We start from the raw sequence: 57,671 nt of genomic DNA on the forward strand, positions 1-57,671 counted from the left end.
GAAGTCGATAATTGAGTGTGGGACAGTGCAGTCCTTGCGCAAGGTCTTGCCGATGCTCGTTTCCGCCTCCCGTTCCCCGTCGTTTCCTGCTGTCCTGCCGGGACTCGTTCTTTGTGCGGCGGTCACGCTCGCTGCGCATCTTGTTGAGCGGCTGCAGTTGATGATTTTCGGCTCGCATTGGATCGAGAGCCTCGTGCTTGCCATTCTGATCGGCATTGCCGTGCGCTCCTCGGTCTGTCTGCCGCAGACTTTCATTCCCGGCATCCAGTTCGCCGCCAAGACGCTTCTCGAAATTGCCGTCGTGTTGCTTGGCGCCTCGCTCAGCACGGCTGCCATTCGGCAGGCTGGGCTCCCGCTTGTCGGCGGAATTGCCGTTCTGGTTGCTCTGTCTTTGGCCGGCAGCTTTCTGATCGGACGGCTCTTCGGACTGTCGGCCAGCCTGGCGACCTTGGTTGCTTGCGGCAACTCGATCTGCGGCAATTCTGCGATTGCCGCCGCAGCGCCCGTGATCGGCGCCAAACCGGATGATATCGCGGCCTCGATAGCCTTTACCGCGCTGCTCGGCATCGGGGCAGTGCTGACGCTGCCGCTTCTTCATCTGCTCTTGGGTCTGAGCGCCGTACAATATGGCGTTTTCGCAGGCCTGACAGCCTATGCCGTCCCGCAGGTATTGGCGGCCACGGCCTCTGCCGGAGCCGTCAGCGCCCAGGTGGGCACGCTCGTCAAACTGATCCGCGTGATGATGCTCGGACCGGTCATCCTTCTGCTCGGTGCAGTTCATGGCCGCCGTGCTGGCGGCTCTGCAGTCAATCTCCGCCATGTTCTCCCCTGGTTCATCCTCGGTTTTGCAGCCATGGCGACACTTCGTTCTCTCGACGCGATCCCGGCGCCGCTGCTGCCCGGGATGTCGGCTGTCTCCGCCGCCTTCACCGTCACCGCCATGGCCGCTTTGGGTCTCTCCGTCGATGTCAGATCCGTCGCCCATACCGGCGGTCGTGTCCTCGCGGCGGCGGCGCTGTCGCTATTGGCGCTGGCGGCTCTTGGGCTTTGCCTGATCGGACTGCTGAATATCGTCTGATCGAAGGTGGTGTGCCTAAAATACTGGCAAAGATTCCAGTTGCCTTACAAACGATCGGCGGCTAGCCTGTATATACAGGCCGGGGAAGCAAAGATCGTCATGCGGGTCATCTCTTCACAGCAAGCTGCGGATCTCCTCGAAGATGGGATGACTGTCGCTGCTTCGGGTTTTGGAGGATGCTGTCATCCCGAAGCCATCACGGCGGCCGTCGAGGAGCGTTTCCTCGCCTCTGGAAAACCCCGCAACCTGACACTTCTGTTTGCTGCCAGCACGGGCGATCGTCAGACGCGCGGCATGGGGCACTTTGGCTATGAAGGCCTCGTCGCCTGCGTGATCGCCGGGGGATGGCGCGGAACGCCGCGCCTTGGCAGGCTGGCGATCGAGGAGAAGATCGAAGCGCATTGCTGGCCGCAGGGCGTCATCGCGCAGCTCTATCGGGCGATTGCCGCCGGTCAGCCTGGAGTGGTCACCCATATCGGGCTCGGCTCCTTCATGGATCCGCTTCATGGCGGCGGCCGCATGAATGCGACGGCGCCGCGTGCGCTTGTCGAGCGTGTGTCGTTGCGCGGCAAGGAATGGCTGCTTTATCCGTCGATGCCGCTCGACTGCGTGCTGTTGCGCGGAACGACGGCCGACGAAGACGGCAACATCACCCTCGAGGACGAGGCGTTCCCGCTCGACGTGCTCGCCATGGCGCAGGCGGGCCGAAACTCCGGTGGCATCGTCATCGTCCAGGTCAAGCGGATTGCCGAACGCGGCTCCCTGCCGCCGGGCGACGTTCGCATCCCGGCGGTGCTGGTCGATTATGTCGTCGTCTGCGATGATCCGGCCCAGCACGGCGTCAGTTTCGCCGAGACGGACAATATCGCCTATACCGGGCGCGTCCGGATGGCGATGAGCCGCCTGCAGCCGGCGCCACTGTCGGTCGATAAAATTATTCAGCGACGTGCCTTCCGGGAGCTGGCGCCGCTCAATCGCCCAACCATCAACCTCGGCATCGGCATTGCCGCCGGGATCGGCCGCATCGCCAGCGAAGAGGGATTCGACGATTATACGATGACGATCGAATCCGGCGTCATCGGCGGCGTGCCGGCCGAGGAGCTGTCCTTTGGCGCCGCCGTCAATCCGACCGCCATCATCCCACAGGCATCGCAGTTTGATTTTTACGACGGCGGCGGCCTCGATATCGCCTTCCTCGGCATGGCCGAGGTGGATCGGCACGGTGCGGTCAATGTCAGCCGCTTCAACAATTCCATCGTCGGGGTCGGCGGCTTCACCAATATTTCGCAGACGGCCAAGCACGTTGTCTATCTCGGCGCGTTTTCGGCCGGTGGCGCTGAAATTGCCGTTGCCGACGGCACGCTCGACATCATCCAGGACGGCCGCTTCTGCAAGATCGTCGATGATGTCGACCAGATCAGTTCGAGCCCCGCCTTTGCGCCGGAAGGGCAATCACAGCTCGTCGTCACCGAACGGGCTGTCTTTCGGGTAATTGACGGATGCCTGACGCTGACGGAGTTTGCCCCCGGCATCGATCTTGCCGCCCATGTTCTCGATCGCCTGCCGAAGAGCGTCGCGGTGTCAGATCGGCTGAAGCAGATGGATGCGCGTCTGTTTTCGCCCCACGCCATGAAGGACTTTGCCCCATGAAAATCGATGGAGCCGCCATCATCGTCACAGGCTCGGCAACGGGCGTCGGGGCTGCATGCGTCAAACAATTCGCCGCGGGCGGTGCCAGGGTGGTCGTCAACTACAGCCGCAGCAAGAAAGAGGCCGATGAGACTGGCGATATCTGCCGCAGCCTGGGCGCGGAGGTGGAGATCGTCCAGGCCGACGTTGCCGATGACGCGGCTTGCCGCCGAATGGTCGCGATTGCCGTCGATCGATGGGGGCGGCTCGACGCCTTGGTGAACAATGCCGCAATGACGGTCAAATCCGATCCTTTCGATCTGGAGACATTGTCGGCCGAAGATTTTCAGAACGTTTTCGGTGTCAATGTCATCGGCGCCTATCAGATGTGCCGGGCGGCAGTGCCTGCGATGCGTGACAGCGGCGGCGGTGCGATCGTCAATGTCTCATCCAATGTTGCCTTTACTGGCGGCGGCAGCTCGCTTGCCTATACGGCCTCCAAGGGCGCGCTGAATGCGCTGACCTTGGCCCTGGCGCGCACCTGCGGTCCCGATATCCGCGTCAATGCCGTTTGTCCTGGCATCATCGATACGCGCTGGATGCGCGACACGCTCGGGCCGGACGCCTATGGAGCCACTGCCAAGCGATTTTCGGACGCCGCGCCGCTCGGCCGTGTCGCGACACCGGAAGACGTTGCCGGCGCCATTGTCTGGCTTGTTCAGGGTGCCGACTTCGTCACCGGTGAATTGCTGTCCGTTGACGGCGGCATCCGCCTGTCCGGAGGCGTTCGCAAACCCGCGACATCTGGGGGCGCCGCATCGTGACGCTGCCGGCCCAATCCATCCTCGACTTCCCGGTGCCGCAAGCAACACATGTGGTCACCGCAAGAGATGCCATCCTTTACGCCCTGTCGGTTGGCTACGGCACCAACGCGCTCGACGAAAAGGCATTGAACTACGTCTATGAACGCGATCTCGTGACCGCGCCGACCCTTGCCAATATCGTAGCGCATCCAGGCCCATGGATGCGACAGACAGGCGTCGACTGGGCGCGTCTCGTGCATTCCGAACATCGCCTGACGATCCACCGGCCGGTCCCGCTTGATGTGCCGCTGACCTCTCGCTCACGCGTCCTCTCGGTAGTCGATCGCGGTGTTGAAAAAGGAATGTTCGTCAGCTTCGAGCGCCTGATCGCAACCGCGGACGGTGACGAGCCCATCGCGACGATCGTCCAGACGAACGCGTGCCGCGGCGACGGTGGATGCGGTTCGGCGGGATTTGCGCCTGAACCCTTGCCCAAAGTCCCGGACGGAGAGCCGGACTTCGAATTCAATGTCGACATCCCTGGTAACGCCGCTCTCATCTATCGCCTGAACGGCGATCTTAATCCGCTGCATGTCGATCCGCAGGCAGCCGGCAAAAGCGGCTTTGACCGGCCGATCCTGCATGGGCTGTGCAGCTTCGGCCATGCGGGCTACGCCATCGTCGCTGCCATCGATCCAGGCATGGCGACTGGCTTGAGCGCAATCGCGGCGCGTTTCAGCGCACCGATCTTTCCCGGAGAAACGATCACCCTGCAGATATGGCGCAACGGCGCCGAGATCCGCTTCAGGGGGCTCGTTGCTTCGCGGAGCGCTATCATCCTCGACAATGGCGTGGCGAGGCTGTCATGACGAAAGCAGTCAAACCGGCCGCCGGCGAAGCGCGCCATTATATCAGGATCAAGGAGCAGATCCTGGCCGACATCGCCGAGGGCAAGCTGCAGCCGGGAGACCGGGTATCCTCCGAAAGCGAACTGGTGGCGGCATTCGGCGTCAGCCGCATGACGGCGAACCGGGCCCTGCGGGAGCTGATGTTCGAGGGCGTTCTCAAGCGATCCGCCGGGATCGGAACGTTCGTGTCGCCAAAGCACCTCGACGTCGATCTGCTTCAAATCCGCAACATAGCCGACGAAATACTGGAACGGGGTCACACGCATAAGGCGGTGGTCGTCAAGGCCGGGCTGATGAAGGCGGATGCTAACGTTGCCGACGCGCTCCAACTGATCCTCGGCGCTGAGGTGATGCATTCGCTGATCGTGCACATGGAAAACGACCAGCCCATTCAGGTCGAGGAGCGCTATGTCAATCCGCTGGTGGCGCCCGATTATCTGTCTGCCGACTTCTACAGCATGACGCCGCACGAATATCTGACGCAGGTCGCACCGATAACGGCGTTCGAACATATCGTCCAGGCCGTCAAACCGGATAGGGCCATACGCAAATATCTCGGCCTGAAGAATGATCACCCTTGCCTGCGCGTCTTTCGACGGACCTGGTCGGGCGAGGCCGTCGTGACCTGCGCGCTTTTATACTATCCCGGCGCGCAATATCGGCTGGAAGCACGGTCCAGCAAGGGTCCCTCTAAGCCCGTCGCCATTCTCGGAGAGAAACAGTGAGCGCCACCCATTCTCCATCGATCATCTTCAGCGCGGCTCCGCCGACGATCGAGGACATCGCAGCGGTTGCCCGTCGTCATGCGCGGATTGAGATATCCGCCGAGGTCGAAGCCCGGATTGTCGCGGCGCGTGCCGTCGTCGATCGCTATACGGCAAACGATCTGCCGGTCTATGGCCTGACGACGGGACTGGGAGCCGGTGTCGACACGCGACTTGCAACGGAAGACCTCGTGGCGTTCCAGATGCGTGTGCCGCAAGCCCGCGCCGTCGGCGTCGGACAACCGCTCGCACAGGAATCCGTGCGGGCGATGATGGCCGTCAGGGCTGCCGGCATGGCGGCTGGCGGTTCCGGCGTTTCGCTGAAAGTATTCCACGGTCTGATCGCCGCCATCAATGCAAGTGTCCATCCCGTCGTCCCATCATTGGGCTCGATTGGTGCGGCGGATTTGGCTCCGCTTGCCCATATGAGCCGCGGCCTTCTCGGCTTCGGCGAGATCGAGCTTGGCGGCGAAGTGCTGCCGGCCGCCATCGCTCTTGAAAGGGCCGGCCTGAAGCCCCTCGAATTGGCGCCGAAGGACGGGCATGCGCTTGTTGTGGCCAACAGCCTCTCCATCGGCCTCGCCTGTCTGGCGCTTGAGGAGATCGAGCGGCTCTTCGATTGGTCCCTGAAGGCGATTGCCGTTAATTTCGAAGCGTTCCGGGCCAATGTCAGCGTCTTCGACGATCGCGCTCTGGCTGCAAGACCCGCCTTCGGGCAACGCCGTGTCGCCGCTCAACTGATGGAGCTGCTTTCGGGCAGCTCCTTGCTTGCCGCCGATGCAGCAAGACGTCTCCAGGATCCTTTGAGCTACCGTTGCACGCCGCAGGTCTGGGGTGCGTTGAGGCATGCGATCGACGAGGCAAGGCAGGCGACCGAGATTGAGCTCGTCAGTTCCGGCGACAATCCTGTCGTGATCGTATCCGAGGGCGTCATTCTTTCACACGGCAATTTCGACATGACCGCGTTTGTGCTCGCCTGGGAAAGGCTGGGGCAGGCCATGGCGCATTGCGCGGCAGGCACCGCCTATCGGATCATGAAGATCATGTCGCCTGCCATGTCCGACCTCCCGCGCTTCCTGACCGCGATGGGCCAGAGCCGCACCGGCTTTGCGACCGTGCAAAAGACCGTCTCGGCCATGGAGGCCGAAATCCGCCATCTGGCCATGCCGGTTTCGCTTTCGCCCATTCCTGTTGCCGATGGCGTCGAAGACCAGGCGTCGATGGCTCCGAGCGTTTTGGCAAAGACGCAGGCGATCGTCGAGCGCCTGCGCTATCTCACTGCCATCGAACTGATCGCCTCGGTACAGGCCGTCGAGCTGCGAGGGGTCTCAGGCGAATTGGGCAAGGGATCGGCGGAAGCCTATGCTTTCGTCCGCACCCAAGTCCCGGCGCTCGAAGAGGATCGCGCACAAGGGCCGGATTTTGCGACGATTGCCGCATTGATCGGGCTCGGCCCGCAATAAGCCCGGTTCGCCACTGCCCCGGCAAGAAGGGCAGGGCACTGACCGGTCATGCCGGCGGTCATTCTGGGGAATGCCGTCGGTTCGTTCATTGAAAAGTCAACAAGAGGGAATGGTTATGAAAAATTGGACAAAAGGCATCTTTGCAGCCGGCATCATGGCAGCCGCCATGTTCCAGCCTGCATCCGCAGAGACCATCAAGGTCGGCAGCAAGAATTTCACCGAGCAGTTTATCCTCGCCGAAATGTACGCCGCCGTTTTGGAAAATGCCGGCATCACCGTCGAGCGCAAGATCAATCTCGGCGGCACGCTGATTGCTCACCAGGCATTGGTGGCCGGCGAGATCGATCTCTATCCGGAATATACTGGCACAGCGCTCGCTTCTGTCGTCAAGGGTGAGATGTCGACCGATGCCGACAAGGTCTACACTGAGGTCAAGGATTTCTACGCCAAGCAGTTCAACCTCACATGGCTGAAGCCGAGCGGCATCAACAACGGCTACGTCATCGTTGTCCGGCAGGAAACGGCGCAGGCCAGCAATCTGAAGAGCCTGTCGGATCTCGCCAAGGTTTCCAAGACCCTGGTCTTCGGCGGCGGTGCTGAATTTCCCGACCGCGCCGATGGCCTGCCCGGCCTGAAGCGCGTCTACGATGCCGAGTTCAAGGAGTTCAAGCAGTTTGCCAAGCTTGGTCTTCGTTATGATGCACTGGACCAAAAGGACATCGACGTCGCCAACGGTGCAGCGACCGACTGGCAGATCGGCTCGAAGAACCTCGTGCCGCTGGCAGACGACAAGGGTCTGTTTCCGCCCTACTACGTGGCCCCCGTTGTCCGCCAGGACGTGCTGAAGGCCAATCCGAAAGTTGCCGAACTGCTGGAAGCGGTCGGCACCCATCTCGACAACGAGAAAATGCGGGTCCTCAATGCCAAGGTCGAGACCGACCACGAGGAAGCCAAGGACGTGGCGGTCGATTTCCTCAAGGAAAACGGCCTGCTGCCGAAATGATTGTCATGCCCCGCGGCCGGATATCGATCCGGCCGCGACCTGGCGTGGCGATCCTTTCACGGTGTCTGTTCGAAAGTCCGTCCGCTCAGCAGCCGGACAGGAATGTGGAGAGGCGGGAAATGCAGGAAATCTGGATCGATTATCTCAATGCCCTTGATGCCAAGGCGCTGGCGTTGACGAATGACGAGGTTCTCGATGCAGTGTCGAAGGCGCTGGATGCGCAGGGCAGGGGCGAAACCGTCATCGAGCCGCGCGTCCATCTTGTGCCAGAGAGCTCCGACAAAGGCCATTTCAACGTGCTTCGCGGCTATGTCAAAGCGCTGAACTATGCCGGCGTCAAAGTTGTCGGTGACTTCGTCGACAACTATAAGGTCGATCTGCCCTCGGAGCTTGCGGTCCTCAACCTGTTCGACCCGAACACCGGCGTGCCGAAGGCCATCATCGACGCAACTGCTATCACCGACATGCGCACCGGGGCCGTCACCGCTCTTGGCGCAAAATATCTCGCCCGCAAGGACAGCAAGATTCTCGGTCATATCGGTGCGCGCGGAACCTCTTACTGGAATGTCCGGCTTCTCGACCATCTCTTCGACTTCGAGGAAATCCGCGTGCATTCGCGCCGGCCGGAAAGTCGCGATGCCTTCGCAAAGCGTCTTGAGGCGGATCTCGGCAAGAAGATCGTTGTCACCGACAATTGGCAGGATTGCCTCAAGGGCGCCGACATCATGGTCGAGGCCAGCCGCCTGCCGGAACCAGCGCCGCTGTTCAAGACCGAATGGGTGAAGAAGGGGGCCTTCGTCGTGCCCTATGGCACGATGAGCGCACTTGAATTCGATCTCACCGATATCATGGACAAGGTCGTCGTCGACGATTGGGGACAATGCGGCCCCGGCAAACCTTTCGGGGCGCTTCGCCGTCACGTCGACGAGGGCAAGGTGACGGCCGAGAACTTGCATGCCGAAATCGGCCAGATCGTCTGCGGCATGAAGCCCGGCCGCGAAAGTGATGAGGAGACGATCCTGTTTTGGCATCGCGGCCTCAGCACGACCGACGTGGCGCTCGGCGCCGCCATGGTCGACAAGGCAAAAGAGATGAACATCGGCCAGCGGCTTCGGTTCGCATAGTCGCCATGGTGATGTCCAAGCCGATCGCCTGTTCGAGAATGTATAATCTCAGCCCGCGCATTCGCGGCCTGTGGGACGCGCTGTTTGCGCTGGTCAGCTCGCAGTCCAGCATAGAACTCGAGATCATCGCTCATGCAGCACCAGCCCCCCTGTCGGAATTATGGGCGAGGCCGGACATGGGCGCGGTCTTCATGTGCGGCTATCCGTTTTCGCGCATGCGCGAGGCTGCGCGACCGACGATGCTTGCCGCACCCGTCTCGAGCGAGGCATGGTCTTTGGACCAGCCGCTCTATGCCAGCCACATTCTCATCGCCTCCACCGGGCCAGTCAACGCGGTGGCCGATCTCGCTGCGGCACGCTGGGGCTGGACCGTGCGCGATTCTCAATCGGGCTACCACGCGGCGCGCTCCTTCCTTGCCGGCCAGTTTGCCGGGAAAATGAAGCAGAGCATGACGGTCGGACCGCTGCTCAACCCTTCAGGCATCGTCGCCGCCCTCAAGGATGGCAGGATCGATGCGGGCGCGATCGACGCTTACGCCTTCCAATTGTTGTCGATGCACGAACCCGACGCGATCGATGGTCTTCGTATTCTGGCGACGACCGAGCCGCTTCCCGCGCCGCTATTGGTTGCCGCGCAGACATTGCCTGTGGACATCACCACAGCGTTAAAGCAAAGCCTCGTGGCATTGCATGAAACGCCTGAGGGAGCGGCGGTTTTGGAACGGCTCGGCCTCAGGCGATTTTCGGCGGTCACTCCGTCCGCCTACGATATTCTGCCGCAGAGAGCCGACGACGCCGATCGCAGATTGGGGATCCCATGGTAGACAGGCGAATGAGCGCCCGGACGCGGAGGTCTCGGCGATGAAATGGGTCCCTAAACATCTCGACCGGCTATTCGAAGCGCTGTTGGAGCACCTGTATCTCGTTTTTTCATCGGTCGGCATTGCCCTGGTGATCTCGCTGATCGTCGGGATATGGGCGGCAAGGCGACCGCGAAGTTTTGCGGCCATCGTCATCTTCACCGGTATCCTGTTCGCCGTGCCCAGCCTGGCGCTGTTTGCGCTTCTCATTCCCATCATGGGTATCGGGGCGGCGCCCGCTATAACAGGTCTTGCCGCCTATTCGCTGATGATCCTGATCCGCAATATCGGCATGGGATTTCAGGCTATTCCGCGTGACATACTCGAAGCTGCCGACGGCATGGGCTACGGCACGGCGCGGCGGATCTGGGAAGTCGAGCTGCCGCTGGCGATGCCCTATATTGTCGGCGGCATCCGCATTGCCGTGGTAACAGTGATCGGCATCGCGACCGTTGCCGCCTATATCAATGCCGGCGGGCTCGGCGTCATCATTTTCGAAGGCATCGACCAGCGGTTTCCTGAAAAGATCATCGCAGGCGGGCTGCTGACGTCATTTCTGGCGCTCTTTGCCGACTACTGTTTTGCGTCGTTCGAAAAGCTGCTGCGCCGCCGCAGTGGAGGTAAAGCGGCATGATCGTGATCGATGCATTCAGCTGGATCTTCGACAACTCCGGCACCTTCTTCAACGCTTTCAATCGCCATCTTCTGATGTGCGTCCTGTCGCTCGGCATCGCTTTTGTCATTGCCGTGCCGCTCGGATTTGCCGTCGCACGGGCACCCCGCGCCGCCTTTGCAGTGGTCAATATCGCCGGCGCCTTGCGCTCCATACCGAGCCTTGCGATCCTGTCGGCGACGATGCCTTTCCTCGGCATCGGATTGTTGCCGTCGGTGATCGCCCTCATCGTCCTTGCCGTGCCGCCGCTGCTGTTGAACACGATCATCGGCATTCGCGAGATCGACGCCTCGGTGATCGATGCGGCCGATGGAATGGGGATGAGCGCCGGGCAGATGCTGTGGGAGATCGAACTTCCTCTGGCCGTTCCCGCGATTCTGTCAGGCGTCAGGACGAGTGCCGTCCAGGTGATCGGCGGGGCGGCACTCGCCTCCTTTATCGGCGGCGGCGGACTTGGCGATTTCATCAATGCCGGCATTGCGATCATGAACATGCCGCGCCTTCTCGTCGGAGCGGTCCCGATAGCCCTGCTCGCAATCTTTGCGGAATTGGCGTTCGGCGCCCTGGAGCGCGTCTTCACTCAACGGCGCTAAGCGGCCGAAAGCGGATATCAGGATGATTCATCTCGATCATGTTACGAAGAATTACGACGGAAGCGGCCAGCATGCGGTCGACAATCTCGATCTCCTGATCGAGACCGGTACGACGGTTGCCCTGATCGGTCCTTCGGGCTGCGGCAAGACCACGACCATGCGCATGATCAATCAGTTGGAGACCCCCACGACGGGACGTGTGCTGGTCGACGGCAGGGATATCGCCCGGGTCGATCAGAAGGAGCTGCGCCGCAGCATCGGTTATGTCATCCAGCAGGTTGGTCTGTTTCCGCATATGTCGATCGCACGCAATGTTGCGACCGTCCCGCGGCTTCTCGGCTGGGAAAAGGCGCGCAGCGATCGCCGGGTCGACGAACTCCTGGATCTCGTCGGTCTTGATCCGGCCATCATGCGGCAGCGTCTTCCGCACGAATTGTCGGGCGGGCAGCGTCAGCGCGTCGGTTTCGCCCGCGCTCTCGCCGCCGATCCGGCGATCATGCTGATGGACGAACCGTTCGGCGCGATTGATCCGATCACCCGCGTCCGGCTTCAGGACGAATTCCGCGATATTCTCAGGAAGGTGAAGAAGACCGTCGTCATCGTCACGCATGACCTCGATGAGGCAATCAAGATGGGCGATCGTATCGCGATCATGCGGGATGGCCGCCTCCTTCAATATGATAGCCCGCAGGAGATCCTTGCGCGTCCCGTCAATGAATTCGTCGAGAGTTTCCTCGGCCCTGACCGAGCCATAAAAAGGCTGAGCTTGATTGCCGTATCGACGATCATGACCACGCCGGAACCGTCCAACGGCGATGCCGAGATCGCCGCTGACGCCACGGTTCACGACGCCTTGGCGCTCATCCTCTCCGGTGAGATGCCGGGCCTGCATGTCCGAGCCGCCGATGGCACGCTTGCGGGATATCTGTCGCGGGACACTTTGTTGCGCGCCAATCGGCTGTAGGGCAATTCCGGTAAAAGTGCGCAGCGGTTTTGCTCGACGCGGAACAAGACCACCGGCCCTTGCCGAAGAGATCACCATGCCAATGCTACCCACGCGTGCTGAAAGGGATTGCCGATCGCCTGTCTCAGGCTGTAGATGAGTTTCGCACAATGGGATTGTGCAAGCGGCCGGAATGACGTCAACTCCGCTCGTTCGTTATCGGTCACTGTCTGAAGCTTTCCCAGCGCACTGCGCTGCCACATGAGGGGACCTACGCCATTGTCTTCGCTTGTTCTTCCTAGTCGCCCGCTCTCGTTGGCGCGCAACGTCATCTCCACCCCGAATGCTTACTTCTGGTCAACGCCCATCATCCTGGCACTGGCTGTCTTTCTATTCGTCTCGGAAGCACCAGGCGTAATCCGCGATTTCCAGATCAGCCAGAACCCTTTGACGCTGGAAAATGGCGACGTGCAAAACGGGCGATGCACGACACGCAAGGCAGTCTTTACCGATTGCGAGGCACGCCTTGTCTACAGCTACGGCGGACGAGACTACGACACCGAAGTCGAGGTCATGTTCGTCGATTTCCATACTGGCGACTACGAAACCGGTCTTGTGATATCAGCCGATCATCCGGAACTTGCGACGATGAGCTTGGGTCTGGACATGCTCTGGAACCGGATCATCACGCTCACCGTGTTCGCGCTACTGTTTGGCGGCATGGGCCTGGGGATGATTTTTCTCGCTATCCGCATCTGGTGGGTCAAGGGCCAATTGCTTCGGCCTGCCATGCTGACCCCCGTTCCGGTCGAGGTCACCGCATTCGACCGCAGACGCGGCGTCCTTTCCATCACCTACAATGACAAGATTGCCAACGACAAAACGGGGCGATCGGCTTACACGCGCATGAAGAATGGAGAAGAGCCTCTGATCGTCGGGGAAGCCAATGGCAAAGCGATCGGACTGGCTGTCAGGCACGGCAATACTGCCCTGCCAGTGCTTCTGGACGATCGTCTGCAGCGCGTGAAGCTTACCGATGATGAGCGCAACGCGGCTCTTGCACCTTTCGCGCATCAGCAAGAAAGCGATCGGAGTGTGCCGGTTTTGATCGAAGACCCCAAGCAGGCGGGGGTATCGATCTGGAGGCGATTGCAGGTTTTCTTCGGTATGTTGCTTCTGATCCTCGTCGGTGTGGTCGGCTTCTGGCTTTGGTACGTCACGACCTCCACGACACCATTCCAATCGCCTGGCATGGACATCAACAATCTTATGCCGGCGCCGTTAAACGAGTGGGGATGCGGGCAGCTCAAGAAGCGGTTTGGTCAGGATCGCGCGCCTCTTGGTTGCGTCGCCGACGATTACACGAGCTGGAAATAGCAAGACGGTCCGCGCTGTTTGACCGAGCCTTCACGATCGGCGGTAGACCAGGGCGGGCCGTTTTGCGGTGAAAGCTTTCGGCGTTTCTGCGTCCAAATCAGTCCTGAACACATGTGAGGCCGTCAAAGCGACCGCTCGCTCAACGGCCGGTCGCTCTGGCGTCGTCTCCACGAAGCGCTTCACGGCTCTAATTCATTCAGTCCTGGTCTGCGACGACGCAGGCAGGCAGCCGAAGCCGTACCGGTCGCCGAAAACGCAAGCGTCTCGGACCAATTTCGCAGTCAAAGATTAGATGACACCTTTGCTGAAAATGAAGCACCCATAGGGCCCTGGGTCGGAGGTTCTGACGATCGCGAAGGATTTTTTCGCTGCTTCGTAAAATGCGAAACGCTCCAATGCCTCCATCCGAACAGGGCGATCTTCAGCGCGATCGATGACTTTTTGTATCGTCGCGAAAATCGGCATTTGCCCGCTGGCGTCGCCAACAACTTGCATCCTTTTCACCGGCGCATCGATGAACGTGTCCAGTGGGAAGAGCGTCAGAATAGCTTCAGCGACACGCTCCAAGCCGCAGCCGGAAACGTCGATGAGATGGCCGTAGGTTGTATGCCGGGCTATGGTCTGGGCAGGGTGGTTGACGTCGCACAAGACCAGTTGGTCCCCGTGCCCCATCAGCATCAAAGCATGCATCAGCTCGGCGTTTAAGACTGGATCGATTCCCCTCAGCATGTTGTGCCTCCCTGTCCAAAGGTCTAATCTTTACAGATTATGCAAATTCCGTAATGTTTTGAAATGGGTTCAGCCTCAAATGCTTCGTTTATATTTTTGGACAAAAGCACCGCACATATCCGATGATGCTTATGGTTAGTCAAGTCGTCGCGAGAACGAAAACGAGAAATATCTGAGAATTCTGCAATGGATTACTTTACAACGGTAATTCCATGTGTGAAGTTATCGGTGCGAATGACGTCCTCCCAGGATAGGGGCGGCGGGTGCAGCTGAGCGCTCTACCTGCCGCCGCTTTGCAGGAAGGTCGATCAAACGTCGCGAGGAGTGCGCGACGCCGTTGGAGGAGGATCATATTTGGCATCGATGAATATCGTCAATGTCGGTAAGGCCTATGGAAGCCTGACGGTGATCCATGGCGTTTCCGTCGAAATCCCCGACGGCGAGTTCGTCGTTCTGGTGGGGCCGTCGGGTTGCGGAAAATCGACGCTGCTGCGCATGGTCGCCGGCCTCGAACCGATAACCTTCGGTGACATCCGGATCGACGGCAAGGTGGTCAACGACCTGCCGCCGAAGGACCGCGATATCGCCATGGTATTTCAGAGCTATGCGCTCTATCCGCACAAGACGGTGGCGCAGAATATGGGCTTCGCGCTGAAGATGCGCGGTGAGACGAAGGCCGATATCGAGGGGCGGGTGCGCAAGGCGGCCGAGATCCTTGATCTGGTGCCGTATCTTGCCCGCTATCCCCGCCAGCTTTCTGGAGGCCAGCGTCAGCGCGTGGCGATGGGAAGGGCGATCGTGCGCGATCCCAAGGTATTCCTGTTTGACGAACCGCTCTCTAACCTTGATGCCAAGCTGCGCGTGCAGATGCGCGCCGAGATCAAGGAGTTGCAGCGCCGGCTGGCAACGACGATGATCTACGTGACGCATGATCAGGTGGAGGCCATGACCATGGCCGACCGAATCGTGGTGCTGCGCGACGGACGTGTCGAGCAAATCGGTTCGCCGCTGACGCTTTACGATACGCCTGCCAACACCTTCGTCGCCGGTTTCATCGGTTCGCCGTCGATGAACCTGATCAAGGGCCACATCCGCTCTGCCGCCGAGCCGTTCTTCGAGACGGATGAGGGTATTCGGCTGCCGCTCCACCGCGCGCCTGCGGGCTCGGACGGGCGGCCAGCCTTTTACGGCATTCGGCCCGAGCACTTCACGCTTGGCGGCTCGGTCAGCGCACATGTGACGGTCGTTGAATCGACCGGATCGGAAACGCAGGTCTTTGCAAAGCTTGGGCAACAGAAGATCATCGGCGTCTTTCGCGACCGCGTCGAGGAGCCCTCGGACCATGTGATCGCGATGACGCCGAACGCCGCCCTCGTCCATCTGTTTGACGGAGAGAGCGGACTGAGGCTTATCTGAGAGTTCTTGCTGCCGCTTCGAGGAGGAAGCGCCGGCAGCCACAACCGTGGCGGTTTATCAACGGGAGGAGACCCATATGAAAGTCAGTGATTTCGAGAGAATGATGGCGATCGGCCTGAGCCGGCGCGCCATCCTGAAGACCAGTGCAAGCCTCGGTGCGGTCGCAGCCGGAAGCGCCATGCTCGGTCCATTCGGAACGGCCTTTGCGCAGGATGCATCCTTGCGCAGCCAGATCTTGCAGGTGCCGGGTGTCGGCAAAGGCTCGCCGACGGATGCCGACTGGCAGAAAGTTGGCGAGATGTGCCTGGAAGCGACGAAGAAGAGCGTCAAACAGGGCGAGTTCGCCGGCGTCGAACTATCTTTCATGGGCCTGAATAACCAGAACCTGCATAACGTTCTGTTCCGCGGCTTCCTCAAGCCTTGGGAGGATTATACCGGCGCCAAGATCACCTGGATCGACCTTGCGCAGGCTGACTACAATCCACGCCTGCAGCAGGCGATCGCAACGGGTACGGTCGATTTCGACCTGCTCGAGATGGGCGCGCCGTTCGAGGGTGATGTCTGCGGCAAGGGGCTGGCGTCGGAGATGCCGGACTGGGTCAAGACCCAGATCGATATGGACGACTATGTCGACTACCTCAAGGCGCCGGTTGGCACCTGGGACGGCAAGACCTACCGCGTCTCGGTCGATGGCGATTGCCACAACTTCAACTACCGCACCGACTACTTCGCCGATGCCGACCTGGCGAAGGCCTGGAAGGACGAAGGCCACGAGGGCGAGTGGGGCGTTCCGAAGACCTGGCAGAAGGTTCAGGAGGTCACCAAATTCCTCAAGGGCAAGACCATCGGCGGCATGGAAGCGGTCGGCTATCTCGACGCACCCAAGGCTTGGGGCGGTTTCGGCTTCTACTTCCTCGGCAGCCGCGCCACGGCCTATGCCAAGCATCCCGATGACAAGGCCTGGTTGTTCGACACCGACACGATGAAGCCGCGCATCAACAACCCGGCATGGGTCCGGGCGATTCAGGACGTCATCGACGCCCTGCCATCGGAAGCGGGCGATCAGCTCAATGCCGATCCGGGCACGACAGCTTTCCAGCAATTTCTGGCCGGCACCGGTTCCATGGTCTCCTGGTGGGGAGACGTGGGTGCAAGCGCGCGCACCAGCGACAGCTCGGTCGTTGGCGACACCATCGGCTTCGACATCCTTCCGGGATCGGACGATGTCTATAATTCGAAGACCGGCCAGTGGGAAAAGCTTGCCAGCGGCCCGAACCACGCGCCAAACATGGCCTATCTGGGCTGGGGCGTCTATGTGATGGCCCGGGTCGACAGCGACGAGAAAAAGAAGAAAGCGGCCTGGAGTGCTGCAGCCCATCTCGGCGGCAAGGATCTGGCACTCTGGACGGCGGCCTATCCGTCCGGCTTCCAGTGCTATCGCAAGAGCCAGTTCGACATCAAGGAATGGGTGTCGGCAGGTTATGACGAAGCCTTTATCTCAGGCTATCTCGCTTCGCAGTCGAATTCCTACAACCATCCGAACGCCGCTATCGAGCCGCGTATTCCGGGCATCTTCCAATATTACAGCGTCGCGGAAGACGAACTGGCCAAGGTTTTCGCCGGACAGGTAACCGCACAGGCCGGCGCCGATGCGATCGCTGCCGCCTGGGAGAAGATCACCGATCAGCTCGGCCGCGACAAGCAGCTTGCGCTCTACAAGGCCTCGCTCGGGGCCTGATATACGACGGACATCTTCGGATGTCTCGTCCATGATCTCAGGCGGCACAAAGTCGTGCCGCCTGAACCGTTGCCCGGTTCCGCACGCCTTTCTGCCTCAAGGGTCTTGCCTATGTCGCATACGATTACCCCAGCCGTCAGCCCTGTGGAGGGCGCGACGGTCCAGCGCGCCGCCGCCAGGCGCGGTCGGCTGCTGCTCTTCGCTGCGACCATCTTGTTGTTCGCCGTCCTCATTCTCCAGATCCTCGATGCGAGCGGGGTCACGGCGCTCGGCCTCGTCAGCTGGCGACCGCTGCTGTTTGCCTATATCGTCTGGGCGGTGGCACTGTGTGCGAGCCAGGTGATGATCCGCGGTGAGGCGGGGCAGCGCGCGGTTTTCGTGCTTCCTGCCGTGCTCTTCACCGTCGCCATGGTGGTTTTCCCGACCGTCTTCGGGCTTTATATCGCTTTCACGGATTGGAACCTGAGCGCGGCGGCCGGCCGACGCTTCAACGGGCTCGACAATCTACGCACTTTGTTCGCGGACCGGTATTTCTGGAACGCGCTGCTGAACATGGTCTATTATGTTCTGTCGGTCCTCGTTCAATATGTCATTGCCTTCGGGCTGGCGCTGCTGCTCAACGCCGAGATCAAGGCGCGCAAATTCTTCCGGGTTGCCTTTCTCCTGCCGCTGATGCTGAGCCCGGTGGCCGTCAGCTGGATGATTGGAAAATCACTCATGGAATACCGGTTCGGCCCGGCGGCGACCCTTGCGCGCCATCTCGGCTGGGACAATCCGGCATTCTTCTCGACGCCGTGGCTCGCGCGCACCTCGATCATGGCGATGGATGCCTGGGTGTCGATCCCGTTCATGATGATCCTGCTGCTCGCCGGCCTTCAGGCGCTTCCTTCCGAAATCAAGGAGGCGGCGAAAGTGGATGGAGCGTCAGGCTGGCAGAGTTTCAAGGAGATCACCTTTCCGCTGATGCTTCCGGTCAGCATGACAGTGATCATCCTGCGCATCATCTTCCAGCTGAAGCTCGCCGATATCGTCATCAACGTCACCGCTGGCGGACCGGGCGGGGCGACGGATACCGTGTCGAGCTTCATCTTCCGCGAATATCGTGACCGTTCCAATGTCGGCTACGGCACCATGCTTGCGGAATTCTATCTCGTCATCATCATCATCTTCGTCGCGCTCATCCTGAAAGGGGCGAGCCGATGGATGCAACGTGAAAATTGAGGCGAAGCCCATGGCGATCATCGCTGAAACATCCGATAGGCCGGGGAGCCTCTGGTCGCGGCGCCCGCAATTCCTGACCAACAGCCTGCTGATCTATGCGGCTCTGGTCTTCTGGGCCTTCATCTCGCTCTTTCCGATCTACTGGACGATCACGACCTCGTTCAAGACAGCGGTCAACGTGACGCAGGGGCATCTGATCCCGTTCGTGGACTTTACGCCGGACTGGAAGGGCTGGCGCTCGCTCGGCCTCTCGCCGGATACGATCTTGGCGCCATCGACTGTGCGCGATGAGTTCATCCGTCGCTTTCTCAACAGCATCGTGGCGTCAGCGGGGGCGTCGTTCCTGGCGGTGCTCATCGGATCGCTGGCGGCCTATGGGCTCAGCCGGTTCTCCTATAAATTCCTTTGGATGGCGAACAAGGACATTTCCTTCTTCTTCCTGTCGCAGTTGATCCTGCCGCCGGTCGTGCTCGCTATGCCGTTCCTGGTTCTCTACAAGCACCTGATGCTGCTCGATACGCTGATCGGCCTCATTCTTATCTACACGCTGATGGTGCTGCCGATCGTGATATGGATTATGCGCGACCAGTTCGACACCATCCCGGTCGAGCTGGAACAGGCGGCACTGGTTGACGGCTGCTCGATCTGGGGCGCTTTCCTACGGATCGTCCTGCCGATCGCACTGCCCGGCATGGTGGCAGCTTTCATCCTTTCGGTCATTCTTTGCTGGAACGAATATTTCTTTGCGGCACTGCTGACGAGTTCGAATGCAAAAACGCTGCCGGTGATGGTGGCAAGCCAGACGGGGTCGCAGGGGATTAACTGGTGGTCAATGGCCGCCATCGCCACGGCGGCGATCATGCCGCTGGTGCTCGTCGGCATTTTCCTGGAGCGCTACATTGTGAAGGGCCTGACGGCAGGCGCCGTTAAATAGAGGCACGAGGAGGACATTTCTAATGCTCAAAAATCTTGACCCGGCGCTCAATGCAGACGTGCTGCACGCCTTGCGCTCCATGGGGCATGGGGACACGCTTGTTGTGTCCGATACCAATTTCCCGAGCGACAGTGTGGCCCGCCAGACGGTGATCGGTAGGCCGCTCAGCATGGCCAATCTCTCGGCACCGCAGGCGATCCGTGCGATCCTCTCTGTGCTGCCACTCGACACACCGCTCCAGAATTCCGCCGGCCGCATGGAAGTCATGGGTGCGCCGGGGGAGATGCCGGCGGTGCAAAGCGAGGTGCAGGCGGAGATCGACCGGGCGGAAGGCAAACCTTCGCCCATGTACGGCATCGAGCGCTTCGCCTTCTACGATCTCGCCAAGAAGGCCTATTGTGTAATCTCGACCGGCGAGACGCGGTTCTATGGCTGCTTCCTGTTCACCAAGGGCGTCATCGCACCTGCAGGCGTGTGAGGTGTCAGCCATGAGAACCGGAATTTCCATTCTCGGCATTTTTGTCGCCGACACCGCCTATCTCGCGCCGCGCATGCCGGCCCTGGGCGAAACCATCGCCGGCAGCGGCTTTTCTGTTGGCCCTGGCGGCAAGGGATCCAATCAGGCGGTGGCTGCCGCGCGTGCCGGAGCTGACGTGTCCTTCATTTCGAAGATTGGTCGCGACACATTCGGCGATCTGGCGCTCAAGACCTATGAGCAGGCCGGCGTGACGGCGAAGCTGATCGTCATGGACGACAAGCCGACAGGGGCCGCTTTCATCTATGTCAACGACCGCACCGGCGACAACGCTATCATCGTCTATGCCGGGGCAGCCGGCACGATCGGCATCGAGGATGTCGAGGGAGCGCGCGAGACGATCGAGCAATCCGCAGTGTTCATCACCCAACTGGAACAGCCTGCACCCGCGGCCCATCGGGCGCTTGATATTGCAAGGAAGGCCGGTGTCACCACGATTTTCAACCCCGCACCCGCGGGCGCCTTTCCAGCGGAGATCTACCGGCTCTGCGACTATATCATCCCGAACGAGACAGAAGCCGCGGCCCTGGTCGGCTTTCCGATCGAAACGCTGGACGATGCGAAACGCGCAGCTGACGTGTTTTTGGCGCAGGGAGTGGGTGCGGCGGTCATCACGCTCGGCGCCCGCGGCGTGTTGTTTCACAATGCCGGGCAGTCGGCTCATGTGCCAGCCGTCTCCTGCGGCCCGGTCATCGATACGACCGGCGCCGGCGATGCCTTCGTCGGCGGCTTTGCAGCAGCACTTGCGCGAGGCGCGCCGCCGCTCGATGCTGTCCGCTTCGGCTGCGCCACTGCCGGCATCGCCGTGACGAGACGCGGGACGGCCCCTGCCATGCCCTCGCTTGCCGAGATCGAGGCCGTAATGGCCGGCTGACGCCGACATCCTGCCGTACAGGCGACCCATTTGGGGCCCTTTCGAATTCCATCCAGCCAAGGCTGTCAATACCGGCGGCGGGTTTCCGCACGCCGGTGCTTTGGCGAGGGAGGCAAGGGCGGAAGCAGATATCTCCGACGCGGCCCACAACGAATTGACGCATTGCACAACACTTATAACTTTACAAATCTAAATTATTCTGTGAAGTAGTGTGCATAGCGACTGAAGTGAGCCAAAGCCGTGACCCAATTGAAATTCGCCACCCGCCTTAATTCTTTTGCCTCGAAGCCAACGGCCGAATGGCCGGAGCTTTCCGGCAAGCCGACCGTCCTGCAAATGGCGACGCGCGCTGCCAAGGTCGATGGTCTAACCGATCTCGATCTCAATTATCCTGACCATGTGGCCGACGATCCGGCCGTCCTGGCGCGTCAGATCGGTGATTTCGGCCTAGCCATCAACGGCTTCGCCATGCGCTATTATACCAATCCGGCCTTCAAAATCGGCGCTTTCACCAACCCCGATCCGGCAGTTCGCCGCGAAGCGATCGATCTCACCAAGAAGGGCATCGACTCGGCCCGCGCCGCCGGCAGCAAGCTGATGACGATCTGGCTTGGACAGGATGGTTTCGATTATGCCTTTCAGGCGGACTACCATACGCTTTGGCAACACGAAATAGACGGAATTCGTGAAGTTTGCATGCATGATCCCGACTGCGAGATCAGCATCGAATACAAGCCGAACGAGCCACGCTCCTACAGCCTGATGCCCGACTGCGCGACCACGCTCCTGGCGATCAAGGATGTCGATATGCCCAATCTCGGCGTCACGCTGGACTTTGCCCATGTGCTCTATGCCGACGAGCAGCCGGCATTTGCCGCAGCTCTCATTGCCCGCTACAGCCGCGTTCTGGGTGTTCATCTCAATGACGGCTATGCCAAACGCGACGACGGTCTGATGGTCGGCGCGGTGCATACCCAGCAGACGATCGAGCTGCTACGCCAGATCCGCAAGGACGGTTATGACGGCGCGATCTATTTCGACACGTTCCCCGATATGACCGGTCTCGATCCGGTCCACGAATGCGAGGTGAACATCCAGACCGTCAAGCGGATGCTGACGGTGGTGGATCGCCTCGAGCAGGACAATCGTCTCTCCGGGGCGATTGACCGACAGGATGCAGTCTCTGCGCAGGCGGTTGTCCAGGAACTCATGCTCGGCTGAACTGCCTGACCGTCAACATACCCTGAATTTCTACGACCCTTGAACCCAAGGCATGCCGGAGGCGTGCCGATCGACCCTATCCGGGAGGAACCGATGACGACCTTTTTGAAGACGACCCTTGCTGCCGGCATTGCCGCCAGCCTCCTGTTCGGCGCGGCCGTCGCGCAGGAACTCGCGCCCCTCAATTCCGATACCGAAAAGGACCGTATGGACTGGTCGCAGCTCGAGACAAAGCTTGGCGCGCTGCCCAAGCTGCCCGAAGGCACGAAGGCCGGTGCCGTTTCCAAGACACTGACGAACGAATACTGGCGCTCGCTGGGCGAAGGCTACGCGGCCCTCGGCAAGAAGGTCAACGTTCCCGTCATTTATCAGGCTGCCCAGAGCGAGGGTGACCAGCTCGGCCAGCTGACCATCGCCGAGGGCATGATCACGCAGGGCTATAACGTCTTGCTCGTCTCTCCGCAGACGGACGCCAACCTGCAGCCGGTCATCGAGCAGGCCAAGGCGGCCAATATTCCGGTCGTCAACGTCAACGATGCCGTCATTCCGCAGGCCGAGCATTATGTCGGCAACGTCCAGCGCGACAACGGCGTGCGCGTGGCCAAATGGTTCATCGAGCATCGTCCCGAGGGCGGTAAGGTCGCCATCATTGAAGGTCAAGCCGGCGTCTATGCGGCGGTGCAACGCACCGACGGTTTCAAATCGACAATCAGCGAAGGCGGCAAGTTCGAAGTCGTCGCCAGCGTTCCGGGAAATTGGGATCGTCAGACGTCCTACGATGCTGCGACCAACATCCTTAACCAGCATCCCGACCTGGTCGGCTTCTATGCCAACAATGACGGCATGGCGCTCGGCATCGTCGAGGCCGTGAAAGCCGCAGGCCTCCAGGGCAAGGTCGCTGTTTTCGGCACCGACGGCATCTCTGACGCCTACGCTTCGATCAAGGCCGGCGAACTGACCGGCACGGTCGACAGCTTCCCGGTCCTGACCGGCGAAGTGGCGCTCGAGGCCGCGCTGCGCCTGGTTGCCGGCCAGAAGCTGCCACGCGTGGTGGCGACCCCGCAGGCCCTCATCACCGCCGACAATCTCAGCCGCTACCAGGGTGCGGGCGTCGATGTCCGGGCGGTGCTGATGGAAGATGCCAAGGCAGCCAAGTAACGAACGTCGACGATGCCGGCCGTCAAGGCCGGCATCCCGATGTGTTGAAGGAGGTGGAGTGATGGTGCCGCGACTGAGATTCGAGACGATCTCCAAGAGCTTCCCCGGGGTGAACGCCCTGGCCGACGTGTCGTTCGATGTTGCAGCCGGCGAGATCCACGGACTTCTAGGCGAAAACGGCGCCGGCAAATCCACACTTCTGCGAATCCTCTCCGGCGTGTTCCGCCCGACCTCCGGAACGGTCTTTGTCGATGGTCAGGCCCTGATCCTCAAAAGGCCGATAGATGCCCGCAGTGTGGGCGTCGCCATGATTCACCAGGAATTGCAGCAGGTGCCGCATTTGAGCGTCGCCCAGAACATGTTTCTCGGTCATCCGCTGACCCGCCTGGGTGGTCTTTTCGTCTCCCGCCGTGAGCAGGAGAGCCGCGCGGCGCAAGCCCTCTCGCTGATCGACAGGACTATTGATCCTTCAGCGCCGATCTCCTCCCTCAAGGTCGCGCAACGCCAGATCGTCGAGATCGGTCGCGCGCTGCTCGACAAGGCGAAGGTCATCGCCATGGACGAGCCGACGTCGAGCCTGACGCCGAGCGAGTTCGACCGTCTGGCAGAGGTGATCGCCAGCCTTTCGGCGAGTGGGGTCTCGATCATCTATGTCTCCCACAAGATGGACGAGGTCTTCCGCATCTGCCAGCGCGCCAGCGTCATGCGCGATGGCAAGCTCGTCGGCATGGTCGATCTCAAGAGTGCCTCGGAAAAGGACGTGATCGCGATGATGGTCGGTCGCGAGCTGATGCAAGAGGAACACAATTCCTTCGTCACCGATACGGTCAAGCTCGAGGCCAAGAACGTGTCATCCGCAACGAAGATCCGCGATGTGTCGTTCACGCTGCACAAGGGTGAAGTGCTTGGCATTGCCGGGCTCGTGGGCTCCGGTCGCACGGAACTGCTGCGGCTTCTGGCCGGCGCTGACCGCCTGAGCGACGGGTCGATCGCCATCGACGGCAAGGCCCTGCGCTTCGCCTCCCCGCGCGATGCGATCGCCGCCGGCATCGGTCTCGTGCCGGAAGAACGCAAGCGGGAAGGGATCATTCCCCTACGTCCAGTCAGTACCAACATGGCGCTCGCTTCGCTTTCCAGCTTTTCGTCGGGCGGCATGATCAACACGGGCAAGCTCCGTGCGGCCGCACAAGATTTGTTGAAGCGCGTCAATCTGCGGCCGTTTCAACTGGATCGCCCCATTCGCCTTTTCAGCGGCGGCAATCAGCAGAAGGCGATCATTGCCCGTTGGCTAGCGGCCAAGTCGCAGATCTTGCTGTTCGACGAGCCCACCCGCGGTATCGATGTCGGCGCCAAGTCCGAGATCTATCATCTGATCGAGGATCTTGCCCGCGAAGGCCATTCGATCATCGTCGTCTCCTCGGAACTGCCGGAGGTTATCCGGCTCTCGGACCGCGTGCTGGTCATGCGGGAAGGTTCGATCGCTGCGGACATTCCACGCGACCAGCTGAGCGAAAGCGCGATCGTCGCGCATGCCATCCCCGGGGCCAACCCCGGCGCCACCGTCGCCCGCACTGCGAGCTCCGCGTGAACCAGACAGGACACCCAATGACCAGTTCTTCGACTGCATCCGTTAAGCCCGCACCGGTCTTTCGCCGCTTCTCGTTTTCGCTCCGCGATGCCGGAACCCTGATCGGGCTCATTATCATCATGGCCGTGTTTGCCGCGCTCGTTCCTGGCTTCGTCTCCGAACGAAACCTCATCAACATCCTCCAGCAGTCGAGCATCAATGCGTGCCTTGCGCTCGGCATGACGCTGGTGATCATCTCGGGCGGCATCGATTTATCCGTTGGTCCGACGGCCGCAATCTCCGCCGTCATCACCGCGACCCTTCTTCTGACCGGCACGCCGATACCGCTGGCGATCTTCACCGGTCTCGGCGTCGGCGTCGTCTGCGGCTTCATCAATGGCGCGCTCGTCGCCTATGTCGGCCTGCAGCCGTTCATCGTCACGCTCGGCACGCTCAGCACTTACCGGGCCATCGCGCTCATTTATACCGGCGGCAATCCTGTTCTCGGCATTCCCACGGGCTTCCGCTCACTCTTCAACGGCAATCTCTTCGGCATTCCGACGCCAGTCATTATCGTCGCTGTCGTTGCGATTGCCGCCTGGATCCTGCTCAAGAAGACACCGATCGGCGAATATCTGATGGCGGTCGGTGGCAATGAAGAGGCAGCCTATGTGGCCGGCGTTCCGATTGCGCGCACCAAGATCACGGCCTATGTCATTTCCGGGGGGCTGGCAGCACTCGCTTCGCTGATCCTGATCGGGCGTCTCGGGGCTGCCGAGCCTATCCTCGGCAACCTATGGGAACTTGACGCGATTGCGGCTGCGGCCATCGGCGGCGCTTCGCTGATGGGTGGCAAGGGAAGCATTCTCGGCACGATCCTCGGCGCCATCATCCTTGGTGCGATGCGTAACGGTTTGACGCTGATGAACGTTCAAGCCTTCTATCAACTGCTCGCCACCGGCCTTATAATCCTCGTCGCCATGATGATCGATCGCGCGACAAGGGGACGGGGATGAACGCTGAAAGCTTCGACATGAAGGCCGTCGGGCCACGCATCCGCATGATGATGCCGCTCTTGACGCCGCTCGAAGCAAAGGTCGTCGATACCGTTTTCGCCATGCGCGATTTCAGTGACGAGACGTCGCTCAAGCAGATCGCGGAGAACGCCGGCGTTTCCGAAGCCATGGTGGTCAAGATCACCAAGAAGCTCGGCTTCTCCGGTTTCCGTGACTTCCGCTCCGCCGTCAGCCAGTATAACCGCCAGCCAACGGCAGAGATGCATCAGGAACTGTCCGTCGAGGATACGTCGCTTGAAATCGTCCAGAAAGTGTTTCGCACCTCGATCCACGCCCTTGAGGAAACGCTTGCCATTCTCGATATGGAAGCATTCGACAGGGCAGCGGATCTGATCCACCAGGCGAGAAACCGCGACTTTTACGGTGTCGGCGGCTCGGCGCAGATCGCACGGGATGTGGCGCACAAGTTTCTTCGCATCGGCGTGCGCGCCAGCGTCTTCGACGATTCCCACATGATGCTGATGTCGGCCTCGTTGCTGGTGGATGGCGATATCGCCATTGGCTTTTCCCATTCCGGCAACACGATCGCTGTGATCGAGGCAATCCAGCTCGCGCGCAGGAACGGCGCGCGCACCATTGCAATCACCAACTACGATTCCTCGGCTCTCGCCCAGTCCGCAGACGTGGTTCTGTGTTCCACCGCACAAGGTTCACCGCTGATGGGGGAAAATGCCGCAGCGCGCATCGCCCAGCTCAACATCCTTGATGCCATCTTCGTTGCCGTCGCCCAGCGTGACTATCAGGCAGCCGAACGCAATCTTGAACGCACCATGTCCGCCGTCACGTCCAAACGAAAAGATCGCCTCCCATGACATTTTCGCCTGTTGTCACCGTCTTCGGCAGCCTTCACTACGATATCGCCGTCTTCGGACCGGCCCGGCCCCGAAAGGGCGAGACAGTGACGGGGACATCCTGGCATCCGAAAAGCGGCGGCAAGGGCGGCAATCAGGCGGTTTCGGCTGCCCGCACCGGGGTCGCCACCTTCATGATCGGGGCGGTTGCTGGTGATGACTTCGGGGATTTTCTTATCGCAAATCTCGCTCGCAAAAATGTCGATCATACATTCGTCCGACGTGATGCATCGCAGTCAACCGGCATGAGTGTCGCGACTTTCGATGCCGAAGGCGACTATGGTGCGGTTATCGTGTCGGGAAGCAACCTGACGCTTGGCGACCACGATGTCTCGGCAGCTCGAGATCTGCTCAGCAGAACAACAATTCTCGTCCTGCAAAACGAGATTCCCGATGCCGCCAACGTTGCGGCGGCAAAGGCCGTCAAGCAAGCAGGCGGGCGGGTGCTGATCAATGCAGCTCCGGCACGCGTTCTGTCGAACGATCTGCAACATCTGATCGACATCATCGTCGTCAATGCCATCGAAGCCGAAATGCTGGCAGGCGTTCCCGTTGTTGAAACGCTTGACGGCGCTCTGGAGGCGGCCAGAAAGCTTGTGAAGATCTTCCCCGAAGTGGTGGTGACCGCTGGGGGATCGGGTGTCGCCTACGCAAATCGCAGCGGAGAAGAGATCGCCGTTGCAGCAGTCAAGGTTGAGGTTGAGAGCACGCACGGGGCCGGAGACGAGTTCATCGGCGTCCTCGCTGCGGAAATCGCATCCGGGAAGACGATGAACACCGCGCTTCAGAAGGCAAATATCGAGGCTGCACGACTGGTTGGTACACCCGAAAAGAATCGCCTGAGATGAAGTCCGGCGGGCACCTTCGTTGATGCCGCAACAATCATCGGCACAGCCTGTCAGGCCCCGCGTAGCGCACGGTACGAAATCGCGTCACTCTGGTCTCCGAGCGTAAATCGTGTGCCACCCATCGCCGTCACGGTTCACCCTGTATGCGTCCCATTCAAGAGCCAGGCCCGCCCCCTGGATGCACAGCGCGAAATCGTCCCGGCGCCAGTAGGACATATGGTAGGCGCCGCTCGTCTCTCCATCCCCATCCCGCATCGACACCAGGAAGACGCCTCCCGGGCGTAGCGCAGCGACGATCTTTTCGAGGACTGGGCCGGTCTGGTCACGCGGCACATGTATGAGGACACAGAGAGCGACCACCGCGTCATAGGGGCCGCCGAGGTCGTCGGTGATGACGTTGAGGAGCTGGCCCTCCTTGCCGCGCGCCGCCTGCAGTTCCAGAAACCGCCGCGTGGCATCGGTTCGCCTTACCGAAGCGCCCTGTGTCTCCAGGAAATCCGCATCCCATCCGGCCCCAGACCCGATCTCAAGGATCTGGCCGCCCTTGCCAGCGGCGGTAGCGACCTGGCGCAGTGCCGCCTCGAGGCTTGGCGAGGGAAACGGATCAACGATGCGACTATATTCATCGGCGCAACCTTCATAAGAATCGATCGTGCGCTGGGTGTTGGCCAAGGTGGCGGAAGAGATGTGCATTTGACCTCCGAATGGTTTGCATCCTGGACGCCGCTCGGGGCGTCTCAAACCATCATCGGCCTAAGGCAGGCGTAAGCACATCAGGCAACATGCCTAGACAAGGAATGAAATAGGAATGCGAGGCCGGGTGTCGTGGGAAAGACAGATAGCGGTAGGGTATAGCCAGACAAGCGAACCTTAAGCCGGATCGACGATCCGGAGCCGGTGCGCCATTGCGGCCGCAGCGCCGCGGCTGGGGACGGAGAGCTTGCTCAAGATGTTGGAGACATGAACGCTCGCCGTCTTCGAGGAAATGAACAGATTGACGGCGATCTCGCGATTGCTCTGTCCCGCGGCGAGAAGCCGGAGCACCTCGAATTCCCGATCCGTCAGGCCGAGGGGTGCCTTCGGCATGCCACCCTCCTTCCCGTCTCGTAGATCGATGCGGGCCTTCTCGGCGAGGGTCTCGATCTGATTGCCCAAGAGGGGAGCGCCGATCGAATGGGCAAGATCCGCGCCTCGCCGGAAATGGCCCGCACCCTTTGCGCGCTTGCCGGCATTCACTGCAGCACCACCGGCCTGCATAAGGGCATATGCCTGCCGGAAGGGCTGGCTCAAATCAGCCCAGCTTTGGGCAGCCAATTCCCACGCACCGAGGTCGGAACCCGTCGAGCGCGACATCTCGGCCAGGATGCCCAGCCTCTCGGCTTCCTCCACCGCATTGCGGCACTGGGATCGAGCAGCAAGGTCCGCGAACTGCCGGGCGACATCTTTCTGGTTCGTATCAACGGCAACACGCATCGCCGAGGCCAGGAGCGGCCAAGAGACGCCTCCTTGCTTCTCGAAATGGGTCAAGGCGGATCTTACCAGGATCGCAGACTGATCCATGTCACCCGCCAACGCGCGGCTTTCGATGCCAAATCTGAGAAGATCGGCCGCCACGCGGCTCGCAACCTGAGGGCCTGGTGGCAGACTGCGCAAGGACCTTGCCGCCACGGCAATTCGATCCGAATTCCCCAATACCAAGGCGATCTCCGCCTGGCATTCCAAAACATGAACGAGCCCCAGCGGCAGCGGATCCAATGCCGCCATCCGCTCGCACGTCTCAATGGCTTCGGAAACGCGGCCCAAAGCGAGGAGGGCGCGGCACAAAGGCGAACCGACTATCGCCCCGATATAGCGCGCCTGGCCGAACTCGACTGTCCGCGCAAAGATCGCCGGTCCGACTTCAATGAGCTGAGCGTATTTTCCTGTCTCAAGCAGGGCTTGAAGCAATGCCGCGCCCGCCAGCACCTCGACCCTTCCGATGGCGGCCTGCCTGGCGCGGGCAACAACGCTCCATAGGGCATCGATGTGGTAACTGCCCGATGCCATGTCCAAAGACTTCGCAACGATCAGTGCCTCCATGCGGTACTCCTCATCATCGAGCCTTTCGGACAGATCCTTCAGTTCGTCGCCGAGGCGCCTGGCGCGATCGAACTCTCCCCTCCAGATCAGCGCGCGGGAAAACTGGCCCAGTCCGTCCGCGCGCAGCCTTGTGGAATCGGGTGCATGGTCAAGCGCGCGCTCAAGGTCGGCGATCTCGCCTGGGATAAGTGCGTGTTGACGCATCACCGCGCGCTGTAGAAGAAGCGCTGCCAGTTGCTCGTTGTCGCGATCCGCATCCACTTCGGCGAGTGCGCGTTCGACAAAGGCCAGCCCCTGTTCCGCCTCCGCTGCCCAGCAGGCGGCGTCGGCAGCGAGTTCCAACACTCTGCAGTGATCCGCGCCGATCATTTCAATCGCATCATCGACCTCGGGCCACACTGCCAGCACGAGCTTCAGCATCTCCATCTGGTCTGCATAGGCGAAAGTGGCAGCGGCTTCCGTGGCGGATTGCCAGGCCCATCGCAGGCAATTTTCGGCTTGGCCGGCGCCGCGCCAATGGCGCGCGAGCGCAACGGAATGCCAAACCCGGTAGCTTGGAACCGGTCCGCGTTCGAGCATCTCGGCATAGGCGCGATGGATGGCCACCTTTTCGGCGGCGATCAGGTCACCCCGCACTGCTTCCTGAATAAGTGCATGCCGGAAAGCATATCCATCATCATCAGGCACCAGGATCCCAGCCAAAATCGCAGGACGCAGCAATTCTGCCAATTCAAGGTCAGCCTTGTCAGCCACGCTGCGAAGAAGCGCATGGGTGATATGCGGACCGCCGAGCGCCATCACCTTCAACAGCTTGGCCGTCGGCGCCGGCATGTCCCTGACAGATCTCAGCAGGTAGTCATTGAGCGAACCAGGAAAATCTTTGCGCAAGCTTCCGCCGGCGTCGACGAGCGCCTCCGTGAAAAGCGGGATTCCGCAGCACCGCGCATGGACCTCATTGATCATCGCAGGTGTTGGCGGGTGTCCCAGCAGCCCCTCGAGTTGTACGGCGACCTCCGCGCGCTGAAGGCGGGGAAGCGTCAACACCTCGGCGCCCTCGGAAAGTGAGAGGTCCGCGATGGTCGTCCGCAGGGCGTTGGTGGCGCTGGTCTCCTCGGGTCGATAGGTGACGATCAGCATGATCCGAATTTTCTTCAGCCGCGTCGCGAGGAAGCGAAGCAGATCGCATGTCGCCTGGTCGGCCCAGTGAATATCCTCGATGACCACGACGAGCGGCACCTCTCGTGCCAGCTCCTCGAACAACTTTCGCAGCACCTCGAACAGCCGCGCTCTTGCGATGCCAGCATCGAACCTTTGAGAGGTCTCGCCGAATTCGGGAAGAAGCCAGGCCAGCTCGCGCGCACCCTCGGCGCCGACAAGCGACTTGGCCGCAGGCCCACCGCGAAGCTGAACAAGCTCATGCAGCACTGCCGTTACAGGTGTATAGGGCAACGCAGATTCCCGCTGCTCAATGCACCCGCCTTTCAGAATCAGGGCACGGCCGGACAATCGGTTGGCAAACTCTTCAACCAGCCGGGTTTTGCCCCCGCCTGCTTCTGCCCCGAGAAGAAAGGAACGTTGCCGCCCGCCAGAAACATCTCGGAAAGCGGATTCCATCGAATCGAGTTCTACTGCACGGCCTGAAAACCGAGACCTTCTGAGGGATGTCGACACAAGATGCTCCGATACCTGAATTTCGAGATTAGCAGAGATGAAGACATAGTCATCCCGACGGTGCAGAGTGGCGATGTGGAGATCCCAAGCACCGGTGATGTTCAGTCCCCGGAACCCTGACCTGGATCTGACTGGATCACCTTATGCAGCCAAAATGGTTTTTGGGGCCCGCCATACTCAAAATGCCCGATGCGGCACCACCCACTAGCCACAGGTTGGGGAATATGCGGACGTCGAGTGACCTTCGCGTGGAAGCCTGCAGATACGAAGACTTTCGCTGCTTCATCCAACCCAATAAAGGATGCCCCCAAGTGACTGAACGTATGATCAAGTTTGATAACGTCGAGATTGCCACTCAGGCTTTCGGCAATCCGGCGCATGAGCCGATCCTGCTCATCATGGGCGCCATGGCTTCAATGTTGTGGTGGCCGGACGACTTCTGCCAAAAACTTGCTGATCACGGGTTTTATGTCATCCGATACGACAATCGAGACACCGGCCGCTCGACGATCTACCCGCCGGGCGAACCGCCCTATGCAATGGACGACATGGCTGAGGACGCCATCAGGGTACTCGATGGCTACGGCATCGACGGCACCAATCTGATTGGAATGTCGTTGGGTGGCACGATCGCCCAGATCACCGCACTCTCAAATCCGAAGCGCGTCAAGACGCTAACGCTGATCTCCACCACGCCGGTGGGCGTTGATACCAGTGCTCTGCCCCATACCACCGACGCCTACATGGAGCACGCATCGACGGGTGAGAACGTCGATTGGACAGACAATGCCCAGGTGATCGAATTCCTCGTCAAGGATACCCAGATGATCGCCGGTTCGGCGCATCCCTACGACGAAGGGCGGGCGCGCGCCTTTGTTGAACGTGACGTCAAACGGGCCAAGAACTTCGTCAGCGCCACCAATCATTTCATGCTCAAGGGTGGCCAGACCTTGAGGGGAAAACTGGGTGAGCTGATCGCGCCCCTCCTTGTCATACACGGAACGGCCGATCCGATTTACCCTGTTGAGCACGGCGAATTGTTGGCACGAACCGTCAAGGGAGCGAAGCTCGTTCGGCTCGAAGGTGGCGGCCACGAACTGCATCCCGAAGATTGGCAAGAGATCATTTCTGCTATCGACGCACATTGCGGTCCGTAGCTTGATGGCGTCAAAAAGCAGGGAGGGGCCCGTGCCGAGTCACGGCTACGCCCTTCCGTACATCCTGCTCGCGCGCAGCAGGCGTTGCGAATAGGGGTGTTCGACCGCACCTTTTCGCAAGGCGCCGACATCGACCTGTTCGACGATCTCGCCCGCTTCCATGATGGCGACGCGGCTGCACATGTGCGAGACGACGGCGAGATCATGGCTGACGAGCAGATAGGTCAGACCGCGATTGGTGCGCAGATCCTGGAGGAGATTGAGGATTTCGGCCTGAACGGACACATCGAGCGCCGATGTCGGTTCGTCGAGAAGCAGTACATCCGGATCCAGCATCAGCGCACGGGCGATCGCCACGCGCTGCCGCTGGCCCCCAGACAGCTGGTGCGGAAATCTGTAGCTCAGCGCCGGGTCGAGGCCAACCGATCTCAGGACCGCGTTCATGTCGACCGAATTCGTATCCAGCCCCTGGTTGCGCAGCGGTTCTTTCAGCTGCGAGCGGATGGTCTTGCGGGGATGGAGGGATCCGTAGGGATCCTGGAACACCATCTGAACCCGGCGGAAGAAGGGCCGGCTGCGCTGCTGATTTAACGTCTCGCCGTGGAGCTCGATCCGGCCGTCATAGTTGGCGTTGAGGCCGGAAAGCGCCCTCAGGACAGTGGACTTCCCGCAGCCGGACTCGCCGACCAGGCCGAAAGCAGTTCCCTTTTCGATGGCGAAGCTTACGTCTCGGACGACAGGCCGCTGCCCAGGCCCGAAACGGACCGTAAGATTGTCGATTTTAATCACCGCGCCGGCTCCAATGCGAATTCTTCAAGCCAGGCCGGATCTCGTTTCAGGATCGGCAGCCGGGCAGGCGGATCTTCGATCGTCGGCAAGGATGCCAGCAACCCTTGCGTATAAGGGTGTCGGGCCTTGTCGAGATCGCGCGCCTCGAGCACTTCCACGACCCGCCCTGCATACATGATGAGAACGCGATCGCAGAAATTCCTGATGAGATTGAGATCGTGACTGATGAAGATCAGCCCGAGATTGCGGCGCAGGACGAGCTCGTCGAGCAGGGCGAGAATTTCGAGCCTCACCGTCACATCGAGCGCTGACGTCGGTTCGTCGGCGATCAGCACTTCGGGTTCGGCAATCAGCATCATGGCGATCATCGCCCGCTGGCCCATCCCGCCCGAGATTTCGTGCGGATAAAGGCGGGCCACACGCTCCGGATCGCGGATCTGAACGGCCTCGAGCATATCGAGCGCCTGCTGCCAGGTCTTTGCCCTGCTCGTCCTCGGATGATGGAAGCGGTAGGTCTCGGCAATCTGTTCGCCAATCCGCATGACGGGATTGAGCGAATATTTCGGGTCCTGCAGGATCAGGCCGATCCGCCGGCCCCTGATCGTCATCATCGTTTTTTCGGTCGCCTTGAGCAGATCCACGTCGCGAAAGCGCATCCGCTCGGCATTGACGATCGCGGTCGGTGGCAGCAGCTTCATGATCGCGCGGCCGACAGTCGACTTCCCCGAGCCGGATTCACCGACGATCCCGAGCTTTTCCTGTCCAAGCGAAAAGCTGACGCCGCGCACGGCTCGCACCTGTCCGCCGCCGAAGGCGATTTCGAGGTTCTGGATATCGATCAAGTCCATCATTCTGAACCTCGGGGATCGAGAACATCGCGAAGCGCATCGCCGACGAGGTTGAAGGCGAGGCTGACGAGTGCAATGGCAATGCCGGGTGCTGCGATGACCCAGGGGCTGTCGAGCATGAATTCACGTCCGCTGGCAGCCATCGAACCCCATTCCGGCCACGGTGGCTGCGCACCAAGGCCGAGGAAACCGAGGCCGGCGGCAGTGATGATGATGCCGGCCATATTGAGGGTGACGCGGACGATCACCGAGGGAATGCACATCGGCAGGATGTGGCGCGTGATGATCGCGATTGATGTCGCGCCCTGCAGGCGTACGGCGGCGATATAGTCCGCCTTGCGCAGGCTGAGCGTCTCGGCGCGGGCAAGACGCGCGATCGGCGGCCAGGCCGTCAGTGAAATCGCGATGATCGCATTGGTGATGCCCGGACCGAGCGCTGCGGCAAAACCCAGCGCCAGCACGAGGCCGGGAAAGGAGAGAAAAATATCGGTGACGCGCATCAGGACTTCATCGACGATGCCGCCGAAGTAGCCTGAGACGGTGCCGATCAGCAGGCCGAGCGGGGCGACGATGACCGTGACGAGCATGATGATGTAGAGCGTGGTGCGGGCGCCATAGATCACCCGGGAAAAGACGTCGCGGCCGAAATTGTCGGTGCCGAGCCAATGGCTCGCCGATGGCGGGGCAAGCCGTCCAGCCATGTCCTGAACGATCGGATCGTAGCTCGTCAACAGAGGGGCGGCCAGCGCTACGACGATCAGCACGACGATGATGGCTAATCCGGCCAGTCCAAGTGGGTGCAGGCTGAATTTCCGCCAGCCCTGATGAATTTGTTGCGCCGATGACTGGAACCACCCTCGAGGCTCCGGCGCGAGCAGCCAGTTGCGAAGGCCGCCAGTGTTAACGCTGTCTGCATGCTCAGAAGAGATCGTCATGGCGTCACCGTGTCCTCGGATCAAGAATGCGATAAAGGAAGTCCGACAGGATGTTGATCGTCAGGAAGACGGCGCCAATCGTCAGGACGGAACCCATGACCACGTTCATGTCGTTCATCTGCAGTCCCCGGGTCAGGTACTGGCCGAGCCCCGGCCACCCGAAGACGGTTTCGATCAGCACCGCCCCCTCGAGCAGCCCGCCGAAGGTCAGCGCCATGATCGTTAAAAGCTGCACCCGGATGTTCTTGAATGCATGGCGCCAGACCACTTTGCGGGTGCCGAGCCCCTTTGCCCGCGCGGTGATGATGTATTCCTGGCTCAGTTGCTCCAGCATGAAGCTTCGCGACATGCGGCTGATATAGGCGACGGAATAATAGCCGAGGATCGCTGCCGGCAGGATGATGTGGCCAAGAGCGTTGTGAAACACGTCCCATTGCTGCTCTATCGCCGCGTCGATCAGAAGAAAGCCGGTCACCGGCGTGACGAGACCCTCGTAGAAGACATCGATCCGGCCCGATGCGCCGACGAGCTTGAGCTTTGCATAGAAGATGAAGAGCGCCATCAACCCAGTCCAGAAGATCGGGATGGAATGGCCGGCAAGGGCGATGATGCGGGCAACGTGATCGATGATCGTTCCGCGCCTGACGGCAGCCGTGATCCCCAGGGGAACACCGATGATCGCCCCGATGATCATGGCGATGACCGCCAATTCGATGGTGGCGGGAAAAATCGTCAGGAGATCGGTGAGGATCGGCTGGCCGGTCGTCGCCGATGTGCCGAGATCGCCTGTCGCAATCTTCCCGACATAGGCGAGGAACTGCATCCAGACAGGTTGCCCGAGCCCCAGCTCATTATAGACGCGATCATAAACCTCCTTGCTCACCTCCGCCCCGGTGATGGCAAGCACCGGGTCGGCAGGCAGCAGGCGCCCCATCGAAAAGGTCAGGAAGAGCAGGCCGAGCAGCGTCGTCACGACCGCGACGGCGCGCCCTGCCAGGCGCCGCAACAGGCTCATTAGAGGGTGCGGGGCGGCATCGGCGAACCCGCCCTCCGTAGAACGACGGCTGCTTTCTCGCTTCGATGTCAGATCGGCGCTCGCCACGGCGTTCTACTCCTTGGTCACGTCATGCCAGCGCGTCGACCATGTCGTGTGCCCATGATAGCCCTTGACGTTGGCGCGCATGACATAAGGGTCGGTTCGCTGGAAGAAGATGACGAGCGGGGAGGCCATGCCGCTGTAAATGCCGTCCATCTTCTTGAAGATATCCGTGCGCTTGCCGGTATCGCGCTCCTTCATCGATTGGTCGACGAGTGTGTTGAGCTCGTCCACCTTCATGCTTGTGCGCCAAAGATAATAGCTGCCGAGACGCGCCTCGTCGCTATTGTCGGGATTGTAGGCATATTGCGTGGCGACCGCGAAAGGATCAGGCAGTCGGGCGCCGGAATTGCCAAGCAGCACTTCGTATTTTCGCTCGCGGAAGGCCGGCGTGAATTCGCCTGGCACGAGATCGAGATCGAGGCCGGCGGCGCGGGCGCTCGCCTGCAGCGCTTCGGCGAAGGGCAGTGTCGGCGCACCTGACGGATTGAGCACCTTCTTCAGCCCATTGGGGTAGCCGGCTTCCGCCAGCAGTTGCTTGGCCTTGGCAGGATCGTAATCGTAACGTGAGGCCGCTTCCTCAGGGGCACCGATCATGCCGCGCGGGATCATCGACTGCCAGGGAAAGCCGGTATAGCGCATGATGTTGCCGGAGATCGCCTTCCAGTCAAAGGCATGCTGGAAGGCCTCGCGAACCTTCGGCTTCTGCAGATCCGGGTCTTTCTGGTTGAGCGCGATATAATAGAAACCGAGGCCCGGAACGCTTTCGATCACCATGTCCTTTTTGGTGGACAGGGCGTCGAGGTCGCCGCTTGCGAGGTATTGGCCGACATCGACGTCTCCGGCTTCGAGCTGCAGTCTGAGGTTGCCGGATTCTGGGATGTGCCGGGCGACGACGCGAGCCATGGCCGGCGCCCCGCCCCAATAGTCCTTCCGTGCGTTGAAGATCGCAACGTCGTTCGGCCGCCATTGCGTCAGCGCGAACGGGCCGCTGCCGGCCGAATTGGCAGAAAGCCATGCACCGCCGAAGTCGCCATTTGCCTCATGCGACAGTGCCGTCTTCTTGTCGATGATGCCGATCGATGAGCCGGCAAGCGAATAGAGCACCAGATCGGTGTTCACAGCCTGCGGCAGCTCGATTTCGAGGGTATGCTCGTCCTTTGCCCGAACAAGCTTTTCGACGTTGTCGGGTGTAAAGCCCCAGAGGGCGACGTCGGTGGAGCCGACCTGGCCCATCTTGATGACGCGCTGAATCGACCAGGCGGCATCGTCGGCGGTTACCTTGTTGCCGCTCTGGAAGACCGCATCATCGCGCAATGTCAGCGTGATAATCTTGCCATCCGCCGAGACGCTCCATTGCGTCGCGAGCATCGGCTTCAACGTTTTGAGGTCGTCCGGCGACAGCTGCACGAGGTTGTCGTAAATGTTCGAAATCAGTTCGGAAACCGTACGGGCATTGTTCTGCGCCGGATCGAGCGTCCTTATGCCCGTGAGATTGGTGCCGATCACCAGCATATTGGGCGGCGACGCCGCGAAGCTGGGCTGCGCCGTCATCATGGCGCCGGTAATTGCGATCGTCGTCAGTACCTGTCTCAACATCTCAAGACCTCCCAATCCTGTTGTTTGTGGAAAATAGTGTCGAACTCAGCCGGCCGCCTTTGCGGAATCCTGCTGGTGTGGATGGATCTGGTTGTTGCCGGCGGCATCCCAGCGCTGAAGCAGCCGATGGAGTTCCTCGCGGTCGTGCCGATCGAGCAGCGGCAATCCCGGCACGCGCACGGGGCCGACATCGAGGCCGGAATAGGTGACGGCCTCCTTGACGACAGTCACGTTCGCACCATTGCGGAATTTGGTCCGCATCCGCTCGAACGGTTCAAGCTGGTTGACGATAGCCCTTGCCGCGCCGAAGTCTCCTCTTTCGAGTGCATCGTGAACGGCAAGCGACAAGTGCGGCGCGACATTGACGAGACCGGATGTGAAGCCGCGCGCGCCCGCAGCGGTAAATGTCGGCGCCCAGCTCTCCGCCAAGCCGCAGACGAACAGCGCGCCGGCCGGATCGGCTGCAGCGATCGCTCTGGACAGCAGCATCAGATCGGTGGTGGCAAATTTGATGCCGGCAATATTGCCGTGGTTTGCGAGACGGGTGATATCTTCGACACTGAAACCCTCGGCCCTGACATAGGCGATGAGCGGCAGGGTGGAAGCATCCGCAAGATTGCAGAAATAGTCGATCTGGGACGAAGGTGCTGCGAAAGGATCGACGGGCTGATGCGACATGACGGCGGATGCGCCGATCGTGGCCGCATCTTTCGCCATGCCGATCGCCTCGCGCAGCGATCGGCCGATTGCCGCCGTCACCGGCGCTTTGCCGTTGACGCCTGAAACCGCCGCCTCATGGACGATCCTGATTTCCTGCGGCGTGAGCGCATAGAATTCGCCGGTATTGCCGGCAGCGACAATGTTGTGAATGCCGGCTACCGCCACTCGCTCATAGACTTTCGCCGTGATCCGAGGTTCGACTTCACCTTTGCCGTCATAGGCGGTGACGGGAACACCCGATACGCCTGTAAGCGCCTTGCGCATGGTTGCGATGCTCATCTTTCTTCCCCGTTATCTTTCCATCTATTCGCTGTCATTTCGAAGGGAGGCTCGCTGTCATCCCGGAGGGTGACCCGCCCCGAAGCGGAAGGGCGGGAGGCCCTCTGCATCCACGTCAAAAGCGATGACCGTCCCCGCCTCGAAACGTCCGATGCGGTCCGTCGACAGGCTCGTGACAAAGAGGGTGCGCAGATCCGGCCCTCCGAAACACGGCATTGTCGGTGCCGCGACCGGCAGAATGTAGATCTCGACGATTTTGCCTTCGGGCGATATTCGGTTGAGGCGACCGGCGGATACGCCGGCGCTCCAGTAGAACCCATCACGATCGGTTGTCGCGCCGTCGGGCCGACCCTCGTCTTCCGTAAAGCTGCGAAGCCGGCGCCCATCGCCGAGGTCGCCCGTATCAGCATCGAAGTCGAATGCCTGCAGGAAGCATTGCCGGCTGTCGGAGTGATACATCCGCCGGCCGTCCGGCGACCAGGCAAGGCCGTTGGAGCTCGTCAGTCCGGTTGCAACGGTCCGCGTGCGGCCATCGGCGCTTACGCGGTAAAGTGCGGCCTCATCGGTCTGCGGCTTGGCTTCGCTGATCGAGCCGATCCAGAAGTGCCCGTCGGGCCCGACCTTTCCGTCATTGAGGCGGCAGTTGATGTGGCGCCCGACTGGATCGGACACGAGCTCAAAATCTCCGGAGACGGGATCGAAGAGATGGACGCCCGTCTGGAGCGCCACGACGATTTTGTGATCGCGGCAAAGCCCGAGGGCGCCGATTGCGGCCGGCATGTCGAAGCGGTCGATCTTTCCTGAACCCGAGAGCCGGACGAGTGCTGGCGCCTGAATATCGACGAACCACAAAGTGCCGGTCTCCTCGTCCCATACCGGCGATTCACCAACCGTCAGCGGCTGCTGGATCACGGAACGGACGTCTGGGCGGATGACTAGCGGGGCCGTCATTCAACCGTCTCCAGGCTCTTGGCCAGACCCTCGGCGTCGCGCATGCGGATGGTGCCGTCGTGATTGATTTCACAGAACCCGCCACCCTGGAACGCAAGCGCGACCGGCCCTTCGGATCCCTCCTCGATGCGGGCGTGATCGCGCGGCCGATCCTGTGGCTGGTAGCCCAATCGTGCCGCCAGACCGTTGTCCCACCAGATCTCCTCGGCATCAGAAACGCCATAAACCACCGTTGCTGCGATCGACGGGTGCGACAGGCCGATCCTGACCAATTGCGCCAGGTCTCGGGCGCTGATCCAGATCGCAACGGATCGCTCGCTGTTGGGATAGGTGCCCGCATTGCCGATGCGGATGGAAAGAGAGCGAATGCCTGATGTGTCGTAATACAGCCCTGCCACAAGTTCGCCCCAGCATTTGGAAAGTCCATAAGGGCTGTCGGGGCGCATCGGGTCGAGCGGCGACACGAGCTGGCCGCGCGGATAAAAGCCCGTGGCATGGTTGCTCGATGCATAGACGACCCGCTGGACCTTGTTGGTCCGCGCCGCTTCGTAAAGATTGTATGTTCCAAGCACGTTCGCGTGCAGAATGGCGTTCATGTCGATGCCGCTTGCAATGCCGGCGAGATGAACCACACCGTCGACATCCTTCAGTGCAGCCGTCGCCTCGTCGAGCTTTGCAAGATCGGCCTTGACGAAGTTCTCGTTTTCGCCGAGCCCGGCAGGCTCCTGGAGATCGATCAGGCGCAGCTCTTCGACATGCGATCGAAGGAGCGGGCGCAGCAGAGTTCCTACACGTCCGGCAGCACCCGTCATGGCGACCCGTTTCATCATTTCTCCTCCCATTGTGCTCAAACGCCCTGGAACATGCGGGCGCGAGCATTCAGTATGTGTTTTTTCATCGCATCATGCGCTTCGGTTTCCCGGTGCGCGAAGATCGCCTCGACAATCACCGCATGCTCATCCTGGACGCTGCGGATCTGTTCCGGCGTCCGCTTCAAGCTCAAGCTTCGCGTGACGGAATGCCCGATGGCGAAATGCGGCTTGAACCACTCGCGCAGGGTGATGTGGAACTGGTTACCGGTCGCCATGGCAATTGCGTCATGCAGAGCCTGGTCTTCCTCGGCACCAAGCTCTCCGTTGCGCAGGCATTGTTCGATCGAAAGAAGCGCTGCCGTTATCCGCTCCTTGTCGGCCGGCTGCCAGTTCCGTGCGGCAAGCTCCGCCGCCTCGGCTTCGAGACCGGCGCGGAATTCGAAGAACCGCTGGACATCGGCCAAGGACCCGACCGGCACCATTTTCAGCATCGACGAATCCGGCCTCTGCCTGACATAGGAACCGGAACCCTTGCGCGAAACGACCAAGCCGTCGGCTCTCAAGCGTTCAAGCGCTTCGCGCACGACGGGTCTCGATGCGCCGAAATCTGCGGCAAGCTTCGTCTCCGGCGGCAGTCGTTCGTTCACCGGAAAGTTGCCGTCGGCGATCATCCCCACGATCTTCTCGTAGATGATGTCGCTGAAGCGCGTTGCGCCCCTGTTCGAAACGGCATCGACCGTAAATGTCATTCTGGTCCTTTTCTCTCGTCTCTCGACGCCAGGTCGCACCCTGGCTGTCGCCGACCATGATGTTCAGGGCGGCGCACAGCATTTGACAGATCGAACGTTTTTGATCCTGCTGGCCGTATTTCAGCGGCACAACATCGTATTTCGATGCTGCATCGCTACAAAATTTGTAATTATCTGTCAACTCTTGTAATCATTTGCGAACGTGTCTATGGTTCAGGTCGTAGCGCCGAGGAGGGCGCAGCGGCGGGTCGGGAGCCCGCCGCATCGGCCGGGGCAAAGGCTGCGCCGGCACAAAAGGGAGGAATTCGATGGCCAATGAAATACTGTCGCGTGGTGTCACCCGCCGCGCCGTGCTTGGCGGCATGGCTGGTGTCGCGGCGCTGTCTATCGCCGGTCGCGTCTCTGCCGCAGGTGGCGAAGCGCCAGCACTTGCGCAGCTCGCCAAGGATGGAAAGCTGCCGCCGCTCGCCGAGCGCCTGCCGAAAAAGCCGATGGTCGTGACGCCGTTCGAGAAAGTCGGCACCTACGGCGGTTCGCTGCGCCGAGGCCTTCGCGGTTCATCCGACCATAACGGCATCCTGCGCATGGTCGGCAACCAGAGCCTCGTGCGCTGGAACCTCGATTTTACCGCCGTGCAGCCGAACCTTGCCGAACGCTGGGAAGTCAGCGATGACGCAACGCAATTCACGTTCCATCTCATCGAAGGCGTGCGCTGGTCGGACGGTCATCCCTTTACGGCCGATGACGTCGTCTTCGCGATCGAAGATTGCGTCAAGAACACCGAGCTTTACAGCTCGACACCGGCGCAGCTTGCGGTCGCCGGCAAGCCGGTCACCGTCGAGAAGATCGACGATTATACGGTGAAGTTCACCTTTGCGGCCGCCAACGCGCTTTATCTGGAAAACCTTGCCACGCCACTTGGTCAGCATCCGACGCTGTTCCCGAAGCATTACTGCAGCCAGTTCCTGCCGAAATATAATCCGAATATCGAGGCCGATGCGAAGAAGGCCGGCGTCACCAGCTGGACAGAGCTGTTCCGCAGCCGTTGCGGCGACATAGAGATCCCGTCGCGATGGGGCAATGTCGACAAGCCGACACTCGATCCATGGGTGATCAAGGAGCCCTACGCCGGTGGCGCGACGCGCGTCGTCATGACCCGCAACCCTTATTTCTGGCAGGTCGATACCGAGGGCAACCAGCTTCCCTACATCGATGAAATCAACTTCGGCATCTCGCAGGACGTCGAATCGCTGATGCTGAATGTCATCTCGGGAAAGATCGACATCCAGGAACGTCATATCAGCGTTCTGGCCAACAAGCCCACACTGTCCAAGAACATGGAGAAAGGCGATTATCGGCTGCTGACGCTCGTGCCTTCGGCCTCGCAACAGTGCCAGATCTACTTCAACATCACCCACAAAGATCCTGCCATGCGCAAGATGTTTGCGGACAAGGCGTTCCGGCAAGCGCTTTCGATCGGCATCAATCGCCCGGAGCTCATCGACATCGTCTATTTCGGACAGAGCGAGCCCTACCAGGCTGGGCCGCGTCCGACCCATCCCTGGTATAACGAGAAATACGCGCGCCAGTTCACCGAATATGACGCCGACAAGGCAGGCGCGATGCTCGACGAGGCCGGATACAAGAAAGGCGGCGACGGTTTCCGGCTCCGGCCCGACGGCCAGAAGGTATTCTTCTCGATTGACGTCATTCCGACGCTCTATCCCGACCTCGTCGATGCCCTGGAACTGGTCAAGACGCATTGGGCCCAGATCGGTATCGACATGAAGGTCAACACGATCGAGCGGGCGCTCTATTACACCCGCGGCGACGACAATGCCCATGATGCGGCGGTATGGCCAGGCCCCGGCGGTCTCGATCCGATGCTCGATCCGCGCGATTTCTTCGCTTTCCATCCGCAGGGCTCGCGTTATGCCATTCCATGGACGCTTTGGTACACCTCCAATGGTGCACGTGGCGAAGAACCGCCGGAAAGCCAGAAGAAGCGCATGAAGCTCTTCGACGAAGCACGTTCGACGGCTGATCTCGACAAGCGCGGCGCGATCATGAAGCAGATCTTCGACATCGCGGCTGAGGAGTTCGAGACCGTCGGCCTTTGCCTTGCTGTCGGCGGTTTCGGCATCATCCGCAACAATCTGCGCAATGTTCCCGAGAAGGAGCCGGATAGCTGGTCCTGGCCCAATCCCGGCCCTGCAATGCCGCAGCAATTCACCTTCACGAGCTGATTTTCGTCTTAAGCGCCGTGCCCGACGGTACGGCGCTTTCTTTCAGTTCGCCCTCCGAGATGCCTTGCCGGTCCTGACGGCCGACAAGGCCAGGTGGGCGGCGTTCAATGCAAGAGGCGCCTCATGCTGGTCTTTATCGCCAAACGCTTCCTATGGATGATTCCATCGCTGTTTGCCGTCAGCTTCCTCGCTTTCGTGCTGATCCAGCTGCCGCCGGGCGATTACGTCACGACCTATATTGCGACGCTGGCAGCCTCCAACGAGATCGTCGATCAGAACACAGCGGCGCAGTTGCGCGAGCGCTTTGGCCTCGGCGACCCTATGCTCATCCAATATTTCAAATGGATATGGGGCATTCTTACACGCGGCGATTTCGGCATTTCCTTCGAATGGCAGCAGCCGGTCTCTGACCTGATCTGGGAGCGTATGGCGCTGACGCTCGTTCTGGCTCTGTCGACATTGATCGCTACCTGGGCGATCGCACTGCCGATCGGCGTCTATTCCGCGGTGCGTAAATATTCGATCGGCGACTATTTCTTCACTGCCTTCACCTTTTTCGGCCTGGCCGTTCCGTCCTTCCTGCTGGCGCTGGTACTGATGTATGTCGCGGCGGTCGAATTCGGACAGGATGTCGGCGGGCTCTTTTCGCCGGAATATGAGAACGCGTCCTGGAGCTTCGCCAAGATGGTCGACCTCTTCTCGCATCTCTGGCTTCCCGTCATCATCCTTGCCGTCTCCTCGACGGCGAGCCTCATCCGCGTCATGCGCGCGAACATGCTCGATGAGCTGCCGAAGCCTTACGTCACAACGGCACGGGCAAAAGGTCTCTCTGAGTTCCGGCTGCTGATGAAATATCCTCTGATGATCGCGCTCAATCCGTTCATCTCGACGATTGCCTGGCTGCTGCCCAACCTCATTTCCGGCTCGGTCGTCGTCGCCATCGTCCTCAATCTGCCGACGGCAGCACCTTTGCTGCTGCAGGCGCTGATGGCCCAGGACATGTATCTCGCCGGCGCCTTCGTTCTGCTGATCTGCGCGCTGACGCTGATAGGCTCTTTGATCAGCGACATCCTGCTTGCGTTGGTCGATCCCCGCATCCGGTTGGAATAGGAGCCTTACATGGCCGACATCACCGTTACGAACATTCCGCCGGATCGCGCCGCCGTCGCGTCGCAGTGGCAGCTCATCTGGTGGGCTTTCCGCCGGCATCGGCTGGCCATGGTGGCGCTCGTCGTCACCGTGCTGATGTATATCGTCGCCCTGCTTCCTGGCTTCTTCGCCATCAACGATCCGAACCTGCAAAATGCGCGGGCGACTTTTCACCCGCCGCAGAGATTGCATCTGATCGATACGCAGAACGGGTTCTCCTTCGGCCCGCATTATTATCCGATGAAGCTGACCCGCGATCCTGAGACGCTGGCCGCCATCTTCAAGGAAGACACGACAAAACGTGTCGACGTCGAGTTCTTCGGGCGCGGCTACGAATATTCGGTGTTCGGCTTGTTCAGGACCAACATCCATCTGATCGCCTCACCCGACAAGACGACGCCATTGCTTCTCTTCGGCGCCGACAGGCTTGGGCGCGATGTCTTCAGCCGAACGGTCCAGGGCTCGCAGATCTCGTTGTCGATCGGCCTCGTCGGTGTCTTCTTCTCGCTGATGCTCGGCATCGTGCTCGGCGGTATCTCGGGATATTACGGCGGCCGCATCGATTTCTTCCTGCAGCGGGTGATCGATTTCGTGCTGTCGCTGCCGACGATCCCGATCTGGCTGGCAATGGCCGCGGCGCTGCCACAGGACTGGCCTGCGACGCTGCAATATATGATGATCACGATCATCCTGTCGCTGACCGGTTGGGCACAGCTCGCCCGCGTCGTTCGCGGCCGCTTCCTGTCTTTGCGCACCGAGGAATTCGTCGCCGCCGCGAGGCTCGACGGTGTTCGCGAAAGGCGCATCATCTTTCGCCACATGCTGCCGAGCTTTGCCAGCCATATCATCGCGTCGATCACGCTTGCGGTGCCGGCGATGATCCTTGCCGAAACCTCTCTCTCCTTCCTGGGGCTCGGTCTGCAGCCGCCGACCATCTCCTGGGGCGTGCTTCTGCGCGAGGCCCAGAACATTCGCTCGATCGCCACCGCGCCATGGCTCTTCATGCCGGGCTGTGCCGTCGTGGTCGCCGTGATGGCGCTCAACCTTCTCGGCGACGGCCTGCGCGATGCGGCCGATCCCTACAACAAATGAGGCTGGCATGACCGATATCGTTCCCATTGCCGGCAGGCCGCTGCTCCAGGTGAAAAATCTGACGGTCGAGTTTCCTCTGCGCACCGGCGTCTTTCGCGCCGTCAGCGATCTGTCTTTCTCGATCGAGCCGGGCAAGACGCTCTGTGTCGTCGGCGAAAGCGGATCCGGCAAGTCGGTGACGGCGCGATCGATCCTGCAGATCGTCGATGCGCCCGGCCGCATATCCGGCGGATCGATCATACTGAACAATCAGGACGGCGGCTCGATCGATCTGACCAGCCTCAATCCGCGCGGGCGTCAGATCCGAGCGATCCGGGGCCGCGACATCGCCATGATCTTCCAGGAGCCGATGTCGTCGCTGTCGCCGATCCACACGGTCGGCAACCAGATCGTCGAGGCGCTTCGCCTTCACACCAGGATGAGCAAGGCAGAGGCGCGCGCTGAAGCCATATCGCTGCTCAAGCAGGTCGAAATTCCCTCGCCTGATAAAGCGCTGGATCGATATGCCTTTCAATATTCCGGCGGGATGCGTCAGCGCGCTATGATTGCCATGGCGCTCGCCTGCAAACCGCAGCTGCTGATCGCCGACGAGCCGACCACGGCCCTCGACGTCACGACCCAGGCCGAAATTCTCGACCTGATCGCAAGGCTGCAGAAGGCCAAGGGCATGGCCGTTCTGTTCATTACGCATGACATGGGCGTCGTAGCGCAGATCGCCGACGATGTGCTCGTCATGCATAACGGCGTCGCCAAGGAATATGCGCCGGTCGAGCAGATTTTTCATGCGCCGCAAGACGACTATACCCGCATGCTGATCGGCTCGGTGCTGAAGCTGGAAGCAAAGGCCGAAATCCGACAGGCGCGCCCGCCGCTCGATACGACGGCGGCGCCGATCCTCGAACTCCGCAACGTATCGATGGATTTCGGCGAGGTGAAAGCGCTGGACGATGTTTCCATTTCGCTTCTGCCGGGCGAAACGCTGGGCATCGTCGGCGAGAGCGGCTCCGGCAAGACGACGATGGGCCGATCTATCATGCGGCTGATCGATCCGACTGCAGGTGAAATCCTCTATCGCCGCGCCGACGGCGACATCATCGATCTGGCAACGGCAAAGGGTCAGACGCTTGCCGCCGCACGGCGGGAATTGCGAATGGTGTTTCAGGATCCTTTCGGCTCCCTCAACCCGCGCATGACCGTCTCCCAGATCATCGGCGAGCCGCTGCTCGTCAATGGCGTCGCAAAGGGGCGAGCGCTGGAGGAGCGCGTTTGCCATCTGATGGAACAGGTTGGCCTCGACCCGAGGGCGCGCGAACGCTACCCGCACGCATTCTCCGGCGGCCAGCGCCAGCGCATCGGCATTGCCCGCGCCATCACCCTTAATCCGCGTGTCATCGTTGCCGATGAGGCAACCTCGGCGCTCGACGTCTCCGTGCGCTCGCAGGTGCTCGATCTGTTGATGCGCCTGCAGGACGAACTCGGTCTCGCCTATATCTTCATCAGCCACGACATCGGCGTTATCCGCTACATGTGCGACCGTGTCGGCGTCATGTACAAAGGCCAGCTCGTCGAAATTGGCGATGCGGAGAAGGTCTGCCGCACGCCCGAGCACGCCTATACGCAGGCGCTCATATCAGCGATCCCGCGCCCCGATCCGCGCGATCGCGATCATTCGCGGCGTTTCCGCTACGTCGCGCCGGACATTCTGAAAAATGGAACTTTTCAGCGATGAAAATTACCGGGATCCGCACTTTTCTCATGCATGTCGGTCAGCCCGATCCCGCGAACTGGGCTTCCGACCAACGTTCCGGTGGTGGCGCCTCCAAGCAGTTCGGCGGCACCAGAAACTGGCTTTTTCTGAAGATCGATACCGATGAGGGCATTACCGGCATCGGTGAATGCTCGGGCTGGCCGCGTGTCGTCGAGACGGCAATCCATGATCTCGCCCCACTCCTCGTGGGCGAAGATCCGGCCCATATCGAACGGCTGTGGCAGAAGATGCATATCGCCATGATGGGCCATGGCATGCTCGGGACGGTCGGCGGCGGTGCGATGACCGGCATCGACATGGCGCTTTGGGACGTCAAGGGCAAGGCGCTCGGCGTGCCTGTCTGGATGCTGCTCGGCGGCAAGGTGCGTGACCGGATCCCGATCTATTCGCATGCGAATACGCCCGAGCGAGCGCTTGCCCTCAAAGCGCGCGGCATAAAGGCGATCAAATGCGGCGGTGTCGCCGATCCGGTCCGCAAGGTCGCCGCGTTGCGTGACGCCGTCGGCGACGACATGGACATCGCCATCGATCTGCATGGACCGCCGTGGCTGACGCCTGCGGATGCCTGCCGGCTGGTTCGGGCGCTTGAACCCTATGAATTGATGTGGGTGGAAGATCCGATCGCGCCGGAGAATTTCGACGGCTACCGGCGCATCCGCGACGCAGCGCATGTGCCGCTTGCGGCCGGCGAACGTTCGGCGACTATCTTCGGCGAGCGCGAGCTCATCGAAAAGGAGCTGGTGGACGTGATCCAGCCGGACACGGGCCGGGCCGGCGGCATCACCCAGATGAAGAAGATCGCTGCCATGGCCGAGGCGCATCATATCCAGATGGCGCCGCATTCGGGCTCGCTCGGGCCGGTGGCGGAATATGCGGCTCTGCATCTGCTTGCGGCGATCCCGAACGCCCTCATTCTCGAGCGCCTCGACGATGACTGGGACGGCCGCCGCCAGACGATCGTGCCGCATCCGCAACAGGTTGACGGCTTGATCGCCGTTCCTGATGGCCCGGGACTTGGCTGCGATATCGACGAGGCTTTCGTGGCGCGCTTCCCCAGCAACGGCAATGTCTCGGTGCCGCAAAGTGCCGGCGCCTACAATCCCGGAACCGACAACGAGCATCTCTACGTGCAGACGCGCCTGTCACGCCGCACCTATTTCAATCGCTAGAAGGACAGAAAGATGAAGATCGACCGCATGCGGGTTTTCATGACCCGCGACAAGGACCGTCCCCGCGTGATCGTCGCGCTCGACACCGATGACGGGCTAACGGGCTGGGGCGAATGCTACAATCACGGCCCCGACAAGGCGCTTCCGCCGCTCCTGGATTATCTTTACGAATTTCTGTCCGGCCAGGATCCGACACGCGTCGACTATCTCGTCAATCTGTTGATCCAGCAAAGCCGGTTCCCGCCGGGCGCGCTCGGCCTTGCCGCGATCTCCGCACTCGATCACTGCCTGTGGGACCTCGCCGCCAAGGCGGCAAACGTCCCGGTCTACAAGCTGCTGGGCGGCGAGGTGCGCGACCGCATCAAGGTCTATGCCGGCGTCTATACCGCACCGGATGCACCGGCGGCCCGCGACGAGTTCGATCGTCTGAAGGAAGGGTGGGGTTTCACCGCCTTCAAGCTCAGCCCCTGGCGTATCGACATGCACTCCAATCGCTGGGGCAATGTCGTCAAAGCCTCGGCGGATTATTTCCGCTCGCTGCGCGAAACGGTCAATGACGAATATGAGATCGCCTTCGACGCCCATGCGAAGATTTTCGAGCCGATCGCCGCAAGGCAACTCGGCAATGCCTTGGCGCCCTACGACCCTCTGTTTTTCGAGGAGCCGCTGCGTCCTGAAAATATCGAGGCTTGGGGCGATCTGAAACAGGGGCTCAACTGCGTGCTGGCGACCGGCGAGTCGCTCTATAACAGAAACGAGTTCCTGCGCCTGCTGCAGGTCAAGGGCGCCGACCTCATCCAGCCCGACATCTGCGTCGTCGGCGGCATCAGCGAAATGCGCCGTATTGCCACCCTCGCCGAAGCCTTCTTCGTCGGCGTGGCGCCGCACAACCCGATGGGTCCACTTGCGACGGCGGTCAACGTTCATTTTTCTGCGGCGGCACAGAATTTCCGTATCCTCGAATACCGGCTGCCAAAGGGACAGGCCTACGTCTATGGCGGCCTCGATATCGAGAAGCGGGAGGGGGAAACCCGTTACGTCGTCGATCCCTATCTGCCGAAGGACGGCTATCTGGAGCTGCGTCCCGACCGGCCCGGCTGGGGCGTCGAAATGGACGAGAAGGCGATGGAAGAGGAAGGCTACATCCATTGGCAGCGGCGCGTGCCGAAGCGGCCCGACGGCTCCTACGCCTTCGCCTGAGGGCATTGCCCCCTTTAAAAACAGGAGCTGGCCGCCCGGATGGACGCGGCCAGCTCCCGCAGGGCTCTAGGCATCTTTCGGCAGCACTGAGCGAACCCTTGCGATGAAGACATGGAAGTCCTGCATGAAAGTGCGAAGGAAATCGGCGGTGGTGTCTTTCGTGACCTCGCCGTCATCGGTGATCAGGCCCGGCGTGAACTGGATGTAGGCTTCCGGGGCATTCATCTGGGGAGAGTTGCAGAAACTGAGCACGCTGCGCAAATTCTGCTGGGCGACTGCTGTGCCTATCGCGCCCGGCGACGTGCCGATCACCGCTGACGGCTTACGTGTGAACGAGTTGGTGCCGTAGGGGCGGCTCGCCCAGTCGATTGCGTTTTTCAGCCCGCCGGGTATGGATCGATTGTATTCGGGCGTAACGAACAGCACGGCGTCGACGGCTGCGATTGCCGCCTTGAATGTCTTGCCAGCCGGAGGGTAGTCGGCGTCATAGTCGTAGCTGTAGAGCGGCAGGTCCTTGAAGGATATCTCCGACATTTCAAGTTCCGGCGGCGCGAACCGCACCAACGCCTTGGCGAGCTTGCGGTTGATCGAGCCCTTGGCCAGGCTGCCGATGAGATAACCTACTTTATGCGTGGTCATGGCGTTCTCCAATATCTCGCATGATGATGGCAAGTCACTATTCGCCGAGGAACGTGACCGTCTCGCCGAGCGGGGCGCGGCCTGTACGGGCATAACTGACCGTGGGGTCCTCGTACCCGATCGACATGCCGCAGAAGAGGATGAGCCCGTCGGGGGGTGACAGGACCTCCGCGACCGTCTCGCGAACCTGCGACCACGCCATCTGCGGGCAACTGTGAAGACCTTCGGCGCGGAGCAGCAGCATGACCGTCTGCAGATACATGCCGACGTCGGCCCATTGGGGCAGGCCCAGGTCACGATCGATGTAGCAGAACAGGGCGGCGGGCGCGCCGAAACAGTTCCAGTTGGCGATTGCTGCCCGCTGGCGCGCCTCCCAATCCTCGCGCGCAATACCGAGCGCGCTGTAGCGCTCCTTGCCGAAGGCGGACCGGCGCTCCCCATAGGGGGACTTCAGTGCGGGCGGGTACATCTCGTACTGCCGCTTGTCCCAGGCGTCGCCATGGGCCACGCGCTCGACGGCGGACGTCTTGAGCTCAGCCAGCGGCGCGCCAGTCATCACGTAGGTGTTCCACGGCTGGATGTTCGATCCTGACGGCGACCAAGCTGCGGCGGACAGCACACGCTCAAGCACCTCCCTCTCCACAGGCTTGTCTTTGAACCCGCGCACCGATCGTCGACTTTTGACTGCCTCATATACGTCCATGATCGCCTCCGTCCGCCCGGACGGCCGGGCCAGCGTTGTGGCCCAACATCGCGCCTGGCAGCGCTCGCATCCCATCGCTGACCGCCGTTACGTCAATCTCGCCGATATCAAGCGCATAGCGCGACGGAACCAGCTCGCCGGGTTCCAGTCTGCCGGGGTATGAGGTGTTGTCCATACTCATGGTCGTTTCGTCCTGACTGTTCCGTTCCTGATGTGGTTCATTATCTCCATTCGCAATGGAGGCGTAATCACACGGTGGTCTAGGAGGGGTACATCAAACGTACATCAGGGATCGATGTGTTCGAGGGGCATGTCGGCGAGGCATCGCGGGACTTGGTGCTTACACTCAAGCCGCAGTCATCTCCTCGAAACCGCGTTCTTCGCCATTGCGCTGCTCTTCGCTGCCGCGGCGCCAACCATCAGCTGTGTAGGATCGACGTTTCGTATTTTTTATTGGGTGCCCAGGGCTCGGACACATTCTACTTCGGTGCGACGGTACGATCCGAAGATGTCAGCGAGCGTATCGAGCATTGCCCTGGCCGCGCCGGATTGAAGTGAATAGTAGATCGTCTGAGCAGCTCTTCGCGTCTGCACGAGTTCCTGTTCTCGAAGAATTGCCAAATGCTGGGACGTCGAAGATTGGCTCAAGCCCACCTCGTCGGCCAGGAGGCTCACGGACATTTCTCCCTCGGCCAGCAGATGCAGAATGTGAAGCCGTTTGGCATTCCCCATAGCCGACAAGAAGTTTGCTTCGTTTTCGAAGGCGTTGGTTTCAGGGGAGGGCGCGGTTGACGATTGATTGTTCACGGCGAGATCTCCTTTAGGGAACCAAAGCTGGGCACCAGGTCATATCCCCGAGCTTTAATTTAGGATTACCGCATGAGAGCGAGACCGAAACCCATTGCCGGCGCCGCATCGCTTTTTTTGGCGCAAATCGGATACGACTCGCCTCAAATGGACAGCGGCCGCAGATGATGTTCGAGGCCGGTATCTTCCACCATTGGAAGACACGCGGCTAAAAGCATAAATCAATGACTTGAAGCGCGCGTCGATGATCCGGATTGACGCGACGCGTTTTAGCGCGCGCCAGCCTGGCGCATCTGCATGGGCAGTGTTTCCCACGCTCGGATCAATTCGCCGATGGAGGCGGCCTCCATCTTGTGCATGACATTGCTGCGATGCAGCTTGACCGTCACTTCGCTGATGCCGAGATCGAAGGCGATCTGCTTGTTGAGGCGTCCGCGCGCCACTTCATGCAGAACCTCGCGCTCGCGCTGCGTCAGCGTCTCCAAGCGCTTGATATTGCGCTCGGCGACCGCGGCTTCCGCCCTTCGTTCGGCATCCATCGCAATGGCCGCTGTGATGGCGTCGAGCAGCGTCTGGTCCCGCACCGGTTTGGTGAGAAAATCCACGGCGCCGGCCTTCATCGCCTGGACGGTCATCGGAATATCGCCATGCCCGGTCAGGAAGATGATCGGTTTGGATATGCCGTTTTCAGCCAGATGGCGCTGCAGGTGGAGGCCGCTTGCTCCCGGCATGCGCACATCGAGGATCAGGCAGCCGGGGCAATCCAGGATATCGGCGTCAAGCAGTTCGCGGGTCGAGGCAAAACTGGTCGACTGGAAGCCAGCCGACAGGATCAGCTCCGACAGCGCCTCGCGAACGGAGGCGTCGTCATCGACGATAATGACGAGCGGCTGGTTCTCTTCACAACTGCACTGTAACGATAACGGCGCCGATTTCCGCAGCAACGGCTGGTCAACTCTCATGTTACCCTCCATCTGTCGATTTATGCAAAGCGTTGGCGATGGCCGCCAGCAGCGCCTGGGCATCGAAAGGCTTGCGGAAAAATCCGCCCACGCCTTGAGCGCGGCCCTGATCTGCTATCTCGTGGCGGCCCGTGATCAGGAATACCGGCAGCTCCGGCCGTGATTTCCTCACCAGGTCGCGAAGTTCGAAGCCGTCGATGCCAGGCATTCCGATATCGGTGATGAGCAGGTCGAGGTCCGATAGCCCGTTGACGAGCAGCGAGCCCGCCGACGAGAAGCTGCGAGCCACATAACCCGCGGATTCCAGAAGGTCGCCCATCGATTCAAGCAGCCTTGGATCGTCATCGACAATTGCCACCACATGTCTTGTCTTGTTCATGTTCAATTCCCTCCCACTCGGCGCGAGTGGGTTATCGGTATTTCCAATCTCTCCGCGATCCGCACGAGATCGGCGAGCGATGCCGCCGCCATTTTCTGCATCACATTTCTTCTGTGGATCTGCAGCGTCACTTCGCTGATCCCCAATTCGGCTGCTGCTTGCTTGTTGAGAAGGCCGCTGACCACGAGAGGCAGCACCTCGCGCTCTCGCGGCGTCAGGTTGAGATAGTGTTGCCTCAGCATGTCGAGTTCGGCGCGTTGCGATCTCTTCTCCCGATCCTCAGCGATCGCCGCGTGAATTGCCGCCATCAGGTCCGCGTCGCTGAAGGGTTTGGTCAGGAAATCCACCGCGCCATGCTTGATCGCACGCACGGAGGAGGGGATGTCGCCGTGTCCTGTGATGAACACGATCGGCGGATGGTCCCTGTCGGCGATCTGTTTCTGCAGATCGAGGCCGTTGATGTCAGGCAGCTCGATATCGAGGATGAGGCAGGCGGGGACATCCGGCTTGTCCGCTCTGACGTAATCGCAGGCTGATTCGAAGGCGATGGCGCGCATGCCATGCGATTCCAGCAGCTCGCCGAGCGCTTCCCGAATGCGTCCATCGTCATCAACGATGAAGACAATATGGTCATCGGCTGTCATGGCGCCGCCTTCGTTTCTATGGGCAAGGTGAAGATCAACGTCGCTCCGCGCGGATTGTTCTTCTCGGCCCACAATCGTCCGCCATGCAGCTCGACAATCGAGCGGCAGATTGCCAGTCCCATGCCCATGCCATTTTCTTTCGTCGTGAAGAACGGCTCGAACATCCTCTCGGGAAACTCGATGCCCGGGCCGTGGTCGCTGATTTCGGTCCGGACGGCATTCCCCATATGCTGCACACGGATCTGGATCACCCTGTCGTCTGCAACGGCGTCCATCGCCTCGATGCCGTTGCGGATGAGATTGATCAGCACCTGCTGGATCTGGACGCGGTCGATTGCGACCAGCGGAAGGTTGCCGTCGATGCCCATGTCGATCCGAACGCGGCGGCGCGCTGCTTCGTCGGCCATGAGGTTGCGCGCTTCGTCGACGACGCCGGAGAGCGTCGTGTGGATCCTGCGGTCTGCGGATTGCTTGAACAAGGCGCGGATACGGCTGACGACATCTGCCGCTGAGTTAGCATCCCGGATGATGCGCTCCACCGTCCTCTGCGCCCGCTCCATATTCGGCGGTTCGGCCATGAGCCAGCGCTGACAGGCATGTGAGTTGGCCACGACGGCCGCGAGCGGCTGGTTCACCTCGTGCGCGATCGAGGCCGAAAGCTCGGCGAGGCTCGCCACCTGGCTCGCCCGTGCAAGGCCCTCTCGCGCCTGACGCAAATCTTCCTCCGCCCGAACCTCACCGTCGATATCAAGGCAGATGACATTCCACTGGACGATGATGCCGTCGGCATCGCGCATCGGCGCCGCACGCGTCTCAACCCAGCGATATTCACCATCGTGGCGCCGCAGACGATGCCTGCGCGCATAGGGCTCGCCGGTGGACAATGAATGGGCATAGTTCTCTTTGACCCCCGCCACGTCGTCGGGATGAACACCGGCATCGAGTGTGCCGTCCAGCCGGGTTTTCCCCGTTCCGTCCAGCTCTTCGAGATTATATCCGAGGAAGTCGCGGAGCTGAGGGTTTCGGTATACCGGTTCTCCATCAGGCGCCGCGCAATCGATCATTGCCGGCAGCGTTTCGACGATCTGCCAGAGCGAGCGTTCTCTCTCTCGCAGCGCGTCCTCGACTCGCAGCTGATCGTCGATGTCATGCGTCAGACCGTACCACTGGACGATCCGGCCGCTCTCGTCCCGCAGAGGCTCCGCGCTGCCTTTCATCCAGCGGTAGATGCCGTCGGCGCGCCGCAGGCGATATTGCTTGGAGAAGCGCTCGCCGGTGACGAAGGAATGGTCGAGCGCCTCGGCGAGGCTCTCCGCATCGTCAGGGTGGACGGCGGCTTCCATGATGGCGGAAAGACGGTTCATGCCGGGCTTGTCTGCATCGGCAACGTCCAGTCCCAGAAAATTGATCAGCCGTTTGTTGAAGAAAGTCGGCTCGCCCTGCGAGTCCAACCGCCAGAGAAGGCTCGGAACGATGTCGACCAGCTGTGACAGCTCGCGTTCCCGCTCTCGTAGGGCCTGTTGCGCGCGCACCTCGTCGTCGATGTCGAGTGCAGCAGCGTACCATTGTAGAATAATTCCGTTTTCATCCCGCAATGGTTCTGCGCGACCCTCCATCCAGCGATATTCACCGTCCGCACGGCGCCGACGATACCTTATGGTGTAGGGTTCGCCGGTGGCGAGGGCATGGCTGAGCACCTCTCTCATGCGGGGTGCATCCTCGGGATGGACTGTCGCCCCGATGATGGCCGCCGAGCGGCTGACGTCCGGCTTGTCCCAAGCCGCGACGTCATCCACCCCGATGGATTCGAGGGTACGCTTGCTGAAGAAGGTCGGCTCGCCGCTGGGCGCCATGCGGGCAATATGAACGGGGACCATATCGACGAGCAATGACAGCTCCCGCTCACGTTCGCGTAACGCCTCCAGCGCACGCACCTCATCGTCGATGTCGAGAGAAACGCCATACCATTCCACGACCGTTCCGTTTTCGTCGCGCCGCGGCTCCACCCGGCACTCTGCCCAGCGGTAGACATCATCCTTTTCGCGCCAGCGAAATCGCATCGCGCAGCCGCCGCCGGTTTCGAAGCAGTTCCTGAGCGTACGCTGAACGTCGGGAGCGTCTTCGGGATGAACCAGCTGCTGCAGCAGATCGTCGATGCGCGGCTCACCGAGAGCGTCGAAATCGGCGATAACGGAGCGGAAATGATCCTGATACCGCTTGTTGAAATAGAACGAGCCCCCGGTGGGCTCCACACTCCAGATGCGGACCGGTACGGCGTCTATGATCTGCTGAAGCTGTTGCTGGCTCCGCCGCACAGCCTCTTCGGCATGAACCTGATCGTCGATATCGTGACAAAGACCGTACCACTGAACGATGCGCCCCGACTGATCCCGCATCGGTTCGGCACGGCTCGACATCCAGCGATAGAGGCCGTCGGCGCGGCGCAGTCGATACCGCATGGCGAAGCTTTCGCCGGTAACGAGGCAATGGCGAAGGGCATCTCCGAACCCCGCCGCGTCCTCGGGATGAACGGTGGCCTCCAGGACAGCCTCCAGCCGGCTCATGCCGGGCTTGTCGAAATCCGCCACATCGAGACCGAGAAAATCGATCATCCGTTTGTTAAAGAAGGTCGGCTCACCGTCAGGGGTCAGACGCCAGACGTGGCTCGGAACCATATCCACGAGCTGCGAGAGTTCCCGCTCGCGGTCGCGCAGCGTATCCAGGCTTTGGCGCAATGTGAGCACTGCCAGCTGGTGCTGCCGGGATATGGCGGCCACGATGAGCGCCGAAAATGCCGAGATGGCCAGAAAAAGCTGCAGCATGACCTGCTTGTGCTTCTGGGATTCGGGATCGCCGGCAAATTGGCTGGTGCCTGTTATCGTGAACAGCGCCGTGATCAGGGCGAGGAGAGCCAAGGATACGGCAGCGCCTTTGAACTCGAAGCGAACCGCGGCCCAAAGAAGAGGCGGCATGATGATGTATGCGAAGGGGAGGTAGCCGCTCAGAGAAAGAGCGGCAACGCCGAGAAAGATCAGTGCCAGGACGCAAGCTTCCACCCATTGCGCGGCCGAGAGCCGGGTCTTGCCACGCCAGCTGTGAAACACGACCAGTGCCAGCGGCGCTACGATCAGGACGCCGGTGGCGTCTCCGATCCACCATAGAGGCCAAGCCGTTGCGAAGGATTGCGATTGTATGCCAAACCACGCCAGGGTCGCACTTCCCACGGTCGCGCTGACGATGGGCGCAATCCCAGCCCCCAGTACGACGAATGCGAGAACTTCCTGCAAGGTCTCCAACCGAACCGGCCGCGTCAAGGTCCGGTTGACGAGCCATGCCCCGGCAACCGCTTCAAGGGCGTTGCCGATGTAGATCAGGAAAGCCGCAGGCAGCGGACTGTGGAACCACAGAAAATTGCTGAACAATTCCGCCAGGCAGCCTCCCAGCACCCACCAAGGCCAGCTGTAGCCGGATGTGACGACAAGTGTCGCGATGAAAAGCCCCGCCGCTGGCCAGATGGAAATACCTGTTCCAGGGACGATCGCGAGCGACTGCGCGAATCCGCAGGCCAGCACATAGGCCGCAATAAAGAGCCCCAGGTGCAGGAGTTGGGGGCGGTGCGACCAGACGCTGATCATCAGCTGTTCCTGCAGGACAGACAAAGTCAGGGGATCGTCAGCGTTTCGTACCGTCGTTGTTCTCGATTTCGGGTCTGGCGGGCTCATATTCGAACCGTAACCCCGCCACATTGCAACCGCAACTCATGGAAACCCATGCATTGCGCGGGGATGTAGCCGCCGCGCCAGGTCGGAATTTTCGGCGCGAACGAAGACCGGCATGTCGTT

The 57,671-nt window shown here is 60.9% G+C and carries 51 protein-coding genes; 32 read left to right on the plus strand and 19 right to left on the minus strand.

Annotated elements, in window-relative coordinates; translation table 11 throughout:
* The first annotated feature begins 52 nt into the window (after positions 1–52).
* From ACD590_RS29605 to ACD590_RS29665, 13 genes are all read left to right on the plus strand, one after another.
* Positions 53–1,078, plus strand: coding sequence for a YeiH family protein (locus ACD590_RS29605; RefSeq protein ID WP_439004069.1), 1,026 nt, complete (start codon positions 53–55; stop codon positions 1,076–1,078).
* A 99-nt stretch (positions 1,079–1,177) separates the two neighbouring features.
* Positions 1,178–2,728, plus strand: a complete 1,551-nt coding sequence (locus ACD590_RS29610; RefSeq protein ID WP_018245842.1) for an acyl CoA:acetate/3-ketoacid CoA transferase — start codon at positions 1,178–1,180, stop codon at positions 2,726–2,728.
* Positions 2,725–3,531: an SDR family NAD(P)-dependent oxidoreductase gene (locus ACD590_RS29615; RefSeq protein WP_018245841.1), complete on the plus strand. Its 807-nt coding sequence runs from the start codon at positions 2,725–2,727 to the stop codon at positions 3,529–3,531. The genes ACD590_RS29610 and ACD590_RS29615 overlap by 4 nt, the downstream gene beginning before the upstream one ends.
* Entirely contained in the window at positions 3,528–4,379 is an 852-nt protein-coding gene (locus tag ACD590_RS29620; RefSeq protein WP_439004028.1) for a MaoC/PaaZ C-terminal domain-containing protein, read from the plus strand. Before ACD590_RS29615 ends, ACD590_RS29620 begins: the two co-directional genes overlap by 4 nt.
* Positions 4,376–5,143, plus strand: coding sequence for a histidine utilization repressor (gene hutC / locus ACD590_RS29625; RefSeq protein WP_018245839.1), 768 nt, complete (start codon positions 4,376–4,378; stop codon positions 5,141–5,143). The genes ACD590_RS29620 and hutC overlap by 4 nt, the downstream gene beginning before the upstream one ends.
* Positions 5,140–6,645, plus strand: a complete 1,506-nt coding sequence (locus tag ACD590_RS29630; RefSeq protein WP_018245838.1) for an HAL/PAL/TAL family ammonia-lyase — start codon at positions 5,140–5,142, stop codon at positions 6,643–6,645. The genes hutC and ACD590_RS29630 overlap by 4 nt, the downstream gene beginning before the upstream one ends.
* A gap of 70 nt (positions 6,646–6,715) precedes the next feature.
* The gene (locus ACD590_RS29635; RefSeq protein WP_197728332.1) at positions 6,716–7,648 is read left to right on the plus strand and encodes a glycine betaine ABC transporter substrate-binding protein; all 933 of its coding nucleotides are present in this window, start codon (positions 6,716–6,718) and stop codon (positions 7,646–7,648) included.
* Positions 7,649–7,767: 119 nt separating this feature from the next.
* On the plus strand, positions 7,768–8,772 hold the full coding sequence (locus ACD590_RS29640) for an ornithine cyclodeaminase family protein (RefSeq protein ID WP_026188710.1): 1,005 nt from the start codon (positions 7,768–7,770) through the stop codon (positions 8,770–8,772).
* A gap of 5 nt (positions 8,773–8,777) precedes the next feature.
* Complete coding sequence (locus tag ACD590_RS29645) at positions 8,778–9,596, plus strand: phosphate/phosphite/phosphonate ABC transporter substrate-binding protein (protein ID WP_018245835.1); 819 nt, start codon at positions 8,778–8,780, stop codon at positions 9,594–9,596.
* A 37-nt stretch (positions 9,597–9,633) separates the two neighbouring features.
* Positions 9,634–10,266 carry an ABC transporter permease gene (locus ACD590_RS29650; RefSeq protein WP_018245834.1) on the plus strand — a complete coding sequence of 211 codons (633 nt, stop codon included), beginning with the start codon at positions 9,634–9,636 and terminating at the stop codon, positions 10,264–10,266.
* Positions 10,263–10,898 (plus strand): ABC transporter permease, encoded by a 636-nt coding sequence (locus ACD590_RS29655; protein WP_018245833.1) that lies wholly within the window; start codon positions 10,263–10,265, stop codon positions 10,896–10,898. Before ACD590_RS29650 ends, ACD590_RS29655 begins: the two co-directional genes overlap by 4 nt.
* 22 nt (positions 10,899–10,920) lie before the next feature.
* On the plus strand, positions 10,921–11,862 hold the full coding sequence (locus tag ACD590_RS29660) for an ABC transporter ATP-binding protein (RefSeq protein WP_018245832.1): 942 nt from the start codon (positions 10,921–10,923) through the stop codon (positions 11,860–11,862).
* A 240-nt stretch (positions 11,863–12,102) separates the two neighbouring features.
* On the plus strand, positions 12,103–13,218 hold the full coding sequence (locus ACD590_RS29665; protein ID WP_018245830.1) for a hypothetical protein: 1,116 nt from the start codon (positions 12,103–12,105) through the stop codon (positions 13,216–13,218).
* 288 nt (positions 13,219–13,506) lie between these two features.
* Here the strand turns inward: ACD590_RS29665 and ACD590_RS29670 are convergent, their stop codons facing one another.
* Positions 13,507–13,947 (minus strand): RbsD/FucU family protein, encoded by a 441-nt coding sequence (locus ACD590_RS29670; RefSeq protein WP_018245829.1) that lies wholly within the window; start codon positions 13,945–13,947, stop codon positions 13,507–13,509.
* A gap of 354 nt (positions 13,948–14,301) precedes the next feature.
* On the opposite strand from ACD590_RS29670, the gene ACD590_RS29675 reads away from it, so the two are divergent.
* The 12 genes from ACD590_RS29675 to ACD590_RS29730 all read left to right on the plus strand — a co-directional run bounded on the left by ACD590_RS29675 (position 14,302) and on the right by ACD590_RS29730 (position 27,386).
* Positions 14,302–15,363, plus strand: a complete 1,062-nt coding sequence (locus tag ACD590_RS29675; protein ID WP_018245828.1) for an ABC transporter ATP-binding protein — start codon at positions 14,302–14,304, stop codon at positions 15,361–15,363.
* 76 nt (positions 15,364–15,439) lie between these two features.
* Positions 15,440–17,101, plus strand: a complete 1,662-nt coding sequence (locus tag ACD590_RS29680; RefSeq protein ID WP_018245827.1) for an ABC transporter substrate-binding protein — start codon at positions 15,440–15,442, stop codon at positions 17,099–17,101.
* A 111-nt stretch (positions 17,102–17,212) separates the two neighbouring features.
* Entirely contained in the window at positions 17,213–18,322 is a 1,110-nt protein-coding gene (locus ACD590_RS29685) for a carbohydrate ABC transporter permease (protein ID WP_018516602.1), read from the plus strand.
* Positions 18,323–18,332: 10 nt separating this feature from the next.
* Complete coding sequence (locus ACD590_RS29690; RefSeq protein ID WP_018245825.1) at positions 18,333–19,256, plus strand: carbohydrate ABC transporter permease; 924 nt, start codon at positions 18,333–18,335, stop codon at positions 19,254–19,256.
* A gap of 22 nt (positions 19,257–19,278) precedes the next feature.
* On the plus strand, positions 19,279–19,734 hold the full coding sequence (locus ACD590_RS29695; protein WP_018245824.1) for an RbsD/FucU family protein: 456 nt from the start codon (positions 19,279–19,281) through the stop codon (positions 19,732–19,734).
* Positions 19,735–19,744: 10 nt separating this feature from the next.
* On the plus strand, positions 19,745–20,665 hold the full coding sequence (rbsK, locus tag ACD590_RS29700; RefSeq protein WP_018245823.1) for a ribokinase: 921 nt from the start codon (positions 19,745–19,747) through the stop codon (positions 20,663–20,665).
* 249 nt (positions 20,666–20,914) lie between these two features.
* Complete coding sequence (locus ACD590_RS29705; RefSeq protein ID WP_439004070.1) at positions 20,915–21,886, plus strand: sugar phosphate isomerase/epimerase family protein; 972 nt, start codon at positions 20,915–20,917, stop codon at positions 21,884–21,886.
* A 93-nt stretch (positions 21,887–21,979) separates the two neighbouring features.
* Complete coding sequence (locus tag ACD590_RS29710) at positions 21,980–23,044, plus strand: sugar ABC transporter substrate-binding protein (protein WP_113543093.1); 1,065 nt, start codon at positions 21,980–21,982, stop codon at positions 23,042–23,044.
* Between the two features lie 61 nt (positions 23,045–23,105).
* A complete protein-coding gene (locus ACD590_RS29715) occupies positions 23,106–24,632 on the plus strand; it encodes a sugar ABC transporter ATP-binding protein (protein WP_439004029.1) in 1,527 nt (508 codons plus the stop codon).
* Positions 24,633–24,649: 17 nt separating this feature from the next.
* On the plus strand, positions 24,650–25,627 hold the full coding sequence (locus tag ACD590_RS29720) for an ABC transporter permease (protein WP_018245819.1): 978 nt from the start codon (positions 24,650–24,652) through the stop codon (positions 25,625–25,627).
* Entirely contained in the window at positions 25,624–26,499 is an 876-nt protein-coding gene (locus ACD590_RS29725) for a MurR/RpiR family transcriptional regulator (RefSeq protein WP_018245818.1), read from the plus strand. Before ACD590_RS29720 ends, ACD590_RS29725 begins: the two co-directional genes overlap by 4 nt.
* Entirely contained in the window at positions 26,496–27,386 is an 891-nt protein-coding gene (locus ACD590_RS29730) for a ribokinase (protein WP_047620618.1), read from the plus strand. Before ACD590_RS29725 ends, ACD590_RS29730 begins: the two co-directional genes overlap by 4 nt.
* An 84-nt stretch (positions 27,387–27,470) precedes the next feature.
* Here ACD590_RS29730 and ACD590_RS29735 read toward each other — a convergent pair whose 3' ends face one another.
* Both ACD590_RS29735 and ACD590_RS29740 read right to left on the minus strand, forming a co-directional pair.
* On the minus strand, positions 27,471–28,079 hold the full coding sequence (locus ACD590_RS29735; protein WP_439004030.1) for a class I SAM-dependent methyltransferase: 609 nt from the start codon (positions 28,077–28,079) through the stop codon (positions 27,471–27,473).
* 177 nt (positions 28,080–28,256) lie between these two features.
* Complete coding sequence (locus ACD590_RS29740) at positions 28,257–31,136, minus strand: helix-turn-helix transcriptional regulator (RefSeq protein ID WP_439004031.1); 2,880 nt, start codon at positions 31,134–31,136, stop codon at positions 28,257–28,259.
* A 311-nt stretch (positions 31,137–31,447) separates the two neighbouring features.
* Here ACD590_RS29740 and ACD590_RS29745 point away from each other — a divergent pair, with 311 nt between their 5' ends.
* Entirely contained in the window at positions 31,448–32,293 is an 846-nt protein-coding gene (locus tag ACD590_RS29745; protein ID WP_439004032.1) for an alpha/beta fold hydrolase, read from the plus strand.
* A gap of 45 nt (positions 32,294–32,338) precedes the next feature.
* On the opposite strand, the gene ACD590_RS29750 is transcribed toward ACD590_RS29745, so the two are convergent.
* Genes ACD590_RS29750 through ACD590_RS29790 form a run of 9 tightly spaced genes read right to left on the minus strand, consistent with a single transcriptional unit; the run spans position 32,339 to position 41,071 of the window.
* Positions 32,339–33,082: an ABC transporter ATP-binding protein gene (locus tag ACD590_RS29750; RefSeq protein WP_018444932.1), complete on the minus strand. Its 744-nt coding sequence runs from the start codon at positions 33,080–33,082 to the stop codon at positions 32,339–32,341.
* Positions 33,079–33,933 (minus strand): ABC transporter ATP-binding protein, encoded by an 855-nt coding sequence (locus ACD590_RS29755; RefSeq protein ID WP_439004033.1) that lies wholly within the window; start codon positions 33,931–33,933, stop codon positions 33,079–33,081. Before ACD590_RS29755 ends, ACD590_RS29750 begins: the two co-directional genes overlap by 4 nt.
* On the minus strand, positions 33,930–34,865 hold the full coding sequence (locus ACD590_RS29760) for an ABC transporter permease (protein WP_018245814.1): 936 nt from the start codon (positions 34,863–34,865) through the stop codon (positions 33,930–33,932). The genes ACD590_RS29755 and ACD590_RS29760 overlap by 4 nt, the downstream gene beginning before the upstream one ends.
* Positions 34,866–34,869: 4 nt before the next feature.
* The gene (locus ACD590_RS29765; RefSeq protein ID WP_026230448.1) at positions 34,870–35,967 is read right to left on the minus strand and encodes an ABC transporter permease; all 1,098 of its coding nucleotides are present in this window, start codon (positions 35,965–35,967) and stop codon (positions 34,870–34,872) included.
* 6 nt (positions 35,968–35,973) lie between these two features.
* Positions 35,974–37,560 carry an ABC transporter substrate-binding protein gene (locus ACD590_RS29770; RefSeq protein WP_018444929.1) on the minus strand — a complete coding sequence of 529 codons (1,587 nt, stop codon included), beginning with the start codon at positions 37,558–37,560 and terminating at the stop codon, positions 35,974–35,976.
* Positions 37,561–37,605: 45 nt separating this feature from the next.
* Positions 37,606–38,559 (minus strand): dihydrodipicolinate synthase family protein, encoded by a 954-nt coding sequence (locus ACD590_RS29775; protein WP_018444928.1) that lies wholly within the window; start codon positions 38,557–38,559, stop codon positions 37,606–37,608.
* Positions 38,560–38,616: 57 nt separating this feature from the next.
* Complete coding sequence (locus ACD590_RS29780) at positions 38,617–39,510, minus strand: SMP-30/gluconolactonase/LRE family protein (protein ID WP_439004034.1); 894 nt, start codon at positions 39,508–39,510, stop codon at positions 38,617–38,619.
* Positions 39,507–40,337, minus strand: coding sequence for an NAD-dependent epimerase/dehydratase family protein (locus tag ACD590_RS29785; RefSeq protein WP_193443048.1), 831 nt, complete (start codon positions 40,335–40,337; stop codon positions 39,507–39,509). Before ACD590_RS29785 ends, ACD590_RS29780 begins: the two co-directional genes overlap by 4 nt.
* A 20-nt stretch (positions 40,338–40,357) precedes the next feature.
* A complete protein-coding gene (locus tag ACD590_RS29790) occupies positions 40,358–41,071 on the minus strand; it encodes a FadR/GntR family transcriptional regulator (protein ID WP_020493434.1) in 714 nt (237 codons plus the stop codon).
* Between the two features lie 308 nt (positions 41,072–41,379).
* On the opposite strand from ACD590_RS29790, the gene ACD590_RS29795 reads away from it, so the two are divergent.
* From ACD590_RS29795 to ACD590_RS29820, 6 genes are all read left to right on the plus strand, one after another.
* Positions 41,380–43,317 carry an ABC transporter substrate-binding protein gene (locus ACD590_RS29795; RefSeq protein ID WP_018245807.1) on the plus strand — a complete coding sequence of 646 codons (1,938 nt, stop codon included), beginning with the start codon at positions 41,380–41,382 and terminating at the stop codon, positions 43,315–43,317.
* 123 nt (positions 43,318–43,440) lie between these two features.
* Positions 43,441–44,427: an ABC transporter permease gene (locus tag ACD590_RS29800; RefSeq protein WP_018245806.1), complete on the plus strand. Its 987-nt coding sequence runs from the start codon at positions 43,441–43,443 to the stop codon at positions 44,425–44,427.
* Between the two features lie 9 nt (positions 44,428–44,436).
* Positions 44,437–45,558: an ABC transporter permease gene (locus ACD590_RS29805; protein ID WP_018245805.1), complete on the plus strand. Its 1,122-nt coding sequence runs from the start codon at positions 44,437–44,439 to the stop codon at positions 45,556–45,558.
* Positions 45,559–45,565: 7 nt separating this feature from the next.
* Positions 45,566–47,287, plus strand: coding sequence for an ABC transporter ATP-binding protein (locus ACD590_RS29810; protein ID WP_113543087.1), 1,722 nt, complete (start codon positions 45,566–45,568; stop codon positions 47,285–47,287).
* A complete protein-coding gene (locus tag ACD590_RS29815) occupies positions 47,284–48,495 on the plus strand; it encodes a mandelate racemase/muconate lactonizing enzyme family protein (protein WP_018245803.1) in 1,212 nt (403 codons plus the stop codon). Before ACD590_RS29810 ends, ACD590_RS29815 begins: the two co-directional genes overlap by 4 nt.
* Positions 48,496–48,507: 12 nt before the next feature.
* Complete coding sequence (locus tag ACD590_RS29820) at positions 48,508–49,695, plus strand: galactarate dehydratase (protein ID WP_018245802.1); 1,188 nt, start codon at positions 48,508–48,510, stop codon at positions 49,693–49,695.
* 66 nt (positions 49,696–49,761) lie between these two features.
* Here ACD590_RS29820 and ACD590_RS29825 read toward each other — a convergent pair whose 3' ends face one another.
* The 7 genes from ACD590_RS29825 to ACD590_RS29855 form a co-directional block, all read right to left on the minus strand.
* Entirely contained in the window at positions 49,762–50,334 is a 573-nt protein-coding gene (locus tag ACD590_RS29825) for an NADPH-dependent FMN reductase (protein ID WP_018245801.1), read from the minus strand.
* A 37-nt stretch (positions 50,335–50,371) separates the two neighbouring features.
* Positions 50,372–51,037, minus strand: coding sequence for a nitroreductase (locus tag ACD590_RS29830; RefSeq protein WP_018245800.1), 666 nt, complete (start codon positions 51,035–51,037; stop codon positions 50,372–50,374).
* Positions 51,038–51,487: 450 nt separating this feature from the next.
* The gene (locus ACD590_RS29835) at positions 51,488–51,844 is read right to left on the minus strand and encodes an ArsR/SmtB family transcription factor (protein ID WP_018245798.1); all 357 of its coding nucleotides are present in this window, start codon (positions 51,842–51,844) and stop codon (positions 51,488–51,490) included.
* Between the two features lie 269 nt (positions 51,845–52,113).
* Positions 52,114–52,806, minus strand: coding sequence for a response regulator transcription factor (locus tag ACD590_RS29840; protein ID WP_018245797.1), 693 nt, complete (start codon positions 52,804–52,806; stop codon positions 52,114–52,116).
* 1 nt (position 52,807) lies between these two features.
* A complete protein-coding gene (locus ACD590_RS29845) occupies positions 52,808–53,185 on the minus strand; it encodes a response regulator (protein ID WP_018516604.1) in 378 nt (125 codons plus the stop codon).
* A gap of 2 nt (positions 53,186–53,187) precedes the next feature.
* A complete protein-coding gene (locus ACD590_RS29850; protein WP_439004035.1) occupies positions 53,188–53,829 on the minus strand; it encodes a response regulator transcription factor in 642 nt (213 codons plus the stop codon).
* Positions 53,826–57,464 carry a PAS domain-containing protein gene (locus tag ACD590_RS29855; RefSeq protein ID WP_439004036.1) on the minus strand — a complete coding sequence of 1,213 codons (3,639 nt, stop codon included), beginning with the start codon at positions 57,462–57,464 and terminating at the stop codon, positions 53,826–53,828. Before ACD590_RS29855 ends, ACD590_RS29850 begins: the two co-directional genes overlap by 4 nt.
* Between the last annotated feature and the right edge of the window lie 207 nt (positions 57,465–57,671).

This window comes from Rhizobium sp. 862_C5_N1_2 (assembly GCF_051811205.1).
Taxonomy (GTDB): Bacteria; Pseudomonadota; Alphaproteobacteria; order Rhizobiales; family Rhizobiaceae; genus Rhizobium; species Rhizobium leguminosarum.

Bases quoted from the DNA above. Each gene is read 5' to 3' on its own strand.
- ACD590_RS29605 (WP_439004069.1), top strand. From the start codon at position 53: ATGCTCGTTTCCGCCTCCCGTTCCCCGTCGTTTCCTGCTGTCCTGCCG.
- ACD590_RS29610 (WP_018245842.1), top strand. From the start codon at position 1,178: ATGCGGGTCATCTCTTCACAGCAAGCTGCGGATCTCCTCGAAGATGGG.
- ACD590_RS29615 (WP_018245841.1), top strand. From the start codon at position 2,725: ATGAAAATCGATGGAGCCGCCATCATCGTCACAGGCTCGGCAACGGGC.
- hutC (WP_018245839.1), top strand. From the start codon at position 4,376: ATGACGAAAGCAGTCAAACCGGCCGCCGGCGAAGCGCGCCATTATATC.
- ACD590_RS29635 (WP_197728332.1), top strand. From the start codon at position 6,716: ATGCCGTCGGTTCGTTCATTGAAAAGTCAACAAGAGGGAATGGTTATG.
- ACD590_RS29640 (WP_026188710.1), top strand. From the start codon at position 7,768: ATGCAGGAAATCTGGATCGATTATCTCAATGCCCTTGATGCCAAGGCG.
- ACD590_RS29645 (WP_018245835.1), top strand. From the start codon at position 8,778: ATGGTGATGTCCAAGCCGATCGCCTGTTCGAGAATGTATAATCTCAGC.
- ACD590_RS29650 (WP_018245834.1), top strand. From the start codon at position 9,634: ATGAAATGGGTCCCTAAACATCTCGACCGGCTATTCGAAGCGCTGTTG.
- ACD590_RS29655 (WP_018245833.1), top strand. From the start codon at position 10,263: ATGATCGTGATCGATGCATTCAGCTGGATCTTCGACAACTCCGGCACC.
- ACD590_RS29660 (WP_018245832.1), top strand. From the start codon at position 10,921: ATGATTCATCTCGATCATGTTACGAAGAATTACGACGGAAGCGGCCAG.
- ACD590_RS29665 (WP_018245830.1), top strand. From the start codon at position 12,103: ATGAGGGGACCTACGCCATTGTCTTCGCTTGTTCTTCCTAGTCGCCCG.
- ACD590_RS29670 (WP_018245829.1), bottom strand. From the start codon at position 13,947: ATGCTGAGGGGAATCGATCCAGTCTTAAACGCCGAGCTGATGCATGCT.
- ACD590_RS29680 (WP_018245827.1), top strand. From the start codon at position 15,440: ATGAAAGTCAGTGATTTCGAGAGAATGATGGCGATCGGCCTGAGCCGG.
- ACD590_RS29685 (WP_018516602.1), top strand. From the start codon at position 17,213: ATGTCGCATACGATTACCCCAGCCGTCAGCCCTGTGGAGGGCGCGACG.
- ACD590_RS29690 (WP_018245825.1), top strand. From the start codon at position 18,333: ATGGCGATCATCGCTGAAACATCCGATAGGCCGGGGAGCCTCTGGTCG.
- ACD590_RS29695 (WP_018245824.1), top strand. From the start codon at position 19,279: ATGCTCAAAAATCTTGACCCGGCGCTCAATGCAGACGTGCTGCACGCC.
- rbsK (WP_018245823.1), top strand. From the start codon at position 19,745: ATGAGAACCGGAATTTCCATTCTCGGCATTTTTGTCGCCGACACCGCC.
- ACD590_RS29710 (WP_113543093.1), top strand. From the start codon at position 21,980: ATGACGACCTTTTTGAAGACGACCCTTGCTGCCGGCATTGCCGCCAGC.
- ACD590_RS29715 (WP_439004029.1), top strand. From the start codon at position 23,106: ATGGTGCCGCGACTGAGATTCGAGACGATCTCCAAGAGCTTCCCCGGG.
- ACD590_RS29720 (WP_018245819.1), top strand. From the start codon at position 24,650: ATGACCAGTTCTTCGACTGCATCCGTTAAGCCCGCACCGGTCTTTCGC.
- ACD590_RS29725 (WP_018245818.1), top strand. From the start codon at position 25,624: ATGAACGCTGAAAGCTTCGACATGAAGGCCGTCGGGCCACGCATCCGC.
- ACD590_RS29730 (WP_047620618.1), top strand. From the start codon at position 26,496: ATGACATTTTCGCCTGTTGTCACCGTCTTCGGCAGCCTTCACTACGAT.
- ACD590_RS29735 (WP_439004030.1), bottom strand. From the start codon at position 28,079: ATGCACATCTCTTCCGCCACCTTGGCCAACACCCAGCGCACGATCGAT.
- ACD590_RS29755 (WP_439004033.1), bottom strand. From the start codon at position 33,933: ATGATGGACTTGATCGATATCCAGAACCTCGAAATCGCCTTCGGCGGC.
- ACD590_RS29760 (WP_018245814.1), bottom strand. From the start codon at position 34,865: ATGACGATCTCTTCTGAGCATGCAGACAGCGTTAACACTGGCGGCCTT.
- ACD590_RS29770 (WP_018444929.1), bottom strand. From the start codon at position 37,560: ATGTTGAGACAGGTACTGACGACGATCGCAATTACCGGCGCCATGATG.
- ACD590_RS29775 (WP_018444928.1), bottom strand. From the start codon at position 38,559: ATGAGCATCGCAACCATGCGCAAGGCGCTTACAGGCGTATCGGGTGTT.
- ACD590_RS29780 (WP_439004034.1), bottom strand. From the start codon at position 39,510: ATGACGGCCCCGCTAGTCATCCGCCCAGACGTCCGTTCCGTGATCCAG.
- ACD590_RS29785 (WP_193443048.1), bottom strand. From the start codon at position 40,337: ATGAAACGGGTCGCCATGACGGGTGCTGCCGGACGTGTAGGAACTCTG.
- ACD590_RS29790 (WP_020493434.1), bottom strand. From the start codon at position 41,071: ATGACATTTACGGTCGATGCCGTTTCGAACAGGGGCGCAACGCGCTTC.
- ACD590_RS29795 (WP_018245807.1), top strand. From the start codon at position 41,380: ATGGCCAATGAAATACTGTCGCGTGGTGTCACCCGCCGCGCCGTGCTT.
- ACD590_RS29800 (WP_018245806.1), top strand. From the start codon at position 43,441: ATGCTGGTCTTTATCGCCAAACGCTTCCTATGGATGATTCCATCGCTG.
- ACD590_RS29805 (WP_018245805.1), top strand. From the start codon at position 44,437: ATGGCCGACATCACCGTTACGAACATTCCGCCGGATCGCGCCGCCGTC.
- ACD590_RS29810 (WP_113543087.1), top strand. From the start codon at position 45,566: ATGACCGATATCGTTCCCATTGCCGGCAGGCCGCTGCTCCAGGTGAAA.
- ACD590_RS29815 (WP_018245803.1), top strand. From the start codon at position 47,284: ATGAAAATTACCGGGATCCGCACTTTTCTCATGCATGTCGGTCAGCCC.
- ACD590_RS29820 (WP_018245802.1), top strand. From the start codon at position 48,508: ATGAAGATCGACCGCATGCGGGTTTTCATGACCCGCGACAAGGACCGT.
- ACD590_RS29825 (WP_018245801.1), bottom strand. From the start codon at position 50,334: ATGACCACGCATAAAGTAGGTTATCTCATCGGCAGCCTGGCCAAGGGC.
- ACD590_RS29830 (WP_018245800.1), bottom strand. From the start codon at position 51,037: ATGGACGTATATGAGGCAGTCAAAAGTCGACGATCGGTGCGCGGGTTC.
- ACD590_RS29840 (WP_018245797.1), bottom strand. From the start codon at position 52,806: ATGAGAGTTGACCAGCCGTTGCTGCGGAAATCGGCGCCGTTATCGTTA.
- ACD590_RS29845 (WP_018516604.1), bottom strand. From the start codon at position 53,185: ATGAACAAGACAAGACATGTGGTGGCAATTGTCGATGACGATCCAAGG.
- ACD590_RS29850 (WP_439004035.1), bottom strand. From the start codon at position 53,829: ATGACAGCCGATGACCATATTGTCTTCATCGTTGATGACGATGGACGC.
- ACD590_RS29855 (WP_439004036.1), bottom strand. From the start codon at position 57,464: ATGATCAGCGTCTGGTCGCACCGCCCCCAACTCCTGCACCTGGGGCTC.